Raw genomic sequence first — 57,671 nt, 5'->3', positions numbered from 1 at the left:
GCTCGGTATTGTCCATCGCAGTAGCGGGCAAGAACCAGCATCAGGATGCCGGCGCCAAAATGATTCACCTGGCACCGGACACTACGTCTACGATTGTGTCCAAGTCGATCAGTAAGCACGGCGGCAAGGTCACTTACCGTGGACTCGCCTCCTTCGGCCGTAAGGCAGAGGGCGCGAAATCCAATATCAAATGCGATACGCTCATTCTGGATAACGAGTCCACCTCGGACACGATTCCTTACAATGAGATCATGAATGATAACATCGTGCTTGAACATGAAGCTACCGTCTCCAAGGTGTCCGAAGAGCAGCTCTTCTACCTCATGAGCCGCGGCCTCTCCGAAGCCGATGCCACCCAGATGATCATCATGGGCTTCATCGAACCGTTCACCAAAGAACTGCCGATGGAGTACGCGGTTGAGATGAACAGATTGATTAAGTTCGAAATGGAAGGCAGCATCGGGTAACCAGAAGCTTCTTCCCTTCATTCAGTAATATCCTGCGCGTGTCCACAGAATCTTGACGCAATCTGGTCGAGGATCTGGGGGCACGTTTTTTTATACGGAGCTTGTAATTATTATACATAATATCCCTTTTGCAGGCGGCTTAAGGGCTCTTCGCAAGCGCTGAATCTTGCTATATCTTAATTGAGCAGTATTTGCGAGGAAATAGCAGCAATTAAAACGAAGGGCGTCCTTTTCCGCCTGCTTAGGCCCTGTTCTTTCCGAAAAGAGAGGAAAACGGAGGTTTATCCCCTTTGCCGCATTAAATTATGGATGATAAACTGCTTAAAGTCCCTAAATTGAAAGCGTTAAAAAAAGGTGGGTTAAGATGTGGAAGGTTGCTGTATGGGACTAAGTTTATGCTTACAAAGTAAGCTGTACTTCGTAAAGCCAAGTTTATGCTTACGGAGCAAGCTGTACTTCGTAAAGCTTTAAGGAGGAGAGATATGGATGTTCTCAGGCAACTGCGGGGCTTTTATCGGGAGAAGCTGCACTATTTGATTCTATCGATTGTATGTTTGGCGGCCGCAACTGCAGTGGGGCTTATTACCCCCAATTTGTTAAGGAGATTGATCGACGATGTTATTGTTCCCCTAAAGTTTACTGAGGTGCCCGTACTCGCTCTTAGTGTGCTTGCGGTCATTATTGTTAAGGCGTGCCTGCAGTTTGCCCATGGGTTCTTCGGCGGACGGCTGGGGAATTTCCTGGCGTACCGGCTGCGCAATGCCTGCTATGAGAAGCTGCAATTCCTGTCCTTCCGCTATTATGATACCGCGAAGACAGGTGACCTGATGTCCCGGCTGACCGGGGATTTGGAAGCCATCCGGATGTTCATCGGCTTCGGATTTGCCCAATTGCTGAATGTGTTTTTCATGGTTCTGTTCGGCTCCATCATGATGTTTACCATCAACTGGCAGCTGACGCTGGTTACTCTGATCACTATGCCGTTCCTGGCTGGAGTAGCACTCAGATTTGAATCCAAGATTCATCCGGCCTTTCAGGAGATGCGCCTGGCATTAAGCTCCCTGACAACGGCTGTACAGGAGAATGTCACCGGGGTGAGAACGGTCAAATCGTTTGCGAGAGAAGCATACGAAGTTGAGAAATTCTCACACCGTAATGAACGTTATAAAGATAATCAGATTTTTGCGGCTGAGCTGTGGAGTAAATTCTTCCCGTTCATGGAGCTGCTCGCTTCGGTCAGTGTTGCCATATTGCTGGGCGTCGGCGGTACGCTGGTCATTAACAAGCAGATGTCACTGGGAGAGCTGGTAGCGTTCTTCAGTCTGATCTGGTACATCATCGGTCCGGTGTGGGGACTTGGGTTCCATATCAATAACTACACCCAGTCCAAAGCCTCCGGCGAACGTGTGCTGGAAGTGCTGAATCAGCAGATTGATGTCAAAGATAAAGAGAACGCGCGTGAGCTTGCTCCGGCTGAAGTAAAGGGTGAGGTGGATTTCGATCATGTCACTTTTGCTTACGGGAACAAAATGCCGGCGGTCAAGGATATTCATTTCCATGCCGAGCCCGGTGCGGTCATAGGATTCCTTGGCGGAACAGGGTCCGGGAAGTCCACCATCACCCAGCTCATGATGCGGGCTTATGATGTGAACCAAGGAAGTATCAAGCTCGACGGAGTGGACATCCGTGAATTCCAGGTCCGCAGTCTGCGCTCACAGATATCGACGGTATTCCAGGAGACCTTCCTGTTCTCGTCGTCGATCCGCAATAATATTTCTTATGGACTTAAGAATGTCAGCATGGATGAGATCATCCGTGCCGCCGAGCTGGCGAAGGCGCATGACTTCATTATGGAGATGCCGGAAGGCTATGATACGGTCGTTGGTGAACGGGGAATGGGTCTCTCGGGCGGCCAAAAGCAGCGGATTGCCATTGCCCGCGCGCTGCTGAAGAATCCGCGGATTCTCATTCTGGATGATGCAACCAGTGCGGTTGATATGGAGACGGAGCATGAGATTCAGGCCGGATTCCAGGAGGTTATGCGCGGACGGACGACTCTGATTATTGCCCACCGCATATCTTCTCTGCGTCATGCCGATCAGATCATTGTGATGAATGAAGGGAAAATGGTCCAGCAGGGCACCCATCAGGAACTGATCGCCGTCCCTGGACCTTATCAGGATGTGTACCGGATTCAGTACGCCGATTATTTAGCCAGGGATAATGAACGAGAGGCGGGTGATCCGGCATGAACCTTCAGACCTCCAAGAAGACCGCAGAGGGCGCAGTAGAGACTGACAATAGTAAAGTAGAGGAACAGACGCTTGAAGAACGGTTTATCTATAAAGATGATGATGTGATAGACAAGGCTTTTGACTGGAGGCAGTTCACCCGCTTGTTCGGTTATATGAAGCCATACGCGAAGCAGATGCTGCCGCTTGTCTCCATCATGATGATTCTGGGCACCATTACCAAGCTTACGGTTCCGTTCCTGACAAGTATGGCGATTGATAAAGCGATTGCTCCAAAAGACGGAAATACCAGCTTGACGCTGCTCTATACGTTAACGGCAAGTGTAATCATCCTGTATCTGATCCAATGGATCGCCGGCGTATACCGGATCAAATATACGAATGTGATCGGCCAGCGGGTGATCTATGACCTCCGCTCGGACCTGTTCCGGCATATCCAGAAGCTGTCCTTCAACTTCTTCGATAAACGGCCTGCAGGCTCGGTACTGGTCCGGGTAACGAATGACATTAACTCGCTTCAGGATTTGTTCACGAACGGGGTAGTCAATCTGATGATTGACTGTGTGCAGCTGCTGGGCATCATGGTTATTCTGCTGCTGATCAACTGGAAGCTGGGGCTGGCGGTGATGATCACCGTACCTATTATGTTCCTGATCTCCACCAAGCTGCGGCAGCGAATCCGGATCGCCTGGCAGGATGTGCGGATGAAGAACTCCCGGATCAACTCCCATCTTAACGAGTCGATTCAAGGGATTCGCGTCACGCAGGCCTACACCCAGGAAGAAGAGAATATGCATTATTTCGATGCCATGAATATGGACAGCCGGAAGTCCTGGAACAAAGCATCCGCTATGAACCAGGCGTTCGGCCCTATTATTGAAGTTACCGGCGGCTTCGGAACGATGATTCTCTTCTGGTTCGGGGCTTACCTGATTCAATCGGGAGAGCTTACCATTGGTTATCTGGTGGCCTTCAGCAGCTATGTCAGCAACTTCTGGGACCCGATCAACCGGCTGGGACAGATGTACAATCAGCTGCTGGTTGCGATGGCTTCCTCAGAGCGGATCTTCGAGTATCTCGACGAGCAGCCTGCGGTTCAGGATAAGCCGGGAGCCACGCCGCTGTCCAAGATTCAAGGGGATATTCACTTCAATAATGTAGTGTTTGAATATGAGAAAGGCCGTGCGGCACTCAAAGGCATCAATCTGGATGTCAAAGCAGGCCAGTCCATTGCCCTAGTAGGACATACCGGCTCCGGCAAAAGCACAATCATCAACCTGATTGGCCGGTTCTATGATATTAAGAGCGGCCACATTACGATTGACGGCCGGGATATCCGCGAGGTTACTCTCCAGAGTCTGCGCGAACAGATCGGGATTGTATTGCAGGATACCTTCATCTTCTCGGGAACGATCCGCGACAACATCCGCTTCGGACGGCTCACCGCGACCGATGAGGAGATCGAAGAGGTGGCCAAAGCTGTGGACGCCCATGATTTCATCATGAAGCTTCCAGGAGGGTATGACACCGAGGTGGAGGAGCGCGGCAGTGCACTGTCCATGGGGCAGCGTCAACTGCTGTCCTTCGCCCGGGCGCTGCTGGCTGATCCGCGGATTCTGATTCTGGATGAAGCGACAGCCAGTATTGATACCGAGACGGAGATCAAGATTCAGGAAGCGCTGAAGCTGCTGCTTCAGGGCCGGACCTCCTTCATCGTTGCCCACCGGCTCTCCACCATCCGCCATGCGGATAAGATTGTGGTGCTGGATCATGGCGAGATCAAGGAAGAAGGCAACCATGCCGAGCTTACCAAGCACGACGGCATCTATAACGGCTTGATTGAAGCGCAGTTCCGCTTCTTATAGCAGCTCTTACAAGCAGCAGCCTGTCCCCGAATGGAGGGATGGGCTGCTGCTTTTTTTGAATATTTAAGCGTTACCCCGGCCGTTTGCCGGACCTGCCGCTTACCCGGACCTCCAGCAGTTGGGCGCTAATCTCCTGCTGCCAGGCGGTGTCTTGTGTATCAGCTGCCAGCAGGCCTTCCATATGGAGGCGTGCCATCTCCCAGCAATAGACAGTGTTGATATGCAGACAGTGCTGAAGCTCGTCTTGTTCCGCCGGAGCCAGCGGACGCTTCAGACTCAGAGTGTACAGTTCAGCCAGGCGCTGATGAACCGCAAGCATAACATTCCTCCTTATCAGGCTGTGAGCGAATAGCACCGGAGCTGATGCGCTCAGTATCTGCTATTAGCCTGGCCCTGGAGGGGCGGATTCAAACCGGAAGGAGGCATAATTTGATTATTCAGATCAGCGGATAAATAAAGTTCTTGAAATCGCTTTTATTTATGCTACAATAACAGTAATACAGGATTGTGACCGGTAACGCGGGCAATGCCTAAGCTGATTCGAGTATCATTTTTATGAATGATATTGGGATCAACTTAGGCTTTTTTTGTACAAACTATGCGTCAGGGGGTGAAATAGAGATGATTATCGAAAAGGTGCTGAACAATAATGTGCTCCTGACCAAGAACCAGAAGGGCAAGGAAGTTATTGTGATGGGCAGAGGAATTTCCTTCAATAAGGTTGCGGGTGATTATGTTGATCCTGCCAAGGTGGACAAGATTTTTCTGCTGAACGAGAATGAATTCACAGCCCGGCTGACCGAGCTGCTGAATGATATTCCGGTGGTTCATCTGGAGCTGGCGAGCGGGATTGTATCCTATGCCAATGAAGTGCTGCGCACGGAGCTAAGCGATAATCTCTATCTGACGCTGACGGATCACATTCATTTCGCGCTGCAGCGTTTCGAGAAGGGAATTCTGCTGAAGAATGCGATGCTGTTTGAAATCAAACGTTTTTACAAAAAGGAATTCGGGATCGGGCTGGATGCGTTGAAGATGATTGAGGAGACTACGGGTCTTGCGCTTGGTGAAGATGAAGCCGGGTTCATTGCCCTGCATCTGGTCAACGCCAGAATGGATGGCACTGAGGTAAGGTCTACCATCAAGATGACGGAGATCGTCCAGAATATTCTGAACATCGTTACCTATCATTATAAGGTGGTACTGGATGAGAATTCGCTGAATTACTCGCGGTTTCTGACCCATCTGCAGTATTTTTCCATGCGGATTCTGAAGAAGGAGACGAACAACAGCGGTGAGGAGTTTCTGTATAACCAGGTGAGGCAGACCTATGTCAAGGCTTTTGAATGCGTGGGCAAGATCAATGAATATCTGGAGAAGACCCATGGACAGAGCTTAAGCAAGGATGAATACGTCTATCTGACCATTCACATCCAGCGTGTAACGGACCGCAATAGTCTGGAGTAACGCGTAACATCAACAACCATCCTCTATAATTTCATATTTTCATCGGACAGGGTGTAACTGGTAATGCAGGCAAAACCTGAACTGATGGCAAAAAAGCGTGTTCGGACGCCTTCTTTTGCCTTGAGTTCAGGTTTTTCTTGTTTGCAGAGGGGAAAGATAGAACATTGCTGGCACAAATCGCCTCTGCAGCGATGCTTATAATACAGATTCTCAAAAGGAGCAAACTCACATGAGTAACAAAGACTTATCCAAACAAATCATTACACTCGTTGGCGGAGAAGGGAATGTGAATTCCGTCTTCCATTGTGCCACACGCTTAAGATTCAAGCTGAAGGATAACAGCAAAGCCAATAAAGCAGCATTGGAGAAAACGCCGGGCGTCATTACAGTAGTCGAAAACAGCGGACAGTTCCAGGTCGTCATCGGCAATAATGTCAGCCAGGTGTTTGAACAGATTATGAAGGAAACCTCGCTTCAGGATGCCGAGAAGAACGGTGGTGACGAGAGCTCGGAAAGTACCGGCGTGCTAGGCAAAGCGGTAGATATTATCTCTAGCATTTTCTCGCCGATTCTCGGAGCACTGGCCGGGGCAGGGATTCTTAAGGGCTTGCTGGCCCTGATTCTCTCCCTTGAATGGATCAGCGCCACCAGTGGTACTTACCTGATTCTCAATGCGGCGGCTGACAGCGTGTTCTACTTCCTGCCTGTATTCCTGGCGGTTACAGCAGCGCGTAAATTCAAGGCGAATCAATTCGTGTCCATTGCCATCGCCGGAGCTTTGATCTACCCCGCAGTCGTTGCGGCGGTAGGCTCACCAGACCCGCTGCACTTCCTGGGGATCAAGATAATACTCATCAACTATTCCTCCAGTGTAATCCCGATTATTCTAGCGGTATGGGTACAATCCTATGTGGAAAAATGGTTCCGTTCCTTCATTCATGAGTCGGTCCGGAACATTCTGGTTCCCATGTTCGCACTGCTCATTGTTATTCCGCTTACCTTCCTGGCCTTCGGACCTGTAGGTTCACTGATCAGTGACGGACTCGCTTCCGGTTATACCTGGCTCTACAATCTCAGTCCGCTTGTGGCCGGAGCCATTGCCGGGGCGTTCTGGCAGGTATTCGTTATCTTTGGTGTACACTGGGGCTTCGTGCCGATCATGCTCAGTAATATTGCTACCCTGGGACAGGATACAATGCTGCCTATTCTCAGCGCGGCAGTACTGTCGCAGGCCGGGGCAGTCTTCGGCGTATTCCTGAAATCGAAGAACCCGCAGCTTAAGGCGCTTGCTGGTTCCTCCACACTGTCGGCGGTCTTCGGCATTACGGAACCGACGATTTACGGGGTGACCCTGAAGCTCAAAAAGCCGTTCATCTACGCCTGTATCTCCGGCGCGATCGGCGGTGCGATTATTGCCACAGGCGGCGCAAGAGCATTGTCCTTCTCCCTGCCGGGTCTGCTGGCTTTGCCGACGTATTTCGGCACCGGATTCATCTGGGTAGTCATTGGTATACTTGTAGCATTCGTACTGTCTGCTGTACTGGTATTAGTTCTTGGATACAATGACCCTGAGGCAGCTCCGGCGGCTTCTGTTAACCAGGGTGGAGTTACCGGTACCACGACCCCAACGCTGATTGATAAAGAAATCGTGGTAAGCCCGCTGGCTGGAGTGCTGCAGCCGCTGGAGAGCCTGCCTGACGAAGCTTTTGCTTCCGGCGCCATGGGCAAAGGGATTGTCATTGAGCCGTCTTCCGGCAAGCTGACCTCTCCTGTGAACGGAACAGTGACCACTGTATTCCCTACAGGACATGCCATTGGCATCACCTCGGACAGCGGAGCTGAGCTGCTGATTCATGTCGGCGTTAATACCGTGAAGCTCAAAGGTCAGCATTTCAACAAAAAAGTAACGGAAGGCGATAAGGTGGAAAAGGGCCAGCTCTTGCTTGAATTTGATCTGGAAGCCATCCGTGCAGCCGGATTTGTAACCGCAACTCCGGTCATTGTAACTAACTCGGCACAATACCTTGATGTGCTTAAGAGTACAGGAACAGATGTAACAAACGGCGAGCTTCTGCTGACATTAATCCGGTAATCATTGACGCAGGTAATATTCCACACCAATAAGGGCTGTCCTCAGCTTGGCCAATTGCTGGCTCAGCGGGACAGCCCTTTTGTCTGGGCAGAGAAGTCTTGCCGGGTTATTCCATATAGATCTCCACGACGGCAATGGTTCGTTCGCGTGACAGGTCAAGGAATTTGCCTTCGCTCTGTACGAGCGGACGAAAGACATCCAGCGGGTTGTTCATAATGATGACTCCCATATCTCCGGTGCTCAGCAGGACGCGTTTGCCGATGAAGTTGGGCATCAGATGATTAATGAAGGCCTGGACCAGTTTGCCGTTCAGCTTGCCGAAGCTGAGTGAGTTGATCTCGCGCAGGACGGAGATCAGCTCCTGCTTGGACTGATAGACCCGGTGAGTCGTCATCGCGCTGTAAATATCAGCAACGGCTGCAATCTGGGCGTAAGGGTGAATATCTGTCTTGGTCAGCTGCCGGGGATATCCGGAGCCGTCTTCCCGTTCATGATGCTGTAAGGCAACCAAGGCTGTAAAGGGGTCGTTCATGGAATTCTGAATGATCTCGTATCCGTATACCGTATGTAATTTGATCTCATCGTATTCTGCAGGTGTCAATTTGCCAGGCTTGTTCAGGATAGCGGGGGAGATGCGGCATTTGCCGATATCAATCAAGTATCCCGCACGGCCGATCTCGTAGCATTCTGTCTTGGAATAGCCAAGCCATGTGGCGAGGTAATACGAGAGCATGCCTACCTGAAGGGAATGGTTATAGGTGTAGTTATCTTCCCGGTCCAGCAGCAGAAGGAGTGACACTACATCCTTGTGTTTGTCTAGCGTGGATAATGTCGGCTGAAGAATATCGTCCACCACGGACTGATTGAAGCTGCCTTTGCTGAGCGCTTCCATATATAGAGACTCGAAACCGTCAATCATGATATCGAAGCTGCCGGTTGCAGCCTGAATGATTGAGGTCCGGCTGGAAGGGGCAGGCTCTTCCTGCACGGACTCGATATCTACATAATCAACACCATGCTGGATGAGCTTGGCGATTTCCTCCATGTGCAGCCGTGATCCCTTAGGTAATACATGAAGCCCGCGTGAGCTGAAGGTATCCATCCGCAGATGATCACCCGGTTTAAGGTCCATCACGTGTACTCTCAATGAATAGGCCACCTTACTAAAGCAATTTTTTTGAGCATAGCAACAAATTATGTAATATTCAATGGTGTAAGAGTACTGAATTATGACTTGCGGCTTGTGCAACTGCGCAGATTAGCGGGGGGATGGGCAGGCCGGGTTAACCGCCGGATACAGGCGGGATCAACGCCACTTCTGAGCCTTCAGTAATATCCATGTCATCAGGCGCGTATTCATGGTTAACAGCGATCAGGGAGACTCCGATCTGTGGCGCTGCATCAGGATAGGAGGCCGAGAGGAGCTCCTTGAGCCTGCCGGCTGTCACAGGGGACTCATGGGCATGGAAGATCAGAGTGGAGGAGCCGATGACTTCGGCCAGGCCGGCGAACAGCCGAATGGAGATGTGCATGATTTTTCACCCTTTCAGGACGTAGGTCCGGACAGCTTATAATGATTACAATATACCATAATGAGCCTGAAAATGTTATGCTAACTCTAGAAGAAACACAAGCCTGCCGCTTACACTATAAACGGCTGTACAAGTGGGAGGGGAGCCAGATTATGAAGCCTGGGCCGCAAAGATTAACGATTATTCATACCAATGATATACATAGCCACTTCGAAATGATGAGCCCTGTCGCGGCTGAGATCAACGCCATGAAGGCTGCCGCAGGAGAGGAGCCTGTGCTGCTGCTTGATATCGGCGACCATATGGACCGTGCTGCCGTAGAGACAGAAGGCACAATGGGACAGGCAAACATTGATATTATTAATCTGACCGGATATGATGCGGTAACCATCGGCAACAACGAGGGCCTCACCTTCTCCCGGGAGATGCTCTCAGCCCTGTATACAGGCATCCAGTGTCCTGTGGTATGCTGCAATTTCCTGGAGTCGGCCACGGGAGAGCCCCCGCACTGGATGCAGCGCCACGCCATCCTGGAGAAGGACGGCATCAGGATTGGCCTGACAGGAGCGACAGCGGCGTTCACCTCCTTCTATTCCCTGCTGGGCTGGGATGTGCTGGACCCGGAAGCCGCGCTGCGTGAGCAGTGCCAGCTCCTGTCACCGCAGGTGGATATCCTGATTATTCTGTCCCATCTGGGGCTTCCCGCAGACCAGAAGCTGGCAGAGAACCTGGAAGGTGTGCATGCTATTCTGGGTGCACACACCCACCATCTGCTGGAGCAGCCGCTTATGATTAACGGCACAGCCGTATGCGGCGCCGGCAAATTCGGCCGGTACGTCGGCCGGCTGGTATTTGAGCGGGAACAGCCGGGAGAATCGTTCCGGCTGGCAGAAGGAGGCTGTGCCGCAGTCGATCCGGCACAGCCTGAGGAGAGGATCGCTCCGGCAGCGGCTATCCATCTGCAGCGCGGCCGTGAGGCACTGCAGGAGACCGTTGCTATCAGTGACCGGATGCTTCCCCTGGACCTCCAGGGAGAGTCTCCCTTCGGCAACCTGCTCGCACAGGCAGTCCGCCGGTTCACGGGCAGCCCGATCTCGCTTGTCAATTCCGGCCAGCTGCTCGGACCGCTGCCGGAGGGCAATATTACGGCAGGCATGCTGCATGCGTTATGCCCTTCTCCGATTAATCCCTGTATTGTTCAGCTTACAGGCAAGGATATCCGCACGGCGCTGGAGCAGAGTCTCATGGCGGAGTACCGTAATAAGGTCATCTACGGCTATGGTTTCCGGGGAGAGGTGCTGGGCACCCTGGCCGTTGACGGATTAAAAATCTTGTACGATCCAAGGGTCATGCCTTATGATAACCATATTGCCGTTTTTGCCGGCGGAGAGAGGCTGGAGGACACAAGGGTGTATAGCGTCGGCACGCTGGATATGTTTACTTTCCGTACGGGCTATGAGAGTATAGCTAATGGCCGGGAGGCGGTATATTTATTGCCTCATTTCCTGCGTGATCTGCTGCGGATGGAGCTTCAGCGGCCGGGGAGTCTGGAGGAGTCTGAAGCGGTCCGCTGGAAGCTACGATCCACCTGATCATACCTACAACATTGTATGAACATTAGTAATTATCGCTATGCCAGGTTTCATTGACTAGATCAGGAGGAGTAATATGGATACAATTACAGCAATTATTCTCGCTATTGTAGAAGGGATTACCGAATTCATTCCGGTTTCATCCACGGGTCATATGATTCTGACCACTAAGCTTCTGGGCTTCAACGAGCAGGATGCTATCATGAAGACGTATGAGATCGTGATCCAGCTGGGGGCGATTCTGGCCATTGCGATTGTCTACCGCCAGCGGATTCTGAACCTGCTCGGCATCGGCCGCAGCCGCAGAGACAGAGGCGGAGTCATGCCGGCATCACGCCTGAACCTGATCCATGTCCTGCTGGGTATCGTTCCTGCACTCGCTGTAGCTTTTTTCGCCCGTGATTTCATCAAAGGTCTCTTCGGCGCATCTACGGTGCTCTGGGCGCTGGTGGCCGGCGGGGTTCTGATGATTGTTGCGGAGTGGGTGAACAAACGCAAGATCCGGGTGACGGCGCATGATTTGGACGATCTGTCCTACGGGCAGGCGCTGGCAATCGGACTCTATCAGATTATTTCGGTACTCTGGCCCGGGTTCTCCCGTTCCGGCTCGACGATATCCGGGGGGATGCTGAGCGGGGTAAGCTACAAGGCTTCGGCGGACTTCTCCTTCCTTATAGCGATTCCCATTATGTGCGCGGCCTCGGGGTATGAGCTGCTGGATTCCTACCGTAATTTCACGAATGAGACGATCGGGTATTTTGTCATCGGCTTCATTATTTCCTTCATCGTGGCTTATGTGGTGGTGGTTCTGTTCATGAGAATGATCCAGAAGATCAGACCGACGCATTTCGCCATCTACCGGTTCATCCTTGCAGCCGTCTTCTGGCTGTTTATTATGCGTTGATCTCAGCTTGGCATCACCGGGAGGAACGCGCAGCGTCTACATATGCTTGCCCGGTCGCTCATCATGGTAACGGTATAGGCATCGTGTCTGACCCAGGGATTCCACAACAGAGTAGCAATTTTACCGTTAAAGGCAGGAGTGAGCCAAGGTGCGTCTAGTATCCATGAATCGGCTTCAGGCGGGAATGAAGCTGGGTAAAAAAATATATAATGATGAAGGGCTGGTTCTGCTTGCGGACGGAGTGGAGCTTACCGATGCCTTGATCAGGCGGCTCGCCAAAATTGATATCGGCTATATCTACATTGAAGATTCGCTCACAGAGGATATTGTGATTCCCGGAATGCTGCAGGATGAGACGCGCAACCAGGCGCTGAAGGTCATCAGGAACCAGTTCCAGCAAATGTCCGGCGCTTCTGGAATTACCAAGGGCTTCTATCATCTCGACAAGAAATTCTCCAAGGTGATGGATTCCATCCTCGACGACATGTCCCTGCAGGAGGACCCGATGATCATGCTGCTTGACATGCATACGGCGGACAACTACCTGTATGTCCATTCCCTGAACGTATGCCTGTATACTCTGGTGCTTGGCATTGCCCACGGCTACAGCAAAGAAGAGCTTCGGGTCATCGGACTCGGTGCGCTGCTGCATGATATCGGCAAGACGCAGATTCCTGTCAAAATTGTACAAAAGCCCGGCATGCTGAGCGAGGAGGAATTCCGCCACATGCAGGCACATACCGAGATCGGATACCGGATTCTCAAGGAGGAGCCGAATATTCCGCTGCTGGCGGCCCACTGTGCCCTGCAGCATCATGAAAGGATTGACGGCTCCGGCTACCCGCGCGGACTGACCGGCCCGCAGATCCATGAATATGCGAAGTGGCTGGGGGTCGCAGATTCCTATGATGCGATGACCTCCAACCGGATATACAAAAAAGCCATGCTGCCCCATCAGGCAGTAGAAGCGCTGTATGTAGGCTCCGGAACACTGTATGAGCAGAAGCAGCTGGAGCTGTTCAGAGACCGGGTGGCCATCTACCCGCTGGGCCTTACCGTGAAGCTCAGCTCCGGCGAGAGCGGTGTTGTGGTCAAGATTGATCCAAGCACGCCGCATAGACCCGTTGTCCGGGTGCTGAACGGACCGGAAGGCGAAACGGTTACCCCCTATGAGCGTGATCTCAGCAAAGCCCTCTCTGTAGTCATTGTTGATGTGACGGACGGCGGAGAGCCTGTAGTGAAAAGTACCGGATAGGTGTTCTGGGCAGCGAGGAGAGAATATAGGCATCCTGCAGAAACTGCGGAGCTGTATTCTCTGCCTGGCTGTTTTTTTGAAAAGATAAGAATGTATATAGGCTTCGCGTGAGAAGAGGGCCGGATGCGCAGTTTTTTATTAGTCGTGGTATGATATAGCATAAGTTATCGTTCTTTTTCATTAGATTTGGGTTAATAATAAGGAATAAGCATTAAAGGAGCATTAAGAAATGAGTATATTAGAGCCATCATCATCTGTAGTACCTGTAAAAGAGTTATCGCCGGAATACGATCCATGGGATCCGATTACTTCACTCCGCCGGTACGGACAGCATGTACTGACCAGTGTAGAGATGACGGTCACGAATCTGTGCAACATGCGCTGTGAGCACTGCGCTGTCGGTGACAGCCTTACTATGAAAGAGGGGGAGCTGCTGCCTCTGACCCATATGCTGAACCGTCTGGAGGAGGTAGAGCATCTGCAGACCATCAGCATTACAGGCGGAGAGCCGATGTTCCGCGCCGGAACAGTGGAGAATACCATCGTACCGCTGCTGAAATATGCCAGGGAGCGGGGCATCCGTTCACAGATCAATTCCAATCTGACCATGCCGTATTCCCGTTATGAGCAGCTGCTTCCTTATCTGGATGTCATGCATATCTCTTTCAATTATGTGAACGGGGATGACTTCCATGAGGTGGGCTTCGCGAACAGCGGGCATCCGGTCTCGAAGGAAGCCGCCTACCGGCTGTACGACACGATGCTGGAGAATTCGCGCCGGCTCAGCAGTGACGGGATGCTGATCTCTGCGGAGTCGATGATTAATTACCGTACCCATACCAAGCTCCCCGAGATTCACAAGCTGATTGGAGAGATGGGTGCAAGAAGGCATGAGGTACATCCGATGTATGCTTCCAGCTTCGCCTCGAAGCTGCCTGTATTGTCCCTCAAGGAGATGAATGCGGCCATTCATTCTCTGCTGGATGCGCGTGACCCGGAGATGTGGATGCTGTTCGGCACCCTGCCGTTCTTCGCCTGCAGCTTCCTGGAGGAAGACCAGCAGCTGCTGCGCAGATTGCGCAGCGAGAAGAATGTGACGCTGCGCAATGACCCGGACGGAAGAAACCGGGTGAATGTGAATCTGTTTACAGGCGATGTCTTTGTAACGGACTTCGCGGACATTTCAGCATTTGGCAATATCAGCAGCTCCAGGCTGGATGACATTTTCACCGAGTGGCAGACTAAGCATCCACTCAATCAGAAGGTGAACTGTCACTGCGATGCCGCCGGCTGCTGCGGACCTAACCTGCTCGTAGCCGATATGTACTATCCTGAGGTTGATTTCAAATCAAGAAAAGCGATCACTCTGTAGAAATGGGGCGTTATTATAGTGCATACGGAATTCGACATAGGAAGATTAGTGCTTAATCTTTTGCTCGTTCTGGTGCTCGTATTATTGAATGGGATCTTCGTTGCGGCGGAATTCTCGCTGGTCAAGGTCAGGCAGTCTCGTCTGACCCAGCTGGTCAGCGAAGGCAACAAAATGGCCGGATATGCGCTGAAGGTCAACAAGCGGCTGGATTCGTATCTGTCGGCTACGCAATTCGGGATTACACTCGCCTCCCTTGGACTGGGCTGGGTCGGGGAACCGGCAATCTCTGAGCTGCTCGTGGAACCTCTGATGTACCAGCTGGGGGTTACAGATCAGACTCTAATCTCTACGGTATCTGTCGTTATCGGCTTCTCGATTATTACCTTCTTACATATTGTGCTGGGGGAACTGGCACCGAAGTCTCTGGCTATCCAAAAAACCGAAGGCTCCGCATTGCTGCTGTCAGCACCGCTGATGTTCTTCTATAATCTGTTTCTGCCCTTCATCTGGGTATTGAATGCGTCAGCCAACGCTCTGCTAAGACTGTTCGGCGTGGAGCCGGCCAGCGAAGCCGAGGCTGCCCATTCGGAAGAGGAGATCCGGATTCTGATGAATCAGAGTGCGAAGAGCGGGGTCATTGATCAGGATGAGATGAAGCTGATGGATAACATCTTCGAATTCTCGGACCTGCTGGCCCGCGAGGTTATGCTTCCGCGAACGGATATGGATGTACTGTACAGCAATCTCCCGCTGGAAGAGAATATGCGGATCATTACGGAGACGAAGCATTCACGTTATCCGGTTGCCTTCGAGGATAAGGACCGGATTATCGGCTTCATCCATATCACTGATCTGCTGTTCGCTCCGCAGGAGCAGCAGAATGACCTGACTTCCCTGGTCCGGCCGATTCTGAATGTGCCGGAATCCATGGAGATCAGCCACGCGCTGCGGCTGATGCAGAAGAACAAGGCCCAGCTGACGCTGGTCGTAGACGAGTACGGCGGAACAGCGGGGCTTCTGACCGCTGAAGAGATTCTGGAGGAGATCGTCGGCGATCTGCATGACGAATTCGAGGATGAACGCCCTAGCGTAGAGCACAACGGGGAGTATATCTCCGTGGAGGGCCGGATGCTGATTGAAGACGTCAACGATCTGACCGGCGTCGTAATCGAAGATGATGAGGTAGATTCCATCGGCGGCTGGCTGTTCAAGGAGCTGGAGGGCAATCCGTCCAAAGGCAAAAAGATTGTCGTCGGTGACGTCACCTTCGAGGTGGAGGAATCCACCCGGTTGCGGATCACGCGGATTAATATCCACCGCGAGACTCCGCTGGTGACGGAAGAGGAGACAGAGGCCGAGGAAGACGGGAAAGAATAAACGGATTGAAACGCTGAATCCGTAATGCCAAAATCAACAGGGTACATCAGAGGCCATGCAACCGGCCTGCTGGTGTGCCCTGTTTTTTTGTTGAATTATAAGAAGTTATAGGTTGCACACGATAACCGTCTAAAAGGACGGCAAATCCGTTTCCACTCTAGAGTGATTTTATTCTCTTGCTGTTCTTTTCTACCCTGGAGCTGTCATAAGTTAGTTACGAGGTAACGATAAGAGATCTGGATTTATGAAGGAATGCCGTCAAAACTCTTTAAGAGGAGGAATGATCATTGAACTCCCAGGAACGCGTATGGACACCATACAGGGGACCGTTTGACCCTTGTCCGCCGGTGCCGTTCAAGACGTATGTTGTGCCGCCGAATCAATTCATTACGTTTCAGCCCCCGAATCTCCCGCAGTTCTCTCTGCCGGAAGCCCTGAAGCATGGGACCTTATGGCCATCGCTGTACAGCCCTTATGAGTCCAAGTTCAAAGGAGTGAGGTAGGTTATGGAAGCTAATCCTTGCGAGCCCCGTTATTATGAGATGCTGGAGCAGCTGCAGGTACTCGATTTCGCACTGGTAGAGCTGAACCTGTACCTGGATACTCATCCCCAGGATGTGAAGGCGATTGAGCAGTTTAATCAGCTGACGTATGAACGCACGAAGCTGGCGAATCAGTTCCAGGAGCTATACGGACCTTTGCAGAATTTCGGCCGCGCCTACTCCAAAGCTCCCTGGCAGTGGAGCGAGAGTCCCTGGCCTTGGCAAGTCTGAGACATGAATGAAGCCGGGAATGAAATAAGTCTGAGGAGGGGGAAGTTCACGAATGTGGATCTATGAGAAAAAACTGCAATACCCGGTGCGTGTCGGCAAATGTGATGTGCGGATGGCCCGGTACCTGATGGAGCAATACGGCGGTGCGGACGGGGAGCTGGCAGCGGCACTGCGTTACATGAACCAGAGGTATGCCATACCGGACAAGGTCATCGGCGTATTGACAGATATTTCCACCGAAGAATTCGCCCACCTGGAAATGATCGCCACGATGATCTACAAGCTGACCAAAGACGCATCGGTGCAGGAGCTGGAAGCCGCCGGTCTGGGCCCGAACTATGCGCAGCGGGATCATGCGTTGTTCTACCAGAACTCTGCCGGTGTACCCTGGACAGCGTCCTACATCCAAGCGAAGGGTGATCCGATCGCCGACCTGTATGAGGACATCGCCGCAGAGGAGAAGGCGAGGGCTACATACCAGTGGCTGATCGACATGACGGACGATGTTGATCTGCAGGACGGCCTGAAATTCCTGCGCGAGCGGGAGATTATTCATGCCATCCGGTTCAAGGAATCGGTGCAGATTCTGATTGACGAGAAGGATAAGAAACGGATATTCTGAGGGGATACGATTTGCATGACAAAGCAGCCTTCTGTGAGGCTGCTTTTGTTGTGGTTGATGACGGATTTAGATGAGATAAGGGATGAGCAGGACACTTTGGAGATGGTTATTCCAGAGCACCAGATTCTGCGTTTTCAGTTTATCTTTCTCGCTGAAACGGATGCTATCCTTTTGAAGGACGGCGCAGTAGTTTCTACTTAAAATATCTAGCGTAGACCATGGGATTACCCAAGGTCTTTTTTTATTGTATAGGAAATTATATTATCCGTCTGTTGTGGATAAGAAGCGTGGGCAAAATGTATGCGGAAAACTGAATACAATGTGAGGGTGCGAGGGTGCGTAGGCCAAATGTAATCGAAAAACCGAACACAATTGGACTGTGAGCGCCACGTAGGCCGAATGTAATCGGAAAACCGAACACAATTGGACTGTGAGCGCCACGTAGGCCGAATGTAATCGGAAAACCGAACACAATTGGACTGGGAGCGCCGCGTAGGCCGTGCGTTTATCGCAGGTTGTGCCAGAAGTATTGTCACAGAAAAACCGAATACAATGTGAGGGTGCGATTAAGTGTGAGCCAAATGTATGGGGAAAAACCGAATACAATGTGCTGGTGCGAAGATGCGTGGTCCGGATTCTCGGCAATGGGCAGAGGGATAAGGGAGGTAGCCATACGAGTTGACTGGACCGCAGAGGTTCTTACATTATCCACCCGCAGGGTGATTTTGTATTGTCCTGGAAATGAAGAGCATTAGTGCACTTGAATTCAGCGAGCGCGGACAAAATGAGCCAATGAAGAGCATAAGTGCACCTCGCCAGCTGCCGCCAGGAGTAGGGGAAGAAGAAGGGGGCAGAAAATATTAAACACAAGGACAGAGGAGGGCGATGCCATCGCCGCCTAAGCCCCTCCGGTAACCCCACGGTGCCAGATATCTTCATCTATGAGATAATAGCATCACGAATATTTGAAGCGCAGCAGGGAATGGAGGGGACCTTATGGTGTTGGAGCGGTGGCGCGGATTCATCCGGGCCTGGCGGGATTATCCCTTACCGGGTGGGGCTGTGATTGGCGGACGATACAAGATAGACCTCCTGCTTGGAGAGGGCAGCTACGGGCTTACTTACCGCTGCTATGATACAAGAGATGGCGCTCTGTTGGCGCTTAAGCAGTCCAGACCGAGCAAACAGGCGTTGGGCCGGACAATGCTGGCCAAGGAGAGCGCGATTTTGCAGGCCATGGATCATCCTAATATTCCGAAGTGCCGTGACTATTTCAACTATAAAGGCTCGAACTGGCTGGTGACGGACTATATTACAGGACAGACGCTGGAGGATCTGATCTTTGATGAGCATGTGATCTATGGTGAGCGGGAATGCCTGGCTATGGCGCTGAGATTGATGAACATGGTAACCCATGTGCATTCGCGCGGATATGTTCATCTGGATCTGCGGATTCCTAATGTAATTCTTCATAAGGAGGATCTGTACTTAATTGATTTCGGATTAGCAGAAAAGATTGGAGAGACGGATACCGTGCTTGAGCGGCTGAAGCCAAGGAAGCAGTCGTGGCCGGAACGCAGGCCGCCGGTGATCGGCTCAGATCTGTACGATGTGGGACAATTGATGCTGTTCATGCTGTATTCCGGCTATCAGCCGGAGCGGGGTGGGCCGGAGCGAAGCTGGCAGGAAGAGCTGGAATTGTCGCCTGGAATGCTGCTGCTGCTGACCCGGCTGCTTGGAGAGCAGGAGTGCTATCCCGACTCAGCTTCATTTGTCCGTGAGGCCGGAGAACTGTATGAGCAACTAATGTCTTGATCTCCGTCAAAAAAAGGCGCCCTCACCAAACGGTGACACGGCGCCTTGTGCATGTGTATGAAGCAATTAAGCGAACCTCAGCTTGAACTGCCGTAACGGTTCTTATAATATTTATGTCCGGTTCCTCCGCGGCGGGCGTCTGATGAGGAGTGGCGCTTGTATCCGTGGCTGCTGCTTGAATGCCTTCTGGATACTGGCCTCCCTTTATGACTGCTCGAATGCCTGCGGTGCCCGCCATGTTTGGACTGCTCTACGGAGTGCAGGACCTTGCCAAGAATTTTCTTGAACATTTTGTTTCCTCCTCGATGGTGGTATAAGCCATTGCAGCGCAGCTATAAACGTTAGTTACCCTTAAGTACGGCCACCGTACCTTACAAGTTTCAAAAAAGATTCATCTGCCAAAATATGGGGTTGAACCCGATTGCCATTTTGCTATAGGATTGGGATGCGTTTACATTTCATAGGGATAATCCAATAATGGGAGGGCAATTAAATGATTAAGACTGATTTCGCAGCGTACAAATGGATGAATGAGGGGAACATCAGATTTGAGGATCACTCGATCATTATGGAGGCACCGGCTAAAAGTGACTTTTTCTGCAATAACGGGGCTATAGCCGAAGAAGGGCTTACACCTGAGAATCTGACGAATGCGCCCTTCTTCTATACAGAGGTGTCGGGAGATTTCGTGCTGCGGGTGAAGGTGAGTCATGACTTCCGGGATACTTACGATTCTTCTTCGATTATGGTCATGCAGGACCTGTCGGTCTGGGCCAAAGCCTGCTTTGAACTGACAGATTTCGATACTCATGCTGTGGTCAGCGTAGTCACGAACCAGACCTCGGATGATGCGAATGGCTGTAATATCAACGGGAATGAGGTATGGCTGCAGGCGGCCAGGTCCGGGAATGCCTTCGCTTTTCATTATTCTACCGATGGCGTAAGGTTTGATATGATGCGGTTCTTTAACCTTCCGGTGGAAGATACGATTAAGGTAGGGTTGTTGGCACAAGCTCCTACCGGCGAAGGCGGGGCTAGGGTCTATAAGGAGCTCTCGCTCGAACACCGGACGGTTAAGAATATCAGAGCCGGTTCATAGAACCGGGCTGGTCAAGCAGAATCAGCTTGTGCTCTTGGCCTGTCTGGGCCAGATGAAATAGGTAACGGTGATGATCAGATCAATGCCGACCACAACGGACCATACCGAAAGGATGCCTGACAGTGCTTCCGTGCGGGAGGCGTCGTCTATCCAGACAATGAGTCCATAGAGAATCCCTGCGGCGAGCGCAAAAGAGAGCAGATGCTTGACGAAGCCTTGGAGATAATGCTTGGCATGATCCATACCGTAACGCTTGACCGGCTTCGTCCCTTGCTTGGTAATATAGTAGCGGAAGCGTTCATCGGCCCAGGCGATCATGCTTTTGCCGAAGACAATGGATATGGAGATATATACGGCTGCAAGCGCATGTGCTGTCGTCGCGGAAGCACCATGAGCCAGGTCAACGCCGGAGATGACTAACAGAATGATGTCGAGTACGGGAGTCAGTGCCAGGAAAATAAGCCCCAGGGTGGGCCGCTTGAAAATATAACGTGCTGTAAAGCCGGCAAGAATGACTACCCAGAATAATACCTCACAGGTGACAATCGCCCATGCTACCAGATTCATAATACACCCCTTATCTTAGATGGTGGTACTAATGGAAGTATAGCAGTGATATTTAAATAATACAATTGTATTATTTAAATTGTGTTTCATATTTGGGCTATGCTACAATATGGATATGCCAAAAATCGTAGATCATCTAGAACGTAAATCGAATATTGCCGAAGCCACCTGGCGGGTTATTATCCAGCAGGGAATCCAAGCGGCTACGGTGCGTAAGATTGCTGCTGAGGCGGGGGTCTCTCTGGGAGCGCTGCGTCATTATTTCTCCACTCAGCATGAACTGCTGTTATTTGCTATGAATCTGGTGAAGGAGCGGGTAACTGCGCGGATCTTGGCGATCATACATACGGATCTTCCTCCTAGGGAACAGGTTGCCAAGGTTCTGCTGGAGCTGCTCCCCACGGATGACGGCAGCATGGCTGAAATGGAGGTATGGTTCGCATTTACTTTTCATCTGAGGTCTGCCGGGGATAAGAGTGCTGAGCTTGACGATGCTATCTATCCTCTGATCGTCCGGCTCATAGATTATCTGGATCAGCATGGGCTGCTCAAGCAGGGGTTGGACAAGGGGGATGAAGCGGAACGGCTGTATGCCCTGGTGGACGGGCTGGCCATGCACGCTATGCTGGAGCCTGAACGGCTGGACAGACAGCGGATGGTCCGGGTGCTGAATGTGCATCTGGAGTCTATCTGCTGCGGCTGAGGAAACCGGTCATAGGCTGTATTTCAAGACTCTACTTCAATTCAAAGAGGCAAAACCGTCACCTGAACGAGGGTGTGGTTTTGCCTCTTTGTTGTTGGGAGATGACGCGGGCTATCCCGGTTGTCTCTGGATCACTAATTTCCCCCGGTACTTCCCGGCTTCATAATGAGCATGGGCACCGGTTACTCCCTGTATGGTGAACGGGAAAATTTTGTCGACATGCACCTTCAGCCTGTTCTCGCTGACTTGCCGGACAATGGCGGACAGGTCCTCGCGGTTCGGCTCTATATAGGCAAACTGGGCCTCGATACCGCGAACCTTGGGATGAGTGGCGATCAGCGGGTCTACGAGGGAGACCAGCCTGCCGTGATCCCGCAGAATCTGGATATTCTTCTGTTCGGTTGCCCCTATCCCTGTCTCTGCATCTACAGCACGGTCCCGCACCATATCCAGTACGACATCCACCGGGCCTGCCGCTGCTGAGAAATCAGTGGTTGTATAGTCAATGACTTCATCGGCACCCAGCTGCCGCACCAGATCATGATTGTACGCACGGGCTGTGGCGATGACATAGGCGCCATGCTGCTTAGCCAGTTGAACGGCGAGGTGTCCCACGCCGCCTGCGCCTGCGTGGATAAGAATCCGCTGACCGGCCAGCAGCTTCCCGTACTGGAACAGGGATTGCCAGGCCGACAAAGCAGAGGCCGGTAGAGCACCTGCTTCCTGGAAGGAGATGCCGGGCGGAATGACAACGGCTGAGCTTTCTTCCAGTGCTACAAAGTCAGCGTAACCGCCGCCGGATCTGGTGAGTCCCATGACGCGGTCGCCAGTCTTCAGATGCGCTACCTTCCTTCCGGTCTCCCGCACGATTCCGGCTACCTCTACACCCAGCACATGCGGGAACTGAACCTGCATCACCTGCTTGAATGTACCTGAGCGGACCAGGGTGTCTGCGGAGCTTGCAGTGGTTGCGTACATCTCAACCAGCACCTGGGTATCGGTAAGGGCGGGAGCAGGGAGACTCTGTTCTGTGAACACTCCGGGGTTACCGTAATGCTCGATCACAATGGCATTCATGATTGAATCCTCCCGTCTCTATAGTTGAGCGTCTGTTGATTTATGAATAGGCGTTCAATATAATGATCCTACCAGTGCGTTATCGCTGTATCAATTGCTAGAATTCCAGAATCCGTTCAGTATTGCACACAATCAGGAGAAGTGTTCAACTGATCCAACTCAGGGTGAACGGAGTCAAGAGGGAGTTATCTATGGACAGACGGATACGTAAATCACGTGAAGCTATTATCGGGGCTTTTATCCAGCTGATCGGGGAGAAGAATTTCGAACAGATCACGATTAACGAAATTGCCGAGCGGGCCAATGTAAGCCGGGGCACGGTTTATTTACATTACACTGACAAATACGATCTGCTGGATCAGTGCATCCGTACCCATTTTGTCCAATTGATCGACAGCTGTCTCCCTTGCGGCGAGCAGGCGCTTTTCCCTACAGCAGAATCTTTGCGCTATACGTTCCGTTATCTGGATGATCATGCTTCCTTCTATGCCGCAGCACTGGCCAATCAAGGTGTCCCTGCGTTCAGAAACCGTCTGCAGGCGGTACTGCTGCGGGGATTCGACAAACAGGTGGATATGAGCGGCATTAACCGGGGGATGGAGAAGGGCATTCTGGTGCAATTTCTGGCTGTGGCGATGACCGGTATGATTGAGCAGCTGGTTACCCGGGCCACGACGTATTCAGCAGCAGAGCTGGCAGAACAAGTGTGGGCGCTAATGGAGCGCAACCAGATGGTTCCGCAGGTACAGCCTACCCCTTGAGCGGCTCAGGTTCACTTGGCGGACTACTTCCTATTTCATCCAAATTGTTCTAGAATGAACATGTGTATGGAGTAACCGGTTAGACAAGCCGGATTCAGAGAGGAGCAGTTAAATCGTGAAATATCGCAGATTAGGTGGAAGCGGACTTAAGGTCAGTGAGATCAGCCTGGGAAGCTGGTTGACCTACGGAGGTTATGTAGAGCAGGACAATGCCGTTAGGGCGATTGAAACCGCTTACTCCTTGGGCATCAATTTTTTTGATACGGCGAATGTCTATGAGAAAGGGGCGGCGGAAAAAGTGCTCGGCGCTACCCTAAGCAGCTATCCGCGTGAATCCTATGTGCTGGCGACCAAGGTATTCGGTGTAATGGGTGACGGTCCGAATGACCGCGGTCTCTCCCGTAAGCATATTACCGAGCAATGTCATGCCAGCCTGAAGCGGCTTGGCGCTGAATATGTGGATCTGCTGTATTGCCACCGGTATGACCCGGAGACCCCGATCGAAGAGACGCTGCGGGCACTGGATGATCTGGTGCGGCAGGGCAAGGTCCTCTATGTGGGAGTAAGTGAGTGGACGGCAGCGCAGATGGCCGAGGCCCTTGCAGTTGCGGACCGTTATCTGCTGGATCATATCGTGGTTAACCAGCCGGTCTACAATATGTTCGAACGTTATATTGAGAAAGAGATTATTCCGCTTGGCCTGCGCAAGGGAATCGGACAGGTCGTATTCTCACCGCTTGCCCAGGGCCTGCTGACCGGTAAATACAGCTCGGTCTCCGATATTCCGGCAGATAGCCGGGCCGCGAGGCTCGACTGGATGCGCAAAGGGATTACAGAGGAGAAGCTCGGCAAGGTTCAGGAGCTGGGCAGGATTGCCGCAGAGCTGGAAATTACAGTAGGGAATCTGGCACTGGCCTGGATCTTGCGCCAGCCTAATGTAGCAAGTGCCCTGGTCGGCGCCAGCCGTCCGGAACAGGTCGAAGAGAATGTGAAGGCTTCCGGTATAGAGCTTACAGAGGATGTATTGGCACGAATTGATGAAATTATCGGCTAAGAGAGAGGGAGGATACAGATGAAGGTTCTATTTATCGGAGGTACGGGACTTATCAGTCAGGCAGTATCCCGGCTGGCAGTGGAACGGGGAATAGAACTGTATCTGTTCAACCGTGGAGAGCGCAGCGGATTTGTGCCTAAGGGTGCGCAGGTGATACAGGGCGATATCCGTGATAAGGATAAGGCGGCCGAGGCGCTGAAGGACTATGATTTCGATGTTGTAGTCGATTGGATTGCCTTCACGCCGGAGCATGTGCAGACGGATATTGATCTGTTCACAGGCAAGACGCGGCAATACATCTATATCAGCTCGGCTTCCGCTTACCAGAAGCCGCAGCGTAGTTATCTGATCACAGAAGAGACACCGCTTGTGAATCCGTATTGGCAGTATTCCCGGGACAAGATTGCCTCCGAACAGCTGCTGCTGGAAGCTTATCAGAAGAGCGGCTTCCCGGTGACGATTGTCCGGCCTTCCCATACTTATGGGGATACAGCCATCCCGGCCGCGCTGACCAGTTGGAGCCATCCATGGTCACTGGTGGAACGCATCCGCAAGGGCCAGCCGCTTGTTATTCATGGCGACGGCACCTCTCTGTGGACCTTGACGCATAATACCGATTTTGCCAAAGGATTCGTCGGGCTGCTGGGACATCCGGAGGCGATTGGAGAAGCGGTTCATATTACCTCGGACGAGGTGTTGAACTGGAATCAGATCTACGCTGCCATCGGGGCGGCCGCAGGCCGTGAGCCGAAGGTTGTGCATATCTCGACCGACTTCATCGCTGCGAACACACCGGCCGGAACAGCGGACGGGCTGATTGGTGATCAGGCGGTCAGCAGTGTGTTCGACAACAGCAAGATCAAACGTCTGGTCCCTGACTTCCAGGCTACCGTCCCCTTTGCCGAAGGGGTGAAGCAGTCCATTGCCTGGTTCGAGTCTCATCCGGAGCGCTGCACCTCCGACCCTGACTTCTCCAAAATGCTGGACGGGCTAATCGCCAAGCATGGCGTTGATGCGAAGCTGCTAACCTATTACGTATAAGCAGAATCAGATAAGCTAGGCTGTTAAAAGTGGATTTTCAACGAGGAAGACAGGTCCTTTTAATTGTAAATCATAAAAGTCTATAGAGCAGCGCTCCTCCTGTTATTGGAGGGGCGTTGCTCTATGTTGTAGTTCATAGCGTACAACAGCGATTGGAACAACGGTCCGTTCACGCAGCGTCCACCCAAGCGCTCACGTTAATCCTGCTCCAAATTAAAAAGCTGTTTGTACTTGGGTGTTCATTCAGCTTATGTCAGCTTATAGCCTGGTTATAGCATGAAACCCGGATTCGTGAATATACTCTGACTACCGAAATCCCCTCGAAAAAGGAGTCCTGGCCATGCCGACACACCCTTACGTCTCCCGTTTTTTTGTGAACACCGATGCACGCCGTGAGAAGCTGATTTATGATTTGCCGGAAGCCTGGTGGAGCCGTCCTTATGAATACGAATGGTGTACCCATTTCATTTCACCGCATGATGTTGTGCTGGATGCCGCGTGCGGGATTTGTCATCCGCTCAAGTTCTACCTTGCCGAGCATAGTGCAGAGGTCCATGCCTGTGATAAGGATGTGCGGATTCTGTCACGAGAAGCGATCATGCAGAACATTACCGATGATATCGGAGCTGAGGCAGCAAAGCAGGTGGGGGCAGAATCTATGGGCAGGCTGCATCTGGCCCAGGCGGACCTGACCGCACTGCCGTATGACGATGAGAGCTTCGATACGGTATTTTGCATCTCGGTGCTGGAGCATCTGTCCGTACAGGAGGCGGTGCTTGCGGTCCGCGAGTTCCATAGAACACTTAATGGAGAAGGGCTGCTCGTCCTGACCTTTGATCATCCGACCGTCAACCTGCCGCGGATGAATGAGATTTTGCTGCAGGCCGGATTCCAGTACTGGGGGGAAACAGACTTCAATCTTCCGGCAGATGCTGCGCATACGGATCTGTATGGTGGTCTTAACTGCTTCCGGGCCGTCCTCAAAAAAGCGCAAATCTAGCAAATACCCTACCCCCATTTGGTTGTTTCCCTCCGGTGTAGTAGAATAACTTCAAGACTGAAGAAAGAAGGAGACAACCTCATGGGGATGATTGGCAACTATCTTGCTGTAAATGCAGAACTGCTTCAGGCTATACGGAATGAAGAAGTGAGCCTGCACGGGATCGGACCGAAGCTTGATATTGATAAGTCCTGGCAAGCTCTGCATTATATACTGAACGGCGGACAGGAGGGAGACGGCTCGCCGCTGGGTGCTGCTGTACCTCTGACCAGTCATTATATCGGGCACTATTCGGATGCCGAGGTCTTTGCCATGGAACCGGAGCAGGTGAAGGAAACGGCAGCAGCGCTGGAAGGAATAGAAGAAGCCTGGCTGCGGGAACAATATTCATTCCGGCAGATGATGGAGGAAGGGATCTACCCGCTGGTGGAGGATGATGAGGCGGAAGAGTTCTTTGATTATATCTATACTTATTTCACGGCCATACAGGAATTCTACCGGACGGCAAGCGCAAGTCAATCCTGCGTTCTCTTCTATATTTCTTAAGCCAGGGTAACTATCACAGTCTAAATTCATTAGTTAAAGGAGTCAGAGAACTTGCGCAGATATGCTCTATTATTCATGATTCTGCTCCTGCTTGTCCCGGCTGCGGGTGTTAGCGGCCAAGGTGCTGCTCCGCAGGAGGATATCCGCCTTGCTTTTGCCGGGGATATTCTGCTGGACGGCTTTGTCGGCGATCAGATCGCCAAGTACGGAGTGGATTTTCCATTTAAAAAGGTAGCTCCGGTGCTGCAAAAGGCAGATCTGGCTTTTGCCAATCTGGAGACTCCGGTCTCGGTGCGCGGTGAAGCGGCCGGCAAGACATTCACCTTCCGCTCGAAGCCGGCGGCATTGGCGGGATTAAGTTATGCAGGGATCGACGGGGTGTCCCTGGCCAATAATCATATTCTGGATTACGGGCGGACCGCCATGCTGGATACGCTGACCCATCTCGACCGGAATAAGATTGGGCATACAGGGGCAGGCCATAACATCGAAGAGGCTTTTAAACCGTATATCAAGACTGTCAAAGGCAAGCGGATCGCCATCCTGGGAACAAGCCGGGTGCTGTCTGACCCTTCCTGGTATGCAGGCAAGAGCAGTCCGGGTGCAGCCTCTGCCTATACGGCGGAACCGCTGCTGAGTGCAATTAAGAAGTCTGCCAAGGATAATGATTATACGATTGTATATATCCACTGGAATCAGGAATTCAAGGATTACCCGGAGGAATATGCCCGGAAGCTGGCCAAGCAGATGATTGACAGCGGAGCCGATATTATCCTTGGGGCGCACAGCCATTGTCTGATGGGGATCGAATATTACAAGCATAAGCCGATTTATTATTCGCTGGGTAATTTTGTGTTCAACCGCTCTACGCGGGGCGGGGACAAAACGCTGCATTCCATGCTGGTTAACTTCACTATTAATAATTCAGGGGTGACGAGCAGCATTACTCCGGTCAAAATTATTGGCGGTCAGCCGAACTTCATGGGGGAAGCCTACAATAAAGAGACCATCCGGAAGCTCAATCAGCTCTCCTTCAATGCGAAGATCGCAGCCGGAGGGGCAGTCAGCGAGAAGCTCTGAAGCAGCGGCACGGATCATAATATCAGACCAGCCCGGGGGAGGAGCTTCTAATCCCTTCCTGGGCTGTTTGGCGTCTTCCCGGTATTATTCATTTTGTGCTATTCATTCTTAGCATTGTACTAACTGCGTGGAGCTAATCTACTCTACAATATGAATATTAGTCCATCAAGGAGGGTCACGCACAAGTGAGAACGGGAACGGTGAGAAGTAAGGTTAAGTTTGACGGGGACTGGAGCTTTTATCGGGGGGGGCTTCATATTCCGTATGCAGTCAAAGGCGGAATGACAGGCGGGATTACAGATACGGGCGCTCTCCGGGAGGGGGAGTGGCTGGATATTGCTTTTAATGATAAAGGAATGAGTGAGCAGCAGCTGGAATGGACGGCGGTAAGCCTGCCGCATGACTGGTGTGTGGAGCAGGAGTACGTTCAGGATGAGGGATTGGGCTCGAGGGATGGCAGCCATGGTTATTTGCCGGGCGGGACCGGCTTCTACCGCAGAACCTTCACGCTTCCGGCAGAAGCATACGGGTCCAAGTGGAAGATCCGCTTCGACGGAGTATCCGGCACCAGCACAGTCTGGGTCAACGGGCATCTGCTCGGCTCGCATCACGGCGGTTATATCGGGTACAGTTATGATCTGACGGATGTACTCCGCTATGGCGGGGAAGGCACCAATGTCATTGTCGTCAAGGTTGATGCCACGGAATGTGAAGGCTGGTGGTATGAGGGCTGCGGCATATACCGGCATGTCTGGCTGGAGAATACGGACCGCCTGCATGTGGCTGAGTACGGCACCTATATTACGACGCCGGAGGTTGCCAAGGATCAGGCTGTGGTTCATCTCCGTACCCGTATCCGCAATGACTATCCCGAAGGGATGCAGGTATCCCTGCGGACCGTAATCTATGATGCTGCCGGAATGCAGGTCTGCGCGGGATCGGCGGAAGCCTATGCGGACTGGTACGCGGATACGGAGCTGGAGCAGAGCTTCCATGTGGAGCAGCCGATGCTCTGGTGTCCTGATTCCCCTTCCCTGTACAGAGCTGAATCGACGGTTATAGCGGGAGGTCAAGAGCTGGACCGGTACGAGACGATCTTCGGTATCCGCAGTATCCGCTTCGACCCGGAGGAGGGATTCTTCCTGAACGGTGAACCGCTGCTGATCAAGGGGACATGCAATCACCAGGATTTTGCCGGAGTAGGGGTAGCGCTGCCGGACAGCCTGATTGAATACAAGCTAAGACTGCTGCAGGAGATGGGCTCTAACGCTTACCGCAGTGCGCATCATCCGCCAACGCCTGAGCTGCTGGATATCTGCGACCGGATCGGGATGCTGGTGATGGATGAGAACCGTAAGCTGGACAGCAGCCCGAATGGCCTGAGCCAGCTGGAACGGATGCTCTACAGGGACAGGAATCACCCTTGCGTCATTATCTGGAACCTGGAGAATGAGGAGGTTCTTGAAGGAACCGTGACGGGGGCCCGGATTCTTAAGACGCTTGCGCAGACGACCCGCCGGATTGACCCGACCCGCCCGACCTCGGCTGCCATGAATCACGGCTGGAATGAGAATGGCTATAATGATGCGGTAGAGATCACAGGCTATAATTATGGACACAGGGCAGACCAGAGCATTGACATCCGGGACCACGGGCTGTATCCGGGCCGCCTCATGATTGGCAGTGAATGTGCCAGTTATACTGCAACCCGGGGCATCTATGAGGATGATCCGGTAAAAGGCTATTGCTCTGAATACGGGACGAACATTCCGTCATGGGGCTGCACTCCGCAGCAGGCATGGAGCGATCTTGTGAAGCACCGCTTCCTGACCGGTGTCTTCATGTGGACAGGCTTTGATTACCGGGGAGAGCCAACGCCTTACCTCTGGCCTTGCATCAATTCGCATTTCGGGCTGATGGACACCTGCGGGTTCCCTAAGGACAGCTATTACTACATGCAGTCCGTGTGGAAGGAGGAGCCGATGGTTCATCTGCTTCCGCACTGGAACTGGCCCGGGTCCGAGGGCAGGCCGGTGGAGGTGCGGGTGTTCGCGAATACCGATACGGTGGAGCTGATTCTGAACGGCAGAAGCCTGGGTGAACAGCAGGTGGACATGAACGGGTATTTGTCGTGGGAGGTTGCCTATGAACCCGGTGAGCTGCAAGCCGCCGGCAAACGCGGCGGGCAGATGATCGCCGAGAAGACAGTGGTCACCGCCGGTCAGCCTTACCAGATCGGATTGTTCCCGGATCGGCTGGACGCCCGGGCGGACGGCTCGGATACAATTCCGGTCCGTGTCGCCATTCTGGACAAGCAGGGGTATGTCGTTCCGGCAGCCGACAACGAGATCCGCTTTGAAGTGACGGGAGCCGGTGCGCTGCTCGGCACAGGCAACGGCAATCCAAGCAGCCATGAGCCGGATAAGTCTGTGCTGCGGCGGGCTTTTAACGGGTGGTGTCTGGCCTTAGTTCAGACTTCAGCAGCAGCAGGTGCTATTCAGGTGCGGGCCGTATCCATGGGGCTGAAGTCTGCGGAAGTGATGCTGCAATCTGCTTCAGAATCCGAGTAAGGCTGGCAGCAGACTTCCGGGCCGGACTAATGATTAGCCGCTGGTGGAACGATAATATACAATAACGAATTCCTTGCAGAGGATGTCCCGCGAATGATGCCTAAGCTTAAGAAATATATGCCGTTCACCTATAAAATGATGATTCCCTATCTGCTGCTGGTTCTCCTGACCGATGTGTTCATCGGCTATATCTCGTATTCCATGCTGACCGACTCCAGAACAGAGATGGCCGAGTCCAACATCAGAACGGGAATGGAGCAGTCGAGGAACAATATCCGCTATCAGATGGATGAAATCCAGCGGATGTCGGACAACCTGTTCGGCAGCCAGCCGTTCCAGCGTGCGCTGGAGATGAAGGGGACGCCGTTCGAGATTTATCTGACGATGCTTGATGAGATCGTGCCCCAGATTACCGCGCCCCTGCAGCTCTTCGGGAATAAGATCCGCTTCATTCTCTATACTCCGAATGCGGATCTCAACATTGTATCCGGGGACAATCTGAATGAGCCGATCATTAAGAGCGACTATTATATTCTGTCCTTGGATGACATTACCGGGAGTGAATGGTACCGGTCCCTCAAGGATTCCAAGCGCGACAACCTGTGGCTGCAGATTGATACGGACCAGAAGCTGGGCAATCTCTCGCATGTGCGCAGACTCGTCAATTTCAGTGATTACCAATCCCTGATCGGCTATGTGCGGATTACCGTATCTCTGGAGGACCTGTTCGGCGGCTTCGATACCTTCCCGCTGGATGAGGGGATTACGCTGCGGCTGGTGGAGGAGGCTACCGGAGACATTCTGTTCCAGCGGGGAACCGCCAATTATAACAGCGGGGAAGAGAATTTTCTCAGTCTGCATGAACAGATTCCGGGAAGTAATTTCATCATTGAAGCCCTGGTCCCGCAAAAGTATCTGACTCAGGACGCCGGACGGCTGCGCAGGGTGATCATTGCGGTCTGTAGTCTGAGCTTCCTGGTGATGACCATTATCGGCTATGTGGTGGCACGGATCTCCGGGCGCAAGATGAGCCGGATTGTAGGCCTGGTGCGTTCCTTTCAGGAAGGGAATTTCCAGAAGCGGATCCGCTTCTCGGGCAATGATGAATTTGTACAGATTGCAGATTCCTTCAATGACATGGCTACGAATATTCAGGAGCTGATCAACAGCGTCTATGTACAGGGAATCCAGAAGAAGCAGGCGGAGCTGGAAGCGCTGCAGGCCCAGATTAACCCGCATTTTCTCTATAATACGTTATCTACGATCAGCAGCCTGGCGAATCTGGGCGAAATCGGCAAGGTTACGGAGATGGTCCAGGGATTGTCACGCTTCTACCGGCTGACGCTGAATCAGGGCAATGTCTACATTGAACTGGAGAAGGAGCTGGAGCAGGTGGAGACCTATCTCGAAATCCAGCGGGTCAAATATGCGGATGCCTTCACGCTGTACGTTGATGTCGATGAGGAAATCAGGCATATGCAGGTGATCAAGCTGCTGCTTCAGCCTTTTGTGGAGAATGTGTTCAAGCATGCCTGGTTCGGAGAGACCATTGCCATCCGCTTGACCGGCAAGCGGGTGGGAGGCAACATTGAGCTGAAGGTAATAGATAACGGGATTGGGATGCGCCCGGAGGTAGTCAAGCGAATGATGCAGGGACCCGGCCAGTCCGGCGGTTACGGGGTCAGGAATGTGGATGAGCGGATCAAGCTCAGATACGGTGAGGCGTACGGGGTGAGCATTGCCAGCTTCTACGGAGGAGGAACAACCGTGCGGCTGCTTCTTCCTGCCGGGCTTCAGGATGATGAGGATCTGTAGCGGGCCGCTAATTAGCCTTGCGGCAATGCAGCACGTACACACAGGAGGGTAAGATTGCGATGAGTATCAATGTATTACTGGTTGACGATGAAGCTATTGATCTGGAGTGGCTGCGGCGCAGAGTGCTGGCCAGCCCGCTCGATCTGGCAGTGGTAGGAACGGCGAACAGCGGCTTCAATGCGCTTAAGATCATGGAGCAGGAGCGGGTGGATATCATCCTGTCCGATATACGGATGCCGATTATGATGGGAACGGAGTTCGCCCGCCGGGCCAAGGTCATTCATCCGAAGGTCAAAATCGTCTTCATCAGCGGGCATGAAGACTTCAGTTATGCCAAGGAGGCGATAGAGATCAATGCTTCAGGGTATTTGCTGAAGCCTGTGGAAGACAAGGATCTCTACGAAATGCTGGAGTCCCTGTCTGCATCTCTGGAGCAGGAACGGGAGCAGAACCGCTCCTTCACTGAAGCGCTGTCGCTTGTGAACAAGGAGCTGATTCTGCGCTGGTTCGAAGAGGCCTCGCCTGAACCGGCGGAGCCGCATCTGCGCAGCGCCCTGAATCCGCTGCTGCAGAAGGGGGCGGCTGCGGCCATTGTTGAGATTGATGATCTGGAATGGAAGCTGCGCGACTTGTCCGAGGAGGAGGCGCGTGTCAAGACGCGGCAGATGACCGGACTGATCAGAGCGTTCGTGGAGAGTGCCAAGCTGGGGACGCTGATTCCGGTCCATCATCACCGGTTCGTCATTCTTTGCAGCCTTCCGCCGGACAGCTTCCTTAGTCTGCTGGATGAGCTGATTCAGCATATGGCGGGCAGCTCCCCCTGCACATTAACTATCGGCGTCGGGCGTTATGCCCAGGATGAGGCGGGCCTGCACGAATCCTACCAGCAGGCAACGGCCGCACTTAGCGCGAAGTGGCTGCTCGGGAAGAACCGGCTGATCCGTGATAACCTGGAGTCTTCCCCGCGCGGTACGCCGGGGGCCCGGATTGAACAGACGGTTGTGCAGCTGCTGGAGGCGATCATCCAGTACGACCTGGTGGCGATTGACGATCATCTGCTGGAGCTGTTCAAGAGCGCCGGGAAGAAGGATGTCTATGAGCTGATTGTCCGCATCACCTCCAAGCTGCATGCCGACCTGCAGCAGCAGAACGAGAATCTGTATGAGCTCCTGCAGTGGGAGTCTCATCAGCCGGACATCCTGTTCCAGTTCGAGACGATTCACGACATCCTGTCCTGGATGAGACGGAGGTTCTTCGAGCTGTCGGAGCTCCTGTACGTGAAGCGGCAGCGGCAGAAGCGCAAGCTGATTGATGAGATTATGAACTATGTGGAGGAGAATCTGGAGAAGAAGATCACGCTGAAGGAAGTAGCGGCCCATTTCGACTTCACACCGAATTATCTGGGCTTCCTGTTCAAGGAGGAATACGGGCTCCCCTTCAGTGAATACGTCAATGAACGCAAGACGGGCAGAGTCTTCGAGCTGCTCAGCGATCCGACGCTCAAGATCTATGAGATTGCAGAACGCATGGGCTATAAGAACATTATCTACTTCAACCGGCAGTTCAAGCAGATTACCGGCATGACGCCGGGGGAGTACCGGAAGAAGCAGAAAATATAAGTTTTGAAATACCAAACGTTGCCAATCCTGATTTTCATATCAGAGGCAACGTTTTTTGTTTTTTTGGACAGTATATGTTTTAAACGGATCGTTGAATAAGTATTACTTTTAGTTGATAGCCTTAATCCCCACCGGGAGGACGCTTATTTATAATAAAGCTATAGAGAAATGGGAAATTGGAAAGGGGATTCAAGATGAAACAGAAACAACATGGATTCTGGGACGATGTCAAGAAGTACAGATCCTTGCTTCTTATGCTGACACCGGCTGTATTGTTCTTCCTGCTCTTTGCTTATATACCAATGTCAGGCATTATTCTGGCGTTTAAGCAATACGACTACACCGGCGGGGTGTTCGGCAGTCCCTGGAACGGATGGGACAACTTCAAATTCTTCTTCGACTCCGGTGACGCCTGGCGCGTAACGCGTAATACGGCACTGTATAACATTGCATTTATCGTTGTGAACAACGTGCTTCAGATCTTTGCAGCGATCCTCCTGTTCGAGGTAGCGGGCAAATGGTTCCGCAAGCTTACGCAAACCGTATTGTTCCTGCCTTATTTCATCTCCTGGGTTGTGGTTGGAGCGATTGCGTACAACCTGTTCAACTTCGATGTAGGAACCATCAACGTATTGCTCAAAGGCCTCGGCATGCAGCCGGTGGATATCTATAATACAGCAGCCTACTGGCCGTTCATCCTGGTTATTGTCTCCGCCTGGAAGACACTGGGCTACGGAACGATCATGTATCTGGCCGCGATCACCAGCATTGATACCGAGATGTACGAAGCCGCCGAGATTGACGGGGCGAATATTTTCCAGCGGATTATGAAAATTACGGTTCCGAACCTGATGCCGACCGTCATCATTCTGGTCCTGCTGGCCATCGGTAATATCTTCCGCGGGGACTTCGGGATGTTCTACAACATGGTCGGCAACAACGGCCTGCTGTTCTCATCCACAGACGTAATCGACACCTTCGTCTTCCGCTCGCTGACCACATCCAATGAAATCGGAATGTCCGCAGCAGCAGGCTTCTATCAATCACTGCTTGGCTTCGCAACGATTATGCTCGCCAACTATGCGGTACGCAGATATGACAAAGATCGTGCTCTATTCTAGGAAAAGGAGGTAATGCCCAATGAGTTCAACCACTGCAAATCTTAAAACACCGGAAGTACGCAGAAAGTCCGGCAACAGAGACAAGATGATCCTGTCCTTAATCGGATATGTAACCCTTACTGTGCTGGCTATCTTCTGTATCTTCCCGTTCATTCTGGTGATATCCTCCTCTCTGAGTGAGGAGAGCGCGATTATCGAGAAAGGGTTCCAGATCTTCCCGACCGCCTTCTCGACAGAAGCCTACAGCCTGCTGTTCAAATATCCGGCTGAGATGCTCAGAGCTTACGGCGTGACTATCTCCGTGACTGCCATCGGCACACTGGTTGGATTGTTCCTCACCTCGATGACCGCCTACGTGCTGTCCCGGAGAGACTTCAAGTGGCGCAGCCGCTTCTCGTTCTTCTTCTTCTTCACTACATTGTTCAGCGGCGGTCTGGTGCCGTGGTATCTGATGATCGTCAATTATCTGCATCTGAAGGATACCCTGCTGGTGCTGATCCTGCCGATGATGCTGAACGTGTTCTATATTATCGTCATGAAGTCTTTCATGAGCAGCATTCCTGACGCCATTACCGAATCCGCCAAAATCGACGGAGCCGGCGATTTCCGGATCTTCATGCAGCTGATTGTGCCGTTGTCCAAGCCTGCCCTGGCGACCATTGGTCTGTTCATTGCCCTGGCTTACTGGAATGACTGGTACAACGCGCTGCTCTTCATCTCCAAGTCAGAGCTTATGCCGCTTCAGTATTATCTATACAAAATGCTGGGTAACATGGACGGCATGCGTAAGGCAATGATGGCTTCCGGCGCAGTGGTCAACACCGATCTGCCAACCGAAAGTCTGAAGATGGCCATGACGATTGTGGCTACAGGGCCAATCCTGCTGGCGTATCCGTTCATTCAGAAATATTTCGTAACAGGTCTTACCATTGGTGCAGTCAAAGGATGATCACAGGGTAACCTGGTTATCAATATAAAGCCTAAGCAACTATTTTCTTAAGGGGGAAATACAGGTCATGATGAACAAGAAAAAGAAACTTACAGTTACGCTTGCAACGATGCTGACACTGGGGACGGTCCTCAGTGCCTGCGGTGGCGGCAATAATAACGGGAATACAGGTGCGGAAGCTACGAAGGCTCCGGCATCATCGGAAGGAACCGCTACGGATTCCGGAGCTCCTGACACCTCCAAGGAAGTTAAGCTCAAAATGATTCTGGTCGGCGGACAGCCTGGCGATTACGACAAGGTATTCGGTGAACTAAATACTAAATTGAAAGAAAAAATCAATGCTACAGTGGAAACGGAATTCCTGGACTGGTCTGACTGGACACAGAAATATCCGCTGAAGTTCGCGGCTAATGAAGATTTCGACCTTGTGTACACTGCGAACTGGGCCTTCTATAATGATCAGGCACTCAAAGGCGGATTCCTGGAATTAACCGAGGATATGCTGACCAAGTATATGCCGCAAACCTGGGAAGCCATGCCGAAAGTGAACTGGGATCAAGCGAAAGTGGACGGCAAGCTATATATGGTTCCGAACAACAATGTTGAAGTAACCGACAAGGTAGTCCTGTACCGTGAGGATCTGCGCAAGAAGCACAATCTGCCTGAAATCAACAGTGCGGAATCGTACGCCACCTATCTGAAGGCTATTGCCAAAGATGAAAAAGGCATCACTGCCTTCGGTGCCAAGCCTGCAGACGGCTGGAAGTTCCATGAGCTGGATCAGACGCTGCTGGAGCAGAACAACAACTTTAACCTGGTAGATGCAAGCCTGCTGCCGCTGGCGTACAAGCTGGACGATGCTTCCGGCAAAATCTTCAATATCTACGACACACCGGAATTCACTTCCCTGCTGCAATACTACAAAGATCTGGCCGATAATGGAGCATGGTCCAAAAACGTAGTCAGCAACAAAAATGATGTATGGCAGGATGTCAAAGCAGGCAAGGTGTCCTCTTATGCCCACAACCTGGGAACGGTAGCGGCTAACCTGGCCGAAATGCGCCGTGACAAACCGGATGTGGAGCTGGGGATTGCCGACCTTACACCGGACAAAAAGAAAATTGCCGCGATCTCAACCCAGAACGGAATGTCCATCCATGCAAGCTCGAAGAATCCTGAGCGTGCGCTGATGCTGATTGACCTGCTGCAAAATGACAAGGAAATTCATGACTTGACGATGTATGGTATCGCCGGAAGCAACTATAATCCGGAAGGCGACAAGAAGTTCACAGCAGGTCCTGCTGCCGCGAACTACACAGGCTTCTCCAACTGGGGCTGGAACTCCCCGCTGAACCGTCAGGATGCAGCTTATCCTAAGGAAGCGGATGACATGTTCAATAGCTGGCAGTCCAGCATCTATCACTTCCCGCTGGAGACCTTCGTCTTCGACTCCACACCCGTGAAGAACGAAGTAGCGAATATCGGTAACGTGATGCTGCGTTATGCCATTCCGCTGGAATACGGATTGATTGATGATCTGGCCAAAGGTCAGGCAGACCTGATCAAGCAGCTGAAATCGGCCGGTCTTGATAAGGTGCAGACTGAAATGCAGAAACAAATTGACGCCTTCCTGGCTGCTCAGAAATAATAGCTGAATAAGAGAGAAGCTTATGTAACGGCTTCCGGGCTGCCCCAAAGCATAGCTTTGGGGCAGTTTGTATGAAATTAACTGCGAAGGAGCAACTTCCATGAAATACACGATTCAGGCTAAGGTAGCCCCCAAGAATATCTATCCGTCAACGCTGCGTCTGGGCGGAACCAGTCCCCAGGGGGATGAGATCAGCTTCACCAATTATTATATGGAGCTGAACGGCAAGCCTTATTTCGCCATCTGCGGCGAATTCCATTATTCCCGTTATCCTGAAGCGGATTGGCAGAGCGAGATCCGCAAGATGAAGCTGTCCGGGATTAATGTGATTGCTACTTATATTTTCTGGAACCATCATGAAGAGCTGGAAGGGGAATTTGAATGGGCGGGCAACCGGAATCTGCGGCGGTTTGTGGAGCTATGCCGGGATAACGGCCTCTATGTCATTCTGCGTGTCGGCCCGTTCTGCCACGGCGAGGTCCGCAACGGCGGGCTGCCGGACTGGCTGTTCGGACGGGAATTCGATGTCCGCTCGAATGATGAGGGTTATCTGAGCTATGTGAACCGGCTGTTCCGGGAGATCGGGAAGGAGGCTCGCGGCCTGATGTTCAAGGATGGCGGCCCGGTCATCGGCATTCAGCTGGAGAATGAACTCAATGCTGCAGCCGCATTGTGGGAAGAGACAGCCAAGCAGGGCGACGAGTATCTCAGCGGAGGAGCGAGCGGCGAGGCAGGCTCGGAGCATATGCGCCTGCTTAAGCAGTATGCGGTGGATTCAGGCCTGATTGCCCCGATCTATACCAGCACCGGTTGGGGCGAAGCGCCGTTCCTGGAGGATGAGGTGCTTCCGCTGTATGGCGGGTATGCTTATACCCCGTGGAGCATCAGTGATCCGAACCAGGTCCAGAAGCCGACTCCGGAATATGTATTCGTGAACTTCCATGATGATGAGGCGCCGGGCGGCGAATTCAACCCGCCGTATGTGCGGACGAAATATCCGTTCGCCTGCTGTGAGATGGGCGGGGGGATGCAGACCTGGTATCTGTCCCGGTTCCAGGTGGAGCCGGAAAGTGTAATCGCTATGACCTTAATGAAGCTTGCCGGAGGCTGCAACTTCATCGGGTACTATATGTTCCATGGCGGAACGAATCCCGTAGGCAGAACCGGATACCTGAACGAGAGCACCACACCGAAGCTGACGTATGACTTCCAGGCGCCAATCGGAGAGTTCGGCCAGATCCGCGAATCCAATCATCTGCTTCGTCCGCTGCATTATTTCCTCCGCCGGTTCGCAGACCGGCTTGCGCCTATGGTGACTGTACTTCCCGAAGGGGCAGAAGCGATCACACCGGAAGATGCACATACGCTGCGTTATGCGGTCCGTACAGATGGCAAGTCCGGATTCCTGTTCGTCAATAATTATCAGGATCATGTCGATATGGATACCCATGAAGAGGTTGTATTTGCCGTAGAGCTTGGAGAGGAGCGTCTCAGCTTCCCGCAGCGGAGTTCACTGACGATCCAGGCCAAGGCTTCCTTCCTGCTTCCGTTCAACTTCGCGCTGGATGGCTTGAATCTTAAGTATGCTACAGCCCAGCCGGTAACGGCTGTGGAAACGGATGAAGCGGCTACCTATTTCTTCTCCATGCCCGAAGGCGTAGACGGTGAGTTCCATATTGATGCGGAAGCCGGCATTCTGGAGGTGGCTGCCGATGGAGGAGACGTTGCAGAGGTTGGCGGCTACAATGTGCTGATTCCGCACGACAAGTCGTCCATGATTGTCATCCGGCGGGACGGCGCCAGAGAAGTCCGTATCTATGCGATGAGCGCCAAGGAAGCGTCAACCTTATGGGAGCTTGAAGAGGGCGGACAGAACCGGGTGATGTTCTCGCCGGTGCCTCCGGCTCAGACCCCGGACGGGATTGAATTCATCGGCTCAGGGCAGAATGAATTCACGTTCCGTGAATATCCGGGCGGAGCTGATGCAGCGCAGTGGAATACTGTACAGGCGGACGCTACGGTCAGCGGACGGAGCGAAGGCTGGTTCCAGGCTTATGATGTGGAGGTTCCGCTGAAGAGCATCGAGTTTACAACACGGCGGGTCCATGACCATAAGGTGATACTCCAGCTGCCCGAGGATGTATTGGAAGGCGCGGAAGAAGTACTGCTGAGTATTGATTATACAGGGAATGTGGGGTATGCCTTTGCCGCGGGCCAACTGTTCCACGACCATTTCTACAATGGGCTGCCTTGGGAAATCGGGCTGTCCCGGTTCCGTGATGTGCTGCGCCGGGGCGAGATTGTGCTGGAGACCACGCCGCGCCGCACAGGTGCGGTATCTGTCGCCGCTGATGCAGCGATGGCGGTGGAGAAGGTATTCGAGGGGGAAGCTATTGCTGTGTTCCACAGCGTTACTGCTGCGCCAGTCTACCGGATCGGGCTTAGACGGCAGAAATGAAAAAGTGAAGGAATGCTACTGACATACCGTTGTCAGTAGCGGGGTTGTACAATTAAGACATAACCAGCCACATATTCTAAGGAGGACATTATGTCAGTAATTGGACCCGACTTTATTTCACTTCAAGTGAGCAATCTTGAAGGCTCTGCTGAATTCTATCAGAACTATCTTGGGCTTGTCCGCTCACAGGCGGGCCCCCCTCATGCTGTGGTCTTTGAGACCAAGCCTATTGCCTTTGCTCTTCGTGACCTGATTCCGGGAACAGAACTCGGTTCAGGTACTCAGCCTGGACTGGGTGTCGCGCTGTGGCTTCATGCCCCGGATACGCAAGCAATCCATGACAAGCTTGTTGCAGCAGGCGTACAGATTACATCCGCACCCATAGATGGACCCTTCGGGCGAACCTTCACCTTTGCCGACCCGGACGGTTACCAGATTACCCTTCATAGTAAAGGTTGATATCCCAAAAGCCATGAAATGGCTGAGCAGGATCAGCGTGAGCACTTGGATGGACGCTGCGTGAACGGACCGTTGTTCCAATCGCTGTTGTCCCCCGATTTTATTGATTCCCCTTAGCGGTGAAAATCCGGGGACAAAGGCGACCGCTGACGCTTTTACACAATCGTTCCGTCCTCTCCGCTGTTTGAGCGGGAAAAGGTTCTTCAAATCTTTCTAAAATCACAAAAAGAAACCATCCTTTGGTAAATGGAGTTACCACACCACCATTTCAAAGGAGAGGTTTCTTTTGTGCATTCAATAGTCCATGGACCCACTTTGCTTGCCAATGGACCTGGAAGAAGTCATTCCGGAAAATCACCTCGATCGCGCTCGTGAATGCCGCTGTCAATCGGCTAGCCGACGCCATTTTTGACGCTGCTTATCACGGCGGCGGCCGCGATAGCTACCACCCTAAAATGCTCACCAAAGTCATGATCTACGTTTACACTCAGCGAAACTATTCGTCTCGGCAAATCGATAAGGCCGTACGAGAGATCATCCCTTTCATGTGGCTGGCCGGACGACAGCGACCCGACTTCCGCACGCTGAACGCTTCTGTTCCAGCGGATTGGAGAAGGTGACGCATGATGATAACCTTTTATTGTGGATTAGGATTAGCAATCTAAAGGCCTGAATTCAGGGAACGGAGGCTAAATGAACCAATGAGGAGCATTAGTGCACCTGAATTCAGTGGACAGAGGCTAAATGAGCCAATGAAGAGCATTAGTGCACCTGAATTCAGGGGACTGTGGCTAAGTGAGCCAATGAAGAGCATTAATACACCTGAATTTAGTGGACGGGAGCAAAATGAGCGAATGAAGAGCATTAATGCACCTGAATTGAGCGGACGCTACCTAAATGAGCTACTTTTTCCATTTAAACAGCGGAGCGCCCCCCAAGTGCATACATTGATCCTGCTCCAAAAGAAAGGGGCTGTCCCAAGCAGCCATTTCATGGCTTTTGGGACAGCCTCATTCTTGTTTCAACAAGCTCAGAATCAGCCCTTAACCGCCCCGGCGACTACGCCCTTGACGATGTATTTCTGCAGGAAGATGAAGACAACGATGGATGGAAGCACGGCCATTACCATGGCGGTCATGGCATACTGCCAGTCCGAGGTATACTGGCCGACGAAGGTGTAAGCAGCCAGCGTCAGTGTCTTCGTATCCGGCGAGCCGTTCACCATCAGCAGCGGGAGCAGGAAGTCATTCCAGATCCACATTACATCAATGATAACAATGGTGGTGGTGACCGATTTCAGCAGCGGGAAGATGACGCTGAAGAACAAGCGGAAGCCGGAAGCGCCGTCGATTGTCGCGCTTTCATCAATTTCCGTCGGAATTCCCTTCACGAAGCCGTGGTAGATGAATACGGCCAGCGGAGCGCCGAAGCCCCAGTACAAGAGGCCTAGTCCCCAAGTGCTCTCGGACAGATTCAGGTTCTTGGCTGTCTGCAGCACGGTAAGCATGATCGACTGGAACGGGATCAGCATCGGCATAATACACAGGAAGTACAGGACGCCGCTCCATCTGGTTTTGGTCCGTGCCAGCTTATAGGCGGCAATGGAGGAGATGAACACGATACCGAGCAGGCCGACGCCGGTGATAATGAAGTTATTCAGGAACAGCCGCGGATAGTTGATGAACTCCCAGACATAGGAGTAGTTGCTGAAGGTGAGCTGCTTCGGCAGGGCGATGACGTCGGTCATGACCTCGCCGAAGCTTTTTAACGAGTTAATGATCGTCAGGAACAGCGGATAAAGGAACAGCAGAGACAAGAGGACCAGGACAACTTCCAGGATGATCTTGCCCGCCTTGTTATGGTTTGTTTTCATTAGGCCTCTACCTCTCTCCGTTTGAAGACTGTCAGCTGGATGATTGTTACGACTAGTACTGCCAGGAACAGGATCAGCGCTTTGGCTGTACCATAACCGTACAGGTTGTTCTGGAAGGTATCCCGGTAGATATCATAAGCGATACTGTAAGTGGTTCCGCCGGGACCGCCGCCCGTCAGCGACAGAATGACATCGAACACCTTGATCGAGTTAGTCAGCGCCATGAAGACGGAGATCGTGATCGACGGAGCAAGCAGCGGCAGCGTAATGCTGAAGAATTTTCTCATCGGTCCGGCCCCGTCTACCGTAGCGGCTTCCTTGAGATCTTCAGGCACCGACTGCAGACCGGCAATGTATATGACCAGATAGAACCCGATGGACTGCCAGATGGATACGCCCAGGATGGAGATGAAGGCCAGTCCCGGTGTCCCAAGCCAACTTAAGTCGAAGATGGCCCAGCCGGTGCTCTCGCCCAGCGAGTTGAAGCCCTGCATGAAGATGAATTTCCAGATGAAGCCGACAATGACAAGACTGAGGATATAAGGGATGAAGAAGGCCGCTCTCAGCCAGGAGGTACTCTTCAGCTTCATGTCCAGCAGGACCGCCAGTAGTATCGCCAGCACGTTGACGATCACAATGTACAGGATTGCATATTTAATCGTGAACCAGGCGGCATCAGAGAAGTTGGTATCGCCTGAGAAGATCTGCTTGAAGTTATCCAGGCCGACGAATTTGGGATGCTTGGAAATCCCGTTCCACTTGGTCATTGAATAGCGGATGGTCATGGCAAAGGGAATATAGAAGGCTACAGCGATACAGATTAGAACCGGGAGTGTGAAGATTCCGAATTCGAATTTCTCGCGCCATTCTTTTCCGAGTCTTTTTAACATGGATGCACCTCTTCTTGAGTTATAGGGTGGGAGTATTGTGCCTGGCTTGCCACACTTAACCATTCCGGTTAGTCTATATTGTGTATTATAGAGCAGACCCCTATACTCAAAAATGGATTTAAGAGTACAGTTAAGGGTAAAAAGGTGAACGGACTGCGGAGGCAAAAAAGACGCCTGAAACGGGCGCCAGGGAGGACGGAGGACATCATGAAAAAAGGTTGGTATACGCTGATAGAGCCTTTGCTGGAGCGGATTTCCCGTCGTCTGGTCAACAAGCTGATTCTGTTGTTTACGGCTATCATCATCCTGGTGGTCAGTTCACTTACATACATTTCTTATAGAATGCTCCAGCGGGAATCGGTGAATAACAGCATTGCAAGTACGGGGAATAACCTGCTGCTGGTTGGCCGTAATCTGGAGAGTTACCTGAATGGGATCGAGCAGTTGTCCCTGCCCCAGATCTCCTATGATGAGTTCAATTATGCCCTTCTGCATGAATCGGAGGACTATAGCTCCCGGATGTATGTGGAGGATTACCTGAGGAATCTCTACTTCTCCCGCAATGATCTGGAGGCGGTATACCTGTATGTGATCAAGGAGCAGAAGTATTATTATGTCACCAAGGAGAATTATAATATTACCGTCCGGGTGTCCGAACATCCGCCCATCGGGAACCTGCCCTGGTACAAGCGGGCGCTGGAGAGTCCGTATAACCGTTCATATCAGTCTTTTGCAGAGGCAAGTCCCGTTCTGGAGAATAGTGCAGATTATCCCGTTAACAAAGACAAGGTCTTCATGGGCTATCACCGGCTGATACGCTCCATCGTCTCCCGGGAGCCGCAGGCGGTGTTATCGCTGTACCTGAATTCCTCGGTGACGGATGAGATAATGCGGGACATCCCGTTCAGCACCGGAGAGCATCTGATGTATATCAGCCCGGATAATGAACCGTTCATGGTGGATGACAAGGAATTCTACCGGGAGAGCCGGGAAGCGGGGCTGAGTGATCTGTTGACACCGGCACAGAAGGGGCGTGTAACATGGTCCGACAAGGAGCAGAAGTACCTGGTGATCTACGACATCAGCCAAAAGGAAGGCTGGAAGCTCGTCAAGCCGATTCCCTACTCCAAAATCTATGAAGCAGCGACAACAACGCGTACGTTAAGTGTAGCGATTGGCCTGCTGTTCCTGATCGTATCTGTGGTGCTGGTCAGCTTCACCTCCAACCGGATTACCCATCCGCTGAAGAACCTGTCGCTGCAGATGAAACGGTTCAGTACCGGGAGCTTCGACGCCCAGGCCACCGTTGAGGGCAAGGATGAGATCGCTTACCTGTCACGCCATTTCAACAAGATGGTCGAGAATACGAATGAACTGATCAATGAACGCTACAAAATGAAAATCACTGAAAAAAATGCCGTCCTCAAAGCACTGGAGGCTGAAATTAATCCCCATTTCCTGTACAATGCGCTGCAGGCGATCTCTACCAAGGCGCTGAAGAACAACAATGATGATATTGTCGAGATGGTGGACAACCTGGCCCTAACCTTACGGTACTGTATTAGCGGCAGGGATGTCGTCCAGGCCAGGGAGGAGCTGCGGCATATCGAGCGGTATCTGGCGCTGCAGAAGGCGCGGTTCGGAAGCCGGATGCAGGTGGTGTATGCCTGGGAATACAGTCTGATGGAGCTGAGGATACCCAAGCTGTCGATCCAGACGCTGGTCGAGAACTGCATCAAGCACGCGCTGGAGAAGGTATCGAGCACGGTTACGATCCGCATTGAGGCGCATGTCACCGAGACACACAGCATTATTTCGGTGCTGGATGACGGGCCGGGCATCAGCGCAGAGCGGCTGGAGCAGGTCATGAGCTCTCTTCAGATCCAGTGGGAGGACCGCGGTTCGGATACAGAGGAAGAGAGCGGTCATGAGAGTATCGGCCTGAAGAATCTGAATACCCGGCTGAAGCTTTTATATGGAGAAGAGGCGGGCCTGGTGATTCATAGCACGGAACAGGGAACACAAATGGATATGCGGCTGCCGCGGGGAGGAGTGGGACAACATGTATAGAGTGCTGATTATTGACGATGAGGAGCCGCTGCGCGAAGCGATCCATATCCTGGGGGACTGGGAGGGAATAGGTGTCAGCGAGGTTCTGGAGGCGACAGACGGGAAGGCGGGCCTTGCCATGCTGCGCCGGGAGAGATTCGATCTGGTGCTGGTGGATATGAAAATGCCCGAGCTAAGCGGGGCCGAGCTGCTGCAGATAGCCGAGCAGGAATTCCCGGATCTGCTGCTGATTGTGATCAGCGGCTACAATGACTTCGAGTATACGCGCCAGGCGATCCGCTCCAAGGTGGTGGATTACCTGCTCAAGCCGGTGAACCGTACAGACCTCAACCAGGCCTTGCGTAAGGCCGTCGGGGTGCTGGATGCCAAGCGGAAGCGGGAGAGTGAGTTCATCAACCGTAATATAACGCTTAACATGTCGTTGCCCAAGCTGAAGGAGAAAATGTATGTGTCGATTATTGAGCGGAGCTTCAAAACCCAGTCCAATGAGGCCTTTCTGCCGCTGATTGGTGCTGACGGAGCGGCCAGCCACTTCGCTTGCGGCATTCTGCGAATGCTTAATCTGGAGAAGGTACGTAAGGAAAGATTCCATGGAGACCGGGATTTGCTGCATTTTGCCGTGACCAATGTAATGAATGAGAACAGCGACGGGCAGTTCGAGTCGTTCAGCTTCGCCAGTCCCAAAGGAGAGCGGGAGTTCATTGCGATCTTCACGATGAAAGGCGGATACGAAGAGGATGCAGCCTTCCTGTCGCTGCACCATATGAAGAGAGCGGCGTCTACCCTGAAGGAGTTGTTCGGCATCATCTGTGCAGGCGGCATAGGGGAGCCTTGCAGCGATTCGCTTAGCCTTGCCGGGTCTTATGAGCAGGCCAAGGAGGCCCTGGACAGTATGGATCTGCTCAGCTTAAAGGGCAGTCTGATCCGGCAGGGCGGGTCTGCTAAGCCGGTATCCCGGGATAATCCCTCGCTGACCGGACGGATGCCGCAGATCCGCAGCGCACTGGAGAGCGGGAACGTTAACCATGCACGGAGTATTCTGAGCGAATTCATCCGGAAATGCCAGGAGGCAGAGGTGTTCACGCTCGGGGAGGCGGACAGAACCCTGCAGGGGTTCGTGCTTGTATTGAATGAGATTGCCGCCTCGCTGGATGCGGTGCCGCCGCAGATCCGCAGCGGGAAGGATGGCGGTCTACATTCCTCTGGAATCAGCAGTGACTTTGCCTCCTTTGAGCAGTTCGGGGGCGTGCTTAACGGAATCTTTGACCTTTATTCAGGCCAGATCAGCCGGACGATGTCCGCAGACCGCGGCAGTGTGCTGGAAAATATTAAAGCATACATTGATAACCATTATTTTGAGGATATTAAGATATCGAAGTTCACGGAACAATATTTCCTGAGCAGAGAATACTTGATGAAGCTGTTCAAGGGACAATATGGATACGGCATTCACGAGTATGTGCAGAAGGTAAGAATGGACAAAGCCAAAGCGCTGCTGTCCGATCCGGCCCTCAAAATTCAGGATATCTCCGAGATGCTGGGGTATAAGGACAAGAACTATTTCAGCAAGGCGTTCCGCAATTACTATGATTGCTCACCTTCTGAATTCCGGCTGCAGCGGCCAGGGGTAGAAAAGTGAAACGGTTACATGAACACACTTTTTTACCCTCATCAGTTCACTTATGTACATTCTTATCCTTTTTCTTTTTATTTAGAATGATGAGCAAGACCACAAGATGCATAAGGAAAAAGGGGGCAACATCATGTTAAAACGATTCATGGCACTATCTGCGAGTCTGCTGCTCGTAGGCGGATTGCTGGCCGGTTGCGGCGGAAATAACACCAATAATGCCGCTAACAACACGGGTGGAACAAATGGAGCAGGCAATACGCCTACTGATTCTTCCAAGCCGGTCACCATTAATATGTTCACCGCATCTCCTGAATACACTGAGGCCTTCAATGCTTATATTGCCGAATACAAGAAAGTAAAACCTAATGTAACGATCAATCTGGAAATTATGCAGGCTGACTACAATACGGTGCTGAAATCCAAAATTGCTGCAGGCAGCACACCGGATGTGTTCCAGACCACTGCGGGCGGCGATATCGACACGTTTGCCGAATACAGTGCAGACTTGACCAATGAACCGCTGGCTGCAGCGATGACAGATGCGGTCCGTTCCAACATGAGCTCTACGGATGGCAAGGTACTCGGACTGCCGGTCAAAGGCAATCTGTTCGTCCTGATGTACAACAAGAAGCTGCTGGCAGACGCCGGAATTACTGAGGTTCCCAAGACTACTGCTGAAATGGATGACGTCATCACCAAGCTCGAAGCGAAAGGCATCACGCCCTTCGCCAACGCTTATAAAGAGTGGTGGGTATGGAAGCATATCTTCCAGCACTTCGTTGACGCTGCGGCAACAGATGCAGGCACCGATGCCAAGACGCTTGTAGCTGACTTCATCGCCGGCAAGACGACCTTCAAGGATCATCCGGTATTAAGCGACAACTTCTTCAACTTCATTGATACGACGGTTAAGCACGGTACGGACAAGCCGCTGGAACGCGACAGCAATGCTGAAGTCAGTGACTTTGCCCTTGGCAAAACAGCCTTCATGACCGGTAAGGGCGCATGGGATGAAGAAGCGATCAAGAAAATCACCCCTGACTTCGATCTCGGCATCGCCGGCTATCCGGTCAGCGACAAAGCAGAGCAGTCCCAGATTATCACCGGTGCTGACCAGGCGCTGCGCATTAACAAGGATTCTGCTGTAGCCGCTGAGACGATTGAATTCTTCAACTGGCTGTACACGTCCGAGTATGGCAAGAGCTGGTTCTCCTCAGTAGCCAAGGTTATTCCTCCAATCAAGGATGCACCGATGCCTGACCTGCAAATGCCTAAGGAAATGGAAGAAATCCTCAAAACCGAGAAATCCGGCGACCTGTCGGTGAACTACTCGCTGGATACGTTCCACCAGAAATTCGGTGAATTGATGCAGGCTTATATCGGCGGCAGCAAGACCAAGGATCAAGCAATTGACGAAATTCAGAAGGCCTGGATTCAATTCGGGTCCGCACAATAAGAGTTATTAGTCCCGGGACGGCCTCCTTTATTACTGAGGGGGCCTTCTTTCTATGTAACATCGAATTTTGGAGCGAGCGGTGTTCAAGTGGCTGGACGTAACTCCGGGAGCTTTGGATTTCCGGCCGCTGTTGTCTCCAGATTTCCTGAATTATACCGCTTGCAGCGGTTGAAATCCGGAGACAAAGGCGGGCGCTATCGCTCCTCCAATTCCAAACCTCCCTCCGTTACTTCGCCACTTATGCGGCTGCACAAAAATTCAGGGATTACGAATATAAGAGAAGACCTTATATTCAGGATGGGCAGGGAAACAAGAAAACCAAAGAGATCAGAGAGATAAGAGATAAGAGATAAGAGATAAGAGATTAAAGATTAAAGATAACTACCTTTGTAAGGAGGCAAATTAGACATGGACAGCAAGCTCATAGAAATAAGCGAGAACGGGCTTTATCTTACCATAGAAATTACAGAGGAGCAGGATGTACGGCTGCTGCATTTCGGCGCAGCACCGCTGGAACCGGGGAGTATTGATGAGGAACGTAAGGTGGGCTTCCGGCTGCTGGAATTGCAATTATCGGGCGAAGACCGGGCGGAATATCACGGGCGTACGCACCGTGCCTCGTATCCGGGATTGCGCATGGTGTATGACGGACATAGGGATACCGTTAATCCGCTGGGACGGAAGCTTGAGATCACGCTGACTGATCCGGTCACGGGCGTGAAGGCGGTCCAGCACTATCAGTTCTATACAGGTGTGCAGATTGTACGTTCCTGGACCGTACTGCGCAATGACGGGGCTAACGAAGCTGCGGTAGAGTACCTGTCTTCCTTCGCCCTTACCGGGGTAGATAAAGAGGGCAGCAGAGACCGAAATGACAAAATCAAAGTGAGTATTGCTCACAGCGGGTGGCAGAGTGAGCTGCAATGGAAGAGCTACAGCCTGCCTGAGCTGGGCATGTCTCACCTGGCTGACCGCGGGTCTAAGCGCATTGCCGCCAGCAATACCGGCTCCTGGTCGGCGGCTGAGCTGCTGCCGATGGCAGTGCTGGAGAACACAGAGAGCGGGACAAGCCTGTTCTGGCAGATTGAGCATAACGGCTCCTGGCACTGGGAGCTGACGGATCAGGTTGACCAGCTCACGCTGCTGGTCAGCGGACCTACAGAGCATGACAACCATTGGTGGCTGAAGCTGGCCCCGGGCGAAGAATTCACCTCTGTGCCGGTAGCCGCAGGCGCTGTGCAGGGCGGCTTCCAGGGAGCGGCAGAGCAGCTAACAGCGTACCGGCGGATCATCCGCAGACCGAATGAGGATAATGAGCTGCTGCGGATTATTTTTAACGACTACATGAACTGCCTGTGGGGGAGCCCGACGACAGAGAAGCTGCTGCCGCTGATTGATGCCGCTGCCGATGTCGGCTGTGAATACTTCTGCATCGACGCCGGCTGGTATGCTCCCGGTGAGTGGTGGGACGGTGTCGGCGAGTGGGAGCCGTCCATCGAGCGGTTCCCGGAAGGTATCAAGTTCGTGCTGAATTATATCCGCGGCAAAGGGATGATACCGGGTCTGTGGCTGGAGCTGGAGGTTATGGGGATCAACAGTCCGAAGCTTGCGGAAACGGATGACAGCTGGTTCTTCATGCGTCACGGCAAGCGGGTGAAGGACCGCAGCCGCTATCAGCTCGATTACCGCAGCCCGGCAGTGATCAGACATGCAGACAGCGTAATTGCCCGGCTGGTAGAGGACTATGGGGTCGGGTATATCAAGATGGACTATAACATCAATGCGGGGATTGGCACAGAGACGGATGCTGACAGCTTCGGGGACGGCCTCTTACAGCATAACCGCGCCTATCTGGCATGGCTGGATAGCATCTTCGCCCGTTATCCGCAGCTCGTCATCGAGAACTGCTCCAGCGGCGGAATGCGGATGGACTACGCCATGCTCAGCCGCTACAGTATCCAATCCACCAGTGATCAGGAGGATTATGTGAAGTATGCAGCCATTGCCGCAGGCTCACCGGCGGCGCTGACTCCGGAGCAATCGGCGGTCTGGTCGTATCCGCTGCGCGAAGGGGATGATGAAGAGGTCATCTTCAATATGGTCAATGCGCTGCTGCTCCGCGTCCACCAGAGCGGCCATCTGGCCGAGCTTACACCGGGGCGCAGGCTGCTTGTGAAGGAGGCGCTGGAGTATTACAAATCCATCCGCGCCCATATCCCGCAGGCCTTCGCCTTCTGGCCGCTGGGCCTGCCGGACAACGGGGCAGAGTTTGTCAGCTTGGGTCTGCATCATGGAGATATCCGCTATATTGCGGTATGGCGGATTGCCGGGGAGACAGCTGGCATCAAGCTGCCTATTCCTGAGCTGCGGGGAGACAACGCAGAAGCCCGTTGTGCTTATCCTAAGGAACACGGGGCGGAGTGGAGCTGGGACGCTGCGGAGGGCAGCCTGAGCGTCTCTCTGCCGCCGGGCAAGACCGCGAGACTCTTCGAGCTTCGTTCTTAGAACAACCACGATAATCCGGGTACACCAAGATGAGAACACGAGGCAAACTTAGATTGTCCTGAATCACTACAGGGGTATTCCAGAGCGGGTCAAGGCTGCTGGAATACCCCTATTAGATTGAGCTTGAAAATATACAGCCAGGGAAAAGTGGCGGAGGCAGTTCAAGCCTTAAGAAAGCTTATACATTTCCACAGCAAACGCCGGGTGTAATAGAAGGACAAGGCCAGGAGAAGCGCCAGGCATAAGCTGAAGGGCAGACTAAGATAGGTCGGTACGGAATAATAAGGGGTCAGCTGCATTCCTATAGCCGTAACGCCGAAAGTCCGCAGCAACCCTCCTATTGGAGCAATCGCCGCACATACGGCGCTGCCAGCGAGCCAGGCGCTCAGGATGGGCAGCACAAACAGGAGGATCGCCCCTTTTGCCAGAACATTCAGCAGAGAAGACATCACCTTAGAGAATGGCTTCATATCTAATCCCTCCCTTCCGGGTCGTTGATCCGAGTAATTTTGCCTACCTGTGATTTGGGGTGAAGGGTCAGTGTTCCGCTATAACGGATTTCCTGAATGACGCATCCGGAGCCTATGGTAACGTTCACTCCGCTTACGTTATCCGCTGAGGTTCTGTACAGACTTAGATCAGCGCCTTCAATGGTTTCGCATTGTAACCTCCGAAGAGGGTTAAGCGGAATTTGGATCAGCCGGGAAGAAGGAGAGACAATAATTGCGCCCTCAGACATCAGGTGTCTGACCTTGCATAAGGTGCCCAGCTTGATGCTGATGCGTGTCTTGCAGGATAAGCGGTCTATCCGCACACAGCCATCTGCCAGGAACTCCTCTGCGGCAGCGACCCGGGTCACAGACAAATATCCGTCAGAGACTACCTTCACTGCCTGAAGGTCGTGAACGCGCAGACTTCCAAGGCTGGTGATCTCTTGCGCGTTGCAAGTCAAGCCGATAGAGCATTCCCCCTTAAGCTTCAGCCGTGAGGTTATCAGCTCCCCGCTGACATGCAGATGGCCCAGCACCTCCACCATGGAGGCGTCCAGATTTCCCCGGCAGATCCGGGAACCGTAGATTTTGAGCGGTTCCGTGTTTCCCGCAGGAGGATTCAGTACAGGCATAGTCGAATACACCGCCGTTTCATATATAGTTAAGTAACTATAATATATATTAACTGTAATATATAATCAATATAGTATTATGCTCAAGAAGAAAATGGGTTCGGGCGAAGCCTGTGAATACCTACATCTGCACAAATATCTGCACAAAAAACTGCATTTCCTGAGGAAATGCAGTCTATATAAGAAGCACTAAAGAAAAAAACAAAAAGCAAAAGAAGCGGAGGGGAAATTTGGAACTGGAGGAGCGGTAGCGACCGCCTGAAAGCTTTCCGTAGGAAAGCTCGCATCGTAAGCAGCAGCAGTCCCCGGATTTCCACCGCGAAGAGCGGTATTAATCAAGAAATCTGGTGACAACAGCGGCCGGAAGTCCAAATGTTCACTGCAGTGACGATAAAGCTTCAAGTTCAAAACTTAAGTGTGTCTTATATTGGCAGAATGTTAAACCCACGGAATTACTGGACGATCCCGCCCATCAGATCATCAATCATTTGCAAGGTCATTGAAATTTTGCCCAGGTCTGCCACCTCAAAGGTGTCGAACAACGAAAGATTATGCTGTTTGCCTTGTTCGGTAAGAACAATATTCACGACTCTGCGGTCTTCCTTGGTGCGTATTCTCTCGATATACTCCAGATCCTCCAGCTTATCGCACATGAAGGAAGCGGCTCCTGGGGTAATCACGAGTCTCTCTGCAATGTCCGTAATATTAAGGGAGCCGGTGAGCTGCAGCTGAAACATCAGCATAATCTGATTCTGGGACAGCGCCCCTCTCTTCGTGATCAGTTCTACGAAAGCCTGTGACTTCTGCTGCACGCTGGCCATATGATCCATGACCTTATAGATGGCTTGTTCTTTCTCTGCTTCTCTGCTCATGGAAACACTCCAATATAGTATGGTAAGTAAAATATATAGATGATATAACTTTTTTGTCAAGTGAAGGAAGGATATAGTTCTAAAGGATCAGCCGTTTGGAAAAATAGTTATAAAAGAATAAAATGGATATAAAAGTGTTTCAGTTATAGTTTTGTCGAAAAAACTCTAAACTTTGTCGAATTATTTGTCGATAAATATCAAAAGATGTAGAAATAAAATTGACAGGAAAGAAATAGCACTTTACAATGCAATTATAGAGTAATCATTTCTACTATTTAGAAGCTTTGATAGCTTTTAACACCGAATGATGATCCAAGTGTTATTTCAAGGGAGGATGCATAATGATGAAAGCAACAGGTATTGTGAGAAAAGTAGATGAACTGGGACGTATTGTGATTCCGATTGAACTGCGCAGAACAATGGGAATTGACATAAAGGATCCGCTCGAAATTTTTGTGGACGGCGAAAAGATCATTCTCAGAAAATATGAACCTACCTGCATTTTCTCCGGAAGTGCCGAGAACCTGATCAACTTCAAAGGTAAAATGGTCAGTAAAGATGTTCTCGATGAACTGATCTCAAGCTTCGACAACATCTAAGTTAATGTTCTGAAGCTGGATGCAGTATGAATAGAAGGGACCGTAGCGCAGGCACTTTAACAGTGTCTGCACTCCGGTCCCTTCTATATATGTGTTGCAATATATGTTGCAAAACAAAGACGGCAGTTAGACAATACATACTGCTTTCCTTTATCATGTTACATGCAGAACAATTTGGAAGGGATGGGTCACCTCATGAGCAACGAAGAACAGACACAGGCAGGGAACAAACCGCTGCCGCAATTAAACCAGCCGGAAGCTATCGTATTTGATATGGATGGAACGCTATTCCAGACGGAGAGCCTGCTATTGCCAGCCTATCATAGAATGTTTGATATCCTGCGGGAGGAGGGGCTGCATTCCGGGCCGACTCCGCCGGAGGAGCGTATACTCGGCAGCCTTGGCATGCTGCTGGCGGATATCTGGAAGAACGTAATGCCGGAAGCGGATGAAGCTGTTCACCGCCGGGCGGATGAGCTGCTGCTGCAGCTGGAGATCGAAGGACTGGAAGCCGGGGGAACGGTGCTATACCCTAAGGTAGTCGAAACACTGCGTGCCTTGCACGCGCGTGGAGTGAAGCTGTTCGTAGCGAGCAACGGGCTGGAGGACTATATCCACAGCATCGTGGTCGTGCATGAGCTGAAGGAGCTGTTCGAGGGTCTCTACAGTGCAGGCGGACAAGGGACGGCAACGAAGACTGAGCTGCTCGGGCTTTTGCTGGACAATCATAAGATCAGCAGCGCCTGGATGGTAGGGGACCGTTCCTCGGATGTGCAGGCAGGCAAGGGCAACGGACAGACGGTCATCGGCTGCGCCTATGCCGGATTCGGGCGGCAGGATGAGCTGAAGGGCTCTGACGTTATTATCTCTTCCTTCGATGAGCTGATTGGGCTATACGACAACAGCGCAGCACCTGTCCTGTAATCCGGCAGAACCGAAGTGAGTATTCACTATTTGTAAAAAATCTTATATTTTAAGAAAAACCGGGTGTTCTTTCCGCCGTATCTTGGCGTTAAGGGCATCCGGTTTGATGTCTGAAGGAGAAGGTACGGATACATCTCGAAATTTCATACCTTTTCTCGAATGGGGAGCATTTCTTTGCGGCTGCCCAGATTTTATACTGTTACTGTAAGCGTTTCACAAAAGATAAGCCCTTGGGAGCTTGACGGAGCGGTTGCGGTGGCCGGATGCTGTATTTGGAGGGGATGGGGTTGCACAAGCTGTTTCTGGTGGAAGATGAAGCTCTGATCCGTGCGGGCCTTAAGCATTTGATTGAGAAGGTGATCGGCGGCTATCAGGTGGTAGGGGAAGCAGAGAATGGACGGCTTGCGCTGGAGGCGCTCAAGAGTGTGAAGCCCGATGTTCTGATCACGGATATACGGATGAATGAAATGAACGGTCTGGAGCTGATCAAGCGGATTCGTGACCAGTATCCCGACATGTACATCCTGATTCTGAGCGGGTATGCCGACTTCGAATATGCGAAGCAGGCGATCAAATACGGCATCAGCGATTATCTGCTGAAGCCGGTTGACCGCACGGAGCTGGCCCAGGCACTGGGAGATTTCAAACGCAGGCACGGAACGCAGAGTGATCCGGAGGCTCAGCCGGGTGAGGGCGAATCAGACCAGAAGGGCAGGCAGCTGATCCGCAAGGTGAAGGAGCTGGTCGCACTGCGGCTGGATCAGGAAATTTCACTGCAATATATGGCAGAACAGGTGCATCTGAATCACCAGTACCTGTCGGTGCTGTTCAAGTCGGAGACCGGACAGAACTTCACGGATTATGTCTCACAGTGCCGGATGAACCGGGCCAAGCAGCTGCTGAAGGAGAGTAATCTCAAAATCTATGAGGTGGCCAAATTGTCAGGCTATTTAAGCTCCAAACATTTCATGGCGGTATTCAAGGACTATACCGGCAAGACTCCTTCCCAGTTCAGGGAACAGCCGGATTGTAATCGCTAACATTAAGCAGGAGGGGAACCAGGATGAGGAAATATGAGGTTATTGTAGCGGGAGGCGGAGTATCCGGCTCCATCGCTGCTATCGCGGCAGCAAGAGCAGGTGCCAGAACATTGATCATCGAGGCAGGAGGCTTCCTCGGCGGAACCCTGACGGCTGCGGGGGTCGGGCCGATGATGACTTTTCATGCCGGGAACAAGCAGGCGATTCAAGGGATTACCGATGAGCTGATTCAGCGGTTACAGGCGCTGGGCAAATCGCCGGGACATATCCCGGATGCGACGAACTACACCTATTCGGTGACACCGTTCGATGCCGAAGCGATGAAATACGAGCTGGATCTGATGCTGCAGGAGAGCGGAGGCGAGGTGCTGTACCATACGATGCTTGCCGGGGCGAAGGTATCGGGCAGACGGATTGAGTCGCTGACCTTATGCAATAAAGCGGGGCTTAGCGAAATCTCGGCGGATGTGTTCATTGATGCAACCGGAGACGGTGATCTCTCCGCATGGTCCGGGGTTCCCTTCACCAAAGGGCGCGAATCCGATGAACAGTCGCAGCCGATGACCCTGAAGATGAAGATGAGGGGAGTGGACACGGAGAAGATCAAGACGTATATCCGGGAGCATCGTGAGGACTTTCCGCGAATGAACCAGGATATCAGCGTAATGGACTCGGCGGCAAGATTATCGGTTGCCGGCTTCGACCGGCAGTTCCGTGAAGCGAAGGCGCGCGGCGAGATCAGTATTCCGAGAGAGGATGTGCTGTTCTTCGAGACCAGTAATCCCGGCGAGATTATTATGAACACGACGCGGATTCTGGGCAAGGACAGCACGGACCCGTGGAGTCTCAGCGAGGCCGAGGTTGAAGGACGCAAGCAGTGCCGGGAGCTGGAGATTTTTCTGAAAAAGGTTATTCCCGGCTTTGAAGATTCTGTAGTCGTCTCCACCGGTCCGTCCATCGGCGTCCGCGGCTCCCGCCAGATCAAGGGTGTGTATACATTGACCGCGCAGGATATTCTGTCGGTGAAGCCCTTCGACGATGTGATCGCCCATTCCGGCTACCCGATTGATATCCACAGCCCGGACGGCGAGGGAACCGCAACGGATCATCTGGAATGGGGAGCGATGTACAGCATCCCTTACCGCTGCCTGATCACCAGCGAGATCGACAACCTGATTGTCGTCGGAAGATGCCTCTCGGCCACCTTTGAAGCCCAGGCGGCTGTGCGGACAACGCCAACGGTAGGCGCTCTCGGTCAGGCGGGCGGCACAGCGGCGGCATTGGCGGTGCAAGCAGGAATTCCAGTGCAGCAGGTGGACTATAAGAGACTGCAGGAGACGCTTGTGGCCCACGGCGCTTATTTGGAAGTGTAACGGGCGGAGCATTGTGTTCAAAAATAATGTCATGTACAGCTTGAACTGTTAATCTTTCGGATTAGCATGCCGTGCTCCTTGCTTGAGCCGCAGGCTGGCTGTGATGAGACCCGCGCCTAAGCTCTAACTGTGTATTGTGCAACTAAAGCGAGCGGTTATTGCGCTGCGAAGGTTTTAATTGCATTTGATACAGTTAAAATCCCCCATATTCCGCAAAAGGGGACTTACCGTTCTTTCTAATTGTACAGAATAGAGCGACCGAGCCTAGGTTGAGTAACTTAGCAGGTGGAATCCCTGCTTGGAAAGGCGAAAGCCACGCCACCAATAGCGAGTCTTGGAGCAGCAGGGGTAACCCTACCGT

The 57,671-nt window shown here is 52.2% G+C and carries 50 protein-coding genes and 1 pseudogene (1 of these 51 running past the window's edge); 40 read left to right on the top strand and 11 right to left on the bottom strand.

Annotation, left to right across the window (positions count from 1 at the left end; genetic code table 11):
* From sufB to HQN87_RS24295, 3 genes are all read left to right on the top strand, one after another.
* Positions 1-467: the 3' portion of a Fe-S cluster assembly protein SufB gene (gene sufB / locus HQN87_RS24305; protein WP_173138595.1), read on the top strand. The gene continues 931 nt to the left of window position 1, outside the view; only the last 467 of its 1,398 coding nucleotides appear in the window; the start codon falls outside the window, past its left edge; the stop codon is at positions 465-467.
* Between the two features lie 482 nt (positions 468-949).
* Positions 950-2,719: an ABC transporter ATP-binding protein gene (locus tag HQN87_RS24300; RefSeq protein ID WP_173138593.1), complete on the top strand. Its 1,770-nt coding sequence runs from the start codon at positions 950-952 to the stop codon at positions 2,717-2,719.
* The gene (locus HQN87_RS24295; RefSeq protein WP_216857433.1) at positions 2,716-4,584 is read left to right on the top strand and encodes an ABC transporter ATP-binding protein; all 1,869 of its coding nucleotides are present in this window, start codon (positions 2,716-2,718) and stop codon (positions 4,582-4,584) included. Before HQN87_RS24300 ends, HQN87_RS24295 begins: the two co-directional genes overlap by 4 nt.
* Positions 4,585-4,654: 70 nt before the next feature.
* On the opposite strand, the gene HQN87_RS24290 is transcribed toward HQN87_RS24295, so the two are convergent.
* A complete protein-coding gene (locus HQN87_RS24290) occupies positions 4,655-4,903 on the bottom strand; it encodes a DUF7667 family protein (RefSeq protein WP_173138591.1) in 249 nt (82 codons plus the stop codon).
* A 302-nt stretch (positions 4,904-5,205) separates the two neighbouring features.
* Here HQN87_RS24290 and licT point away from each other — a divergent pair, with 302 nt between their 5' ends.
* Together licT and HQN87_RS24280 are read left to right on the top strand one after the other, a co-directional pair.
* Positions 5,206-6,051 (top strand): BglG family transcription antiterminator LicT, encoded by an 846-nt coding sequence (gene licT, locus HQN87_RS24285; protein WP_173138589.1) that lies wholly within the window; start codon positions 5,206-5,208, stop codon positions 6,049-6,051.
* A 229-nt stretch (positions 6,052-6,280) separates the two neighbouring features.
* The gene (locus HQN87_RS24280; RefSeq protein WP_173138580.1) at positions 6,281-8,143 is read left to right on the top strand and encodes a beta-glucoside-specific PTS transporter subunit IIABC; all 1,863 of its coding nucleotides are present in this window, start codon (positions 6,281-6,283) and stop codon (positions 8,141-8,143) included.
* A 106-nt stretch (positions 8,144-8,249) separates the two neighbouring features.
* Here HQN87_RS24280 and HQN87_RS24275 read toward each other — a convergent pair whose 3' ends face one another.
* Positions 8,250-9,290, bottom strand: coding sequence for an HD-GYP domain-containing protein (locus HQN87_RS24275; protein ID WP_173138578.1), 1,041 nt, complete (start codon positions 9,288-9,290; stop codon positions 8,250-8,252).
* Between the two features lie 136 nt (positions 9,291-9,426).
* A complete protein-coding gene (locus HQN87_RS24270; RefSeq protein ID WP_173138576.1) occupies positions 9,427-9,675 on the bottom strand; it encodes a MoaD/ThiS family protein in 249 nt (82 codons plus the stop codon).
* Between the two features lie 152 nt (positions 9,676-9,827).
* Here HQN87_RS24270 and HQN87_RS24265 point away from each other — a divergent pair, with 152 nt between their 5' ends.
* The 10 genes from HQN87_RS24265 (at position 9,828) to HQN87_RS24220 (ending at position 19,385) form a co-directional block, all read left to right on the top strand.
* Entirely contained in the window at positions 9,828-11,267 is a 1,440-nt protein-coding gene (locus HQN87_RS24265) for a bifunctional metallophosphatase/5'-nucleotidase (RefSeq protein WP_173138574.1), read from the top strand.
* Positions 11,268-11,343: 76 nt separating this feature from the next.
* Complete coding sequence (locus HQN87_RS24260; RefSeq protein WP_173138572.1) at positions 11,344-12,171, top strand: undecaprenyl-diphosphate phosphatase; 828 nt, start codon at positions 11,344-11,346, stop codon at positions 12,169-12,171.
* A 148-nt stretch (positions 12,172-12,319) separates the two neighbouring features.
* On the top strand, positions 12,320-13,426 hold the full coding sequence (locus HQN87_RS24255) for an HD-GYP domain-containing protein (protein WP_173138570.1): 1,107 nt from the start codon (positions 12,320-12,322) through the stop codon (positions 13,424-13,426).
* 229 nt (positions 13,427-13,655) lie between these two features.
* Positions 13,656-14,798, top strand: coding sequence for a radical SAM/CxCxxxxC motif protein YfkAB (gene yfkAB / locus HQN87_RS24250; protein WP_173138568.1), 1,143 nt, complete (start codon positions 13,656-13,658; stop codon positions 14,796-14,798).
* 18 nt (positions 14,799-14,816) lie between these two features.
* A complete protein-coding gene (locus HQN87_RS24245) occupies positions 14,817-16,175 on the top strand; it encodes a hemolysin family protein (protein WP_436836491.1) in 1,359 nt (452 codons plus the stop codon).
* A gap of 287 nt (positions 16,176-16,462) precedes the next feature.
* Positions 16,463-16,678, top strand: a complete 216-nt coding sequence (locus HQN87_RS24240; protein ID WP_173138566.1) for a spore coat associated protein CotJA — start codon at positions 16,463-16,465, stop codon at positions 16,676-16,678.
* A 3-nt stretch (positions 16,679-16,681) separates the two neighbouring features.
* Complete coding sequence (locus HQN87_RS24235; protein WP_036721463.1) at positions 16,682-16,948, top strand: spore coat protein CotJB; 267 nt, start codon at positions 16,682-16,684, stop codon at positions 16,946-16,948.
* Between the two features lie 52 nt (positions 16,949-17,000).
* The gene (locus HQN87_RS24230; RefSeq protein WP_173138564.1) at positions 17,001-17,570 is read left to right on the top strand and encodes a manganese catalase family protein; all 570 of its coding nucleotides are present in this window, start codon (positions 17,001-17,003) and stop codon (positions 17,568-17,570) included.
* Between the two features lie 15 nt (positions 17,571-17,585).
* On the top strand, positions 17,586-17,771 hold the full coding sequence (locus tag HQN87_RS24225; RefSeq protein ID WP_173138562.1) for a hypothetical protein: 186 nt from the start codon (positions 17,586-17,588) through the stop codon (positions 17,769-17,771).
* 795 nt (positions 17,772-18,566) lie between these two features.
* Complete coding sequence (locus HQN87_RS24220; protein WP_173138560.1) at positions 18,567-19,385, top strand: serine/threonine protein kinase; 819 nt, start codon at positions 18,567-18,569, stop codon at positions 19,383-19,385.
* A gap of 77 nt (positions 19,386-19,462) precedes the next feature.
* Here HQN87_RS24220 and HQN87_RS24215 read toward each other — a convergent pair whose 3' ends face one another.
* Positions 19,463-19,675 (bottom strand): hypothetical protein, encoded by a 213-nt coding sequence (locus HQN87_RS24215; RefSeq protein WP_173138558.1) that lies wholly within the window; start codon positions 19,673-19,675, stop codon positions 19,463-19,465.
* A 203-nt stretch (positions 19,676-19,878) separates the two neighbouring features.
* Between HQN87_RS24215 and HQN87_RS24210 the strand changes: the two genes are divergently transcribed.
* Positions 19,879-20,484, top strand: coding sequence for a DUF1349 domain-containing protein (locus tag HQN87_RS24210; RefSeq protein WP_173138556.1), 606 nt, complete (start codon positions 19,879-19,881; stop codon positions 20,482-20,484).
* 21 nt (positions 20,485-20,505) lie between these two features.
* Here the strand turns inward: HQN87_RS24210 and HQN87_RS24205 are convergent, their stop codons facing one another.
* Positions 20,506-21,051, bottom strand: a complete 546-nt coding sequence (locus HQN87_RS24205) for a hypothetical protein (RefSeq protein WP_173138553.1) — start codon at positions 21,049-21,051, stop codon at positions 20,506-20,508.
* 115 nt (positions 21,052-21,166) lie between these two features.
* Between HQN87_RS24205 and HQN87_RS24200 the strand changes: the two genes are divergently transcribed.
* Positions 21,167-21,754 (top strand): TetR/AcrR family transcriptional regulator, encoded by a 588-nt coding sequence (locus HQN87_RS24200; protein ID WP_173138718.1) that lies wholly within the window; start codon positions 21,167-21,169, stop codon positions 21,752-21,754.
* 111 nt (positions 21,755-21,865) lie between these two features.
* Here the strand turns inward: HQN87_RS24200 and HQN87_RS24195 are convergent, their stop codons facing one another.
* On the bottom strand, positions 21,866-22,831 hold the full coding sequence (locus tag HQN87_RS24195) for an NADP-dependent oxidoreductase (protein WP_173138551.1): 966 nt from the start codon (positions 22,829-22,831) through the stop codon (positions 21,866-21,868).
* 191 nt (positions 22,832-23,022) lie between these two features.
* On the opposite strand from HQN87_RS24195, the gene HQN87_RS24190 reads away from it, so the two are divergent.
* The 15 genes and pseudogenes from HQN87_RS24190 to HQN87_RS33250 all read left to right on the top strand — a co-directional run.
* Complete coding sequence (locus HQN87_RS24190; RefSeq protein WP_173138549.1) at positions 23,023-23,592, top strand: TetR/AcrR family transcriptional regulator; 570 nt, start codon at positions 23,023-23,025, stop codon at positions 23,590-23,592.
* A gap of 115 nt (positions 23,593-23,707) precedes the next feature.
* Complete coding sequence (locus HQN87_RS24185) at positions 23,708-24,646, top strand: aldo/keto reductase family protein (protein ID WP_173138547.1); 939 nt, start codon at positions 23,708-23,710, stop codon at positions 24,644-24,646.
* Positions 24,647-24,664: 18 nt separating this feature from the next.
* The gene (locus HQN87_RS24180) at positions 24,665-25,687 is read left to right on the top strand and encodes an SDR family oxidoreductase (protein ID WP_173138545.1); all 1,023 of its coding nucleotides are present in this window, start codon (positions 24,665-24,667) and stop codon (positions 25,685-25,687) included.
* 340 nt (positions 25,688-26,027) lie between these two features.
* Complete coding sequence (locus HQN87_RS24175; protein WP_173138543.1) at positions 26,028-26,687, top strand: class I SAM-dependent methyltransferase; 660 nt, start codon at positions 26,028-26,030, stop codon at positions 26,685-26,687.
* An 81-nt stretch (positions 26,688-26,768) separates the two neighbouring features.
* Complete coding sequence (locus tag HQN87_RS24170; protein ID WP_173138541.1) at positions 26,769-27,233, top strand: YfbM family protein; 465 nt, start codon at positions 26,769-26,771, stop codon at positions 27,231-27,233.
* A gap of 75 nt (positions 27,234-27,308) precedes the next feature.
* A complete protein-coding gene (locus HQN87_RS24165) occupies positions 27,309-28,313 on the top strand; it encodes a CapA family protein (RefSeq protein WP_173138716.1) in 1,005 nt (334 codons plus the stop codon).
* 185 nt (positions 28,314-28,498) lie between these two features.
* Entirely contained in the window at positions 28,499-30,883 is a 2,385-nt protein-coding gene (galA, locus tag HQN87_RS24160) for a beta-galactosidase GalA (RefSeq protein ID WP_173138539.1), read from the top strand.
* A gap of 93 nt (positions 30,884-30,976) precedes the next feature.
* A complete protein-coding gene (locus HQN87_RS24155) occupies positions 30,977-32,698 on the top strand; it encodes a sensor histidine kinase (protein ID WP_173138537.1) in 1,722 nt (573 codons plus the stop codon).
* 59 nt (positions 32,699-32,757) lie between these two features.
* Positions 32,758-34,317 carry a response regulator gene (locus HQN87_RS24150; RefSeq protein WP_173138535.1) on the top strand — a complete coding sequence of 520 codons (1,560 nt, stop codon included), beginning with the start codon at positions 32,758-32,760 and terminating at the stop codon, positions 34,315-34,317.
* A gap of 194 nt (positions 34,318-34,511) precedes the next feature.
* Entirely contained in the window at positions 34,512-35,438 is a 927-nt protein-coding gene (locus tag HQN87_RS24145; RefSeq protein ID WP_173138533.1) for an ABC transporter permease, read from the top strand.
* A gap of 19 nt (positions 35,439-35,457) precedes the next feature.
* Entirely contained in the window at positions 35,458-36,387 is a 930-nt protein-coding gene (locus tag HQN87_RS24140; protein ID WP_173138531.1) for a carbohydrate ABC transporter permease, read from the top strand.
* A gap of 67 nt (positions 36,388-36,454) precedes the next feature.
* Positions 36,455-38,035, top strand: a complete 1,581-nt coding sequence (locus HQN87_RS24135; protein ID WP_173138529.1) for an extracellular solute-binding protein — start codon at positions 36,455-36,457, stop codon at positions 38,033-38,035.
* A 100-nt stretch (positions 38,036-38,135) separates the two neighbouring features.
* Positions 38,136-40,493 (top strand): beta-galactosidase, encoded by a 2,358-nt coding sequence (locus HQN87_RS24130; RefSeq protein WP_173138520.1) that lies wholly within the window; start codon positions 38,136-38,138, stop codon positions 40,491-40,493.
* Between the two features lie 90 nt (positions 40,494-40,583).
* Positions 40,584-40,952, top strand: a complete 369-nt coding sequence (locus HQN87_RS24125) for a VOC family protein (RefSeq protein ID WP_173138518.1) — start codon at positions 40,584-40,586, stop codon at positions 40,950-40,952.
* Positions 40,953-41,256: 304 nt separating this feature from the next.
* Positions 41,257-41,542, top strand: a pseudogene (locus HQN87_RS33250) (transposase); the annotation flags it as partial.
* 446 nt (positions 41,543-41,988) lie between these two features.
* On the opposite strand, the gene HQN87_RS24115 reads toward HQN87_RS33250, so the two are convergent.
* Both HQN87_RS24115 and HQN87_RS24110 read right to left on the bottom strand, forming a co-directional pair.
* A complete protein-coding gene (locus tag HQN87_RS24115; RefSeq protein ID WP_173138516.1) occupies positions 41,989-42,825 on the bottom strand; it encodes a carbohydrate ABC transporter permease in 837 nt (278 codons plus the stop codon).
* The gene (locus tag HQN87_RS24110) at positions 42,825-43,715 is read right to left on the bottom strand and encodes a carbohydrate ABC transporter permease (protein WP_173138514.1); all 891 of its coding nucleotides are present in this window, start codon (positions 43,713-43,715) and stop codon (positions 42,825-42,827) included. Before HQN87_RS24110 ends, HQN87_RS24115 begins: the two co-directional genes overlap by 1 nt.
* A gap of 207 nt (positions 43,716-43,922) precedes the next feature.
* Between HQN87_RS24110 and HQN87_RS24105 the strand changes: the two genes are divergently transcribed.
* The 4 genes from HQN87_RS24105 to HQN87_RS24090 all read left to right on the top strand — a co-directional run bounded on the left by HQN87_RS24105 (position 43,923) and on the right by HQN87_RS24090 (position 51,379).
* Positions 43,923-45,785, top strand: coding sequence for a sensor histidine kinase (locus tag HQN87_RS24105; RefSeq protein ID WP_173138512.1), 1,863 nt, complete (start codon positions 43,923-43,925; stop codon positions 45,783-45,785).
* Complete coding sequence (locus tag HQN87_RS24100) at positions 45,778-47,424, top strand: response regulator transcription factor (RefSeq protein ID WP_173138510.1); 1,647 nt, start codon at positions 45,778-45,780, stop codon at positions 47,422-47,424. Before HQN87_RS24105 ends, HQN87_RS24100 begins: the two co-directional genes overlap by 8 nt.
* Positions 47,425-47,548: 124 nt before the next feature.
* Positions 47,549-48,874, top strand: coding sequence for an ABC transporter substrate-binding protein (locus HQN87_RS24095; RefSeq protein ID WP_173138509.1), 1,326 nt, complete (start codon positions 47,549-47,551; stop codon positions 48,872-48,874).
* Positions 48,875-49,282: 408 nt separating this feature from the next.
* Positions 49,283-51,379 carry a glycoside hydrolase family 36 protein gene (locus HQN87_RS24090; protein WP_173138507.1) on the top strand — a complete coding sequence of 699 codons (2,097 nt, stop codon included), beginning with the start codon at positions 49,283-49,285 and terminating at the stop codon, positions 51,377-51,379.
* Positions 51,380-51,540: 161 nt separating this feature from the next.
* Here the strand turns inward: HQN87_RS24090 and HQN87_RS24085 are convergent, their stop codons facing one another.
* The 3 genes from HQN87_RS24085 to HQN87_RS24075 all read right to left on the bottom strand — a co-directional run bounded on the left by HQN87_RS24085 (position 51,541) and on the right by HQN87_RS24075 (position 53,374).
* Positions 51,541-51,849, bottom strand: a complete 309-nt coding sequence (locus tag HQN87_RS24085) for a hypothetical protein (protein WP_173138505.1) — start codon at positions 51,847-51,849, stop codon at positions 51,541-51,543.
* Positions 51,850-51,851: 2 nt separating this feature from the next.
* Positions 51,852-52,502: a hypothetical protein gene (locus HQN87_RS24080; RefSeq protein WP_173138504.1), complete on the bottom strand. Its 651-nt coding sequence runs from the start codon at positions 52,500-52,502 to the stop codon at positions 51,852-51,854.
* Positions 52,503-52,954: 452 nt separating this feature from the next.
* Positions 52,955-53,374 (bottom strand): MarR family winged helix-turn-helix transcriptional regulator, encoded by a 420-nt coding sequence (locus tag HQN87_RS24075; protein WP_173138502.1) that lies wholly within the window; start codon positions 53,372-53,374, stop codon positions 52,955-52,957.
* Positions 53,375-53,715: 341 nt separating this feature from the next.
* On the opposite strand from HQN87_RS24075, the gene HQN87_RS24070 reads away from it, so the two are divergent.
* The 4 genes from HQN87_RS24070 (at position 53,716) to HQN87_RS24055 (ending at position 57,310) form a co-directional block, all read left to right on the top strand.
* Positions 53,716-53,973, top strand: coding sequence for an AbrB/MazE/SpoVT family DNA-binding domain-containing protein (locus HQN87_RS24070; RefSeq protein WP_173138500.1), 258 nt, complete (start codon positions 53,716-53,718; stop codon positions 53,971-53,973).
* A 195-nt stretch (positions 53,974-54,168) separates the two neighbouring features.
* On the top strand, positions 54,169-54,897 hold the full coding sequence (locus HQN87_RS24065; protein WP_173138498.1) for an HAD family hydrolase: 729 nt from the start codon (positions 54,169-54,171) through the stop codon (positions 54,895-54,897).
* 287 nt (positions 54,898-55,184) lie between these two features.
* Positions 55,185-55,937 (top strand): response regulator transcription factor, encoded by a 753-nt coding sequence (locus HQN87_RS24060; protein ID WP_173138496.1) that lies wholly within the window; start codon positions 55,185-55,187, stop codon positions 55,935-55,937.
* A gap of 23 nt (positions 55,938-55,960) precedes the next feature.
* Entirely contained in the window at positions 55,961-57,310 is a 1,350-nt protein-coding gene (locus tag HQN87_RS24055; protein WP_173138494.1) for an FAD-dependent oxidoreductase, read from the top strand.
* The last annotated feature ends 361 nt before the right edge of the window (positions 57,311-57,671 follow it).

Source organism: Paenibacillus tritici, from assembly GCF_013204885.1.
Taxonomy (GTDB): Bacteria; Bacillota; Bacilli; order Paenibacillales; family Paenibacillaceae; genus Paenibacillus_AQ; species Paenibacillus_AQ tritici.
The sequence above is the reverse complement of the archived record's forward strand: the minus strand, read 5'-3'. Positions and strand labels throughout refer to the sequence as shown.

Coding starts and splice junctions, on each gene's coding strand:
- HQN87_RS24300 (WP_173138593.1), top strand. CDS start 950: ATGGATGTTCTCAGGCAACTGCGGGGCTTTTATCGGGAGAAGCTGCAC.
- HQN87_RS24295 (WP_216857433.1), top strand. CDS start 2,716: ATGAACCTTCAGACCTCCAAGAAGACCGCAGAGGGCGCAGTAGAGACT.
- HQN87_RS24290 (WP_173138591.1), bottom strand. CDS start 4,903: ATGCTTGCGGTTCATCAGCGCCTGGCTGAACTGTACACTCTGAGTCTG.
- licT (WP_173138589.1), top strand. CDS start 5,206: ATGATTATCGAAAAGGTGCTGAACAATAATGTGCTCCTGACCAAGAAC.
- HQN87_RS24280 (WP_173138580.1), top strand. CDS start 6,281: ATGAGTAACAAAGACTTATCCAAACAAATCATTACACTCGTTGGCGGA.
- HQN87_RS24270 (WP_173138576.1), bottom strand. CDS start 9,675: ATGCACATCTCCATTCGGCTGTTCGCCGGCCTGGCCGAAGTCATCGGC.
- HQN87_RS24265 (WP_173138574.1), top strand. CDS start 9,828: ATGAAGCCTGGGCCGCAAAGATTAACGATTATTCATACCAATGATATA.
- HQN87_RS24260 (WP_173138572.1), top strand. CDS start 11,344: ATGGATACAATTACAGCAATTATTCTCGCTATTGTAGAAGGGATTACC.
- yfkAB (WP_173138568.1), top strand. CDS start 13,656: ATGAGTATATTAGAGCCATCATCATCTGTAGTACCTGTAAAAGAGTTA.
- HQN87_RS24235 (WP_036721463.1), top strand. CDS start 16,682: ATGGAAGCTAATCCTTGCGAGCCCCGTTATTATGAGATGCTGGAGCAG.
- HQN87_RS24230 (WP_173138564.1), top strand. CDS start 17,001: ATGTGGATCTATGAGAAAAAACTGCAATACCCGGTGCGTGTCGGCAAA.
- HQN87_RS24225 (WP_173138562.1), top strand. CDS start 17,586: ATGACAAAGCAGCCTTCTGTGAGGCTGCTTTTGTTGTGGTTGATGACG.
- HQN87_RS24220 (WP_173138560.1), top strand. CDS start 18,567: ATGGTGTTGGAGCGGTGGCGCGGATTCATCCGGGCCTGGCGGGATTAT.
- HQN87_RS24215 (WP_173138558.1), bottom strand. CDS start 19,675: ATGTTCAAGAAAATTCTTGGCAAGGTCCTGCACTCCGTAGAGCAGTCC.
- HQN87_RS24210 (WP_173138556.1), top strand. CDS start 19,879: ATGATTAAGACTGATTTCGCAGCGTACAAATGGATGAATGAGGGGAAC.
- HQN87_RS24205 (WP_173138553.1), bottom strand. CDS start 21,051: ATGAATCTGGTAGCATGGGCGATTGTCACCTGTGAGGTATTATTCTGG.
- HQN87_RS24200 (WP_173138718.1), top strand. CDS start 21,167: ATGCCAAAAATCGTAGATCATCTAGAACGTAAATCGAATATTGCCGAA.
- HQN87_RS24195 (WP_173138551.1), bottom strand. CDS start 22,831: ATGAATGCCATTGTGATCGAGCATTACGGTAACCCCGGAGTGTTCACA.
- HQN87_RS24190 (WP_173138549.1), top strand. CDS start 23,023: ATGGACAGACGGATACGTAAATCACGTGAAGCTATTATCGGGGCTTTT.
- HQN87_RS24180 (WP_173138545.1), top strand. CDS start 24,665: ATGAAGGTTCTATTTATCGGAGGTACGGGACTTATCAGTCAGGCAGTA.
- HQN87_RS24175 (WP_173138543.1), top strand. CDS start 26,028: ATGCCGACACACCCTTACGTCTCCCGTTTTTTTGTGAACACCGATGCA.
- HQN87_RS24170 (WP_173138541.1), top strand. CDS start 26,769: ATGGGGATGATTGGCAACTATCTTGCTGTAAATGCAGAACTGCTTCAG.
- HQN87_RS24165 (WP_173138716.1), top strand. CDS start 27,309: ATGATTCTGCTCCTGCTTGTCCCGGCTGCGGGTGTTAGCGGCCAAGGT.
- HQN87_RS24155 (WP_173138537.1), top strand. CDS start 30,977: ATGATGCCTAAGCTTAAGAAATATATGCCGTTCACCTATAAAATGATG.
- HQN87_RS24150 (WP_173138535.1), top strand. CDS start 32,758: ATGAGTATCAATGTATTACTGGTTGACGATGAAGCTATTGATCTGGAG.
- HQN87_RS24145 (WP_173138533.1), top strand. CDS start 34,512: ATGAAACAGAAACAACATGGATTCTGGGACGATGTCAAGAAGTACAGA.
- HQN87_RS24140 (WP_173138531.1), top strand. CDS start 35,458: ATGAGTTCAACCACTGCAAATCTTAAAACACCGGAAGTACGCAGAAAG.
- HQN87_RS24135 (WP_173138529.1), top strand. CDS start 36,455: ATGATGAACAAGAAAAAGAAACTTACAGTTACGCTTGCAACGATGCTG.
- HQN87_RS24130 (WP_173138520.1), top strand. CDS start 38,136: ATGAAATACACGATTCAGGCTAAGGTAGCCCCCAAGAATATCTATCCG.
- HQN87_RS24125 (WP_173138518.1), top strand. CDS start 40,584: ATGTCAGTAATTGGACCCGACTTTATTTCACTTCAAGTGAGCAATCTT.
- HQN87_RS24115 (WP_173138516.1), bottom strand. CDS start 42,825: ATGAAAACAAACCATAACAAGGCGGGCAAGATCATCCTGGAAGTTGTC.
- HQN87_RS24110 (WP_173138514.1), bottom strand. CDS start 43,715: ATGTTAAAAAGACTCGGAAAAGAATGGCGCGAGAAATTCGAATTCGGA.
- HQN87_RS24105 (WP_173138512.1), top strand. CDS start 43,923: ATGAAAAAAGGTTGGTATACGCTGATAGAGCCTTTGCTGGAGCGGATT.
- HQN87_RS24100 (WP_173138510.1), top strand. CDS start 45,778: ATGTATAGAGTGCTGATTATTGACGATGAGGAGCCGCTGCGCGAAGCG.
- HQN87_RS24095 (WP_173138509.1), top strand. CDS start 47,549: ATGTTAAAACGATTCATGGCACTATCTGCGAGTCTGCTGCTCGTAGGC.
- HQN87_RS24090 (WP_173138507.1), top strand. CDS start 49,283: ATGGACAGCAAGCTCATAGAAATAAGCGAGAACGGGCTTTATCTTACC.
- HQN87_RS24085 (WP_173138505.1), bottom strand. CDS start 51,849: ATGAAGCCATTCTCTAAGGTGATGTCTTCTCTGCTGAATGTTCTGGCA.
- HQN87_RS24080 (WP_173138504.1), bottom strand. CDS start 52,502: ATGCCTGTACTGAATCCTCCTGCGGGAAACACGGAACCGCTCAAAATC.
- HQN87_RS24075 (WP_173138502.1), bottom strand. CDS start 53,374: ATGAGCAGAGAAGCAGAGAAAGAACAAGCCATCTATAAGGTCATGGAT.
- HQN87_RS24070 (WP_173138500.1), top strand. CDS start 53,716: ATGATGAAAGCAACAGGTATTGTGAGAAAAGTAGATGAACTGGGACGT.
- HQN87_RS24065 (WP_173138498.1), top strand. CDS start 54,169: ATGAGCAACGAAGAACAGACACAGGCAGGGAACAAACCGCTGCCGCAA.
- HQN87_RS24055 (WP_173138494.1), top strand. CDS start 55,961: ATGAGGAAATATGAGGTTATTGTAGCGGGAGGCGGAGTATCCGGCTCC.